The organism is Streptomyces sp. NPDC006879, assembly GCF_042869595.1.
Lineage (GTDB): Bacteria > Actinomycetota > Actinomycetes > Streptomycetales > Streptomycetaceae > Streptomyces.
On record NZ_JBIAGC010000006.1, the window covers coordinates 169,310 to 217,243 of the forward strand.

At 70.0% G+C, this 47,934-nt stretch carries 45 protein-coding genes (1 of these 45 running past the window's edge); 11 read left to right on the forward strand and 34 right to left on the reverse strand.

Going from position 1 to position 47,934, the window contains the following annotated elements:
- On the forward strand, positions 1–851 hold the 3' portion of the coding sequence (locus ACFYMC_RS07495; RefSeq protein WP_388520242.1) for a 3-hydroxybutyryl-CoA dehydrogenase. 25 nt of this gene lie to the left of the window's left edge; 851 of the gene's 876 nt are visible here — the last part of the coding sequence; its start codon lies beyond the left edge, outside the window; it ends in the stop codon at positions 849–851.
- Positions 852–914: 63 nt separating this feature from the next.
- Here the strand turns inward: ACFYMC_RS07495 and ACFYMC_RS07500 are convergent, their stop codons facing one another.
- From ACFYMC_RS07500 to infC, 9 genes are all read right to left on the reverse strand, one after another.
- Positions 915–2,255, reverse strand: a complete 1,341-nt coding sequence (locus ACFYMC_RS07500; RefSeq protein WP_388520379.1) for a transcriptional regulator — start codon at positions 2,253–2,255, stop codon at positions 915–917.
- A 348-nt stretch (positions 2,256–2,603) separates the two neighbouring features.
- Positions 2,604–3,746 carry a PP2C family protein-serine/threonine phosphatase gene (locus ACFYMC_RS07505; protein WP_388520245.1) on the reverse strand — a complete coding sequence of 381 codons (1,143 nt, stop codon included), beginning with the start codon at positions 3,744–3,746 and terminating at the stop codon, positions 2,604–2,606.
- Between the two features lie 182 nt (positions 3,747–3,928).
- Positions 3,929–6,457, reverse strand: coding sequence for a phenylalanine--tRNA ligase subunit beta (gene pheT / locus ACFYMC_RS07510; RefSeq protein WP_388520248.1), 2,529 nt, complete (start codon positions 6,455–6,457; stop codon positions 3,929–3,931).
- Positions 6,457–7,584, reverse strand: coding sequence for a phenylalanine--tRNA ligase subunit alpha (gene pheS, locus ACFYMC_RS07515; protein ID WP_388520251.1), 1,128 nt, complete (start codon positions 7,582–7,584; stop codon positions 6,457–6,459). Before pheS ends, pheT begins: the two co-directional genes overlap by 1 nt.
- 150 nt (positions 7,585–7,734) lie before the next feature.
- Positions 7,735–8,946 (reverse strand): ATP-binding protein, encoded by a 1,212-nt coding sequence (locus ACFYMC_RS07520; RefSeq protein WP_388520254.1) that lies wholly within the window; start codon positions 8,944–8,946, stop codon positions 7,735–7,737.
- A gap of 57 nt (positions 8,947–9,003) precedes the next feature.
- Entirely contained in the window at positions 9,004–9,864 is an 861-nt protein-coding gene (locus ACFYMC_RS07525; protein ID WP_388520256.1) for a TrmH family RNA methyltransferase, read from the reverse strand.
- 135 nt (positions 9,865–9,999) lie between these two features.
- The gene (gene rplT, locus ACFYMC_RS07530) at positions 10,000–10,386 is read right to left on the reverse strand and encodes a 50S ribosomal protein L20 (RefSeq protein ID WP_125652405.1); all 387 of its coding nucleotides are present in this window, start codon (positions 10,384–10,386) and stop codon (positions 10,000–10,002) included.
- A gap of 102 nt (positions 10,387–10,488) precedes the next feature.
- Complete coding sequence (gene rpmI / locus ACFYMC_RS07535; RefSeq protein ID WP_267245769.1) at positions 10,489–10,683, reverse strand: 50S ribosomal protein L35; 195 nt, start codon at positions 10,681–10,683, stop codon at positions 10,489–10,491.
- A gap of 101 nt (positions 10,684–10,784) precedes the next feature.
- A complete protein-coding gene (infC, locus tag ACFYMC_RS07540; RefSeq protein ID WP_388520262.1) occupies positions 10,785–11,471 on the reverse strand; it encodes a translation initiation factor IF-3 in 687 nt (228 codons plus the stop codon).
- A 353-nt stretch (positions 11,472–11,824) separates the two neighbouring features.
- On the opposite strand from infC, the gene ACFYMC_RS07545 reads away from it, so the two are divergent.
- The gene (locus ACFYMC_RS07545) at positions 11,825–12,202 is read left to right on the forward strand and encodes a DUF1844 domain-containing protein (RefSeq protein WP_388520265.1); all 378 of its coding nucleotides are present in this window, start codon (positions 11,825–11,827) and stop codon (positions 12,200–12,202) included.
- Positions 12,203–12,267: 65 nt separating this feature from the next.
- Here ACFYMC_RS07545 and ACFYMC_RS07550 read toward each other — a convergent pair whose 3' ends face one another.
- From ACFYMC_RS07550 to ACFYMC_RS07560, 3 genes are read right to left on the reverse strand one after another with little or no spacing between them, the layout of a single operon-like run.
- Positions 12,268–12,996, reverse strand: a complete 729-nt coding sequence (locus ACFYMC_RS07550; RefSeq protein ID WP_388520268.1) for an SseB family protein — start codon at positions 12,994–12,996, stop codon at positions 12,268–12,270.
- A 2-nt stretch (positions 12,997–12,998) separates the two neighbouring features.
- Entirely contained in the window at positions 12,999–14,246 is a 1,248-nt protein-coding gene (mycP, locus tag ACFYMC_RS07555) for a type VII secretion-associated serine protease mycosin (RefSeq protein ID WP_388520271.1), read from the reverse strand.
- Positions 14,243–15,082, reverse strand: coding sequence for a hypothetical protein (locus ACFYMC_RS07560; RefSeq protein WP_388520274.1), 840 nt, complete (start codon positions 15,080–15,082; stop codon positions 14,243–14,245). Before ACFYMC_RS07560 ends, mycP begins: the two co-directional genes overlap by 4 nt.
- A 293-nt stretch (positions 15,083–15,375) precedes the next feature.
- On the opposite strand from ACFYMC_RS07560, the gene ACFYMC_RS07565 reads away from it, so the two are divergent.
- A complete protein-coding gene (locus tag ACFYMC_RS07565; RefSeq protein ID WP_388520276.1) occupies positions 15,376–16,578 on the forward strand; it encodes an amino acid deaminase/aldolase in 1,203 nt (400 codons plus the stop codon).
- A 115-nt stretch (positions 16,579–16,693) separates the two neighbouring features.
- Here ACFYMC_RS07565 and ACFYMC_RS07570 read toward each other — a convergent pair whose 3' ends face one another.
- Genes ACFYMC_RS07570 through ACFYMC_RS07580 form a run of 3 tightly spaced genes read right to left on the reverse strand, consistent with a single transcriptional unit; the run spans position 16,694 to position 20,268 of the window.
- Positions 16,694–17,479, reverse strand: coding sequence for a 3-oxoacyl-ACP reductase (locus tag ACFYMC_RS07570; RefSeq protein ID WP_388520279.1), 786 nt, complete (start codon positions 17,477–17,479; stop codon positions 16,694–16,696).
- A gap of 6 nt (positions 17,480–17,485) precedes the next feature.
- Positions 17,486–18,856 carry an aldehyde dehydrogenase family protein gene (locus ACFYMC_RS07575; RefSeq protein ID WP_388520283.1) on the reverse strand — a complete coding sequence of 457 codons (1,371 nt, stop codon included), beginning with the start codon at positions 18,854–18,856 and terminating at the stop codon, positions 17,486–17,488.
- A gap of 29 nt (positions 18,857–18,885) precedes the next feature.
- Positions 18,886–20,268 carry a glutamine synthetase family protein gene (locus ACFYMC_RS07580; RefSeq protein ID WP_388520286.1) on the reverse strand — a complete coding sequence of 461 codons (1,383 nt, stop codon included), beginning with the start codon at positions 20,266–20,268 and terminating at the stop codon, positions 18,886–18,888.
- 81 nt (positions 20,269–20,349) lie between these two features.
- Between ACFYMC_RS07580 and ACFYMC_RS07585 the strand changes: the two genes are divergently transcribed.
- The 3 genes from ACFYMC_RS07585 (at position 20,350) to ACFYMC_RS07595 (ending at position 23,499) form a co-directional block, all read left to right on the forward strand.
- The gene (locus ACFYMC_RS07585) at positions 20,350–21,129 is read left to right on the forward strand and encodes a FadR/GntR family transcriptional regulator (RefSeq protein ID WP_388520382.1); all 780 of its coding nucleotides are present in this window, start codon (positions 20,350–20,352) and stop codon (positions 21,127–21,129) included.
- 125 nt (positions 21,130–21,254) lie between these two features.
- On the forward strand, positions 21,255–22,763 hold the full coding sequence (gene eat / locus ACFYMC_RS07590; RefSeq protein WP_388520289.1) for an ethanolamine permease: 1,509 nt from the start codon (positions 21,255–21,257) through the stop codon (positions 22,761–22,763).
- 40 nt (positions 22,764–22,803) lie between these two features.
- A complete protein-coding gene (locus tag ACFYMC_RS07595; RefSeq protein WP_388520292.1) occupies positions 22,804–23,499 on the forward strand; it encodes a gamma-glutamyl-gamma-aminobutyrate hydrolase family protein in 696 nt (231 codons plus the stop codon).
- 61 nt (positions 23,500–23,560) lie between these two features.
- Here ACFYMC_RS07595 and ACFYMC_RS07600 read toward each other — a convergent pair whose 3' ends face one another.
- Positions 23,561–24,547 (reverse strand): LysR family transcriptional regulator, encoded by a 987-nt coding sequence (locus tag ACFYMC_RS07600; RefSeq protein ID WP_388520295.1) that lies wholly within the window; start codon positions 24,545–24,547, stop codon positions 23,561–23,563.
- A gap of 70 nt (positions 24,548–24,617) precedes the next feature.
- Between ACFYMC_RS07600 and ACFYMC_RS07605 the strand changes: the two genes are divergently transcribed.
- A complete protein-coding gene (locus tag ACFYMC_RS07605; RefSeq protein ID WP_388520298.1) occupies positions 24,618–25,751 on the forward strand; it encodes a TDT family transporter in 1,134 nt (377 codons plus the stop codon).
- A 62-nt stretch (positions 25,752–25,813) separates the two neighbouring features.
- Here the strand turns inward: ACFYMC_RS07605 and ACFYMC_RS07610 are convergent, their stop codons facing one another.
- Together ACFYMC_RS07610 and ACFYMC_RS07615 are read right to left on the reverse strand one after the other, a co-directional pair.
- Positions 25,814–26,536, reverse strand: a complete 723-nt coding sequence (locus ACFYMC_RS07610) for a helical backbone metal receptor (RefSeq protein WP_388520301.1) — start codon at positions 26,534–26,536, stop codon at positions 25,814–25,816.
- 22 nt (positions 26,537–26,558) lie between these two features.
- Entirely contained in the window at positions 26,559–27,161 is a 603-nt protein-coding gene (locus ACFYMC_RS07615) for a helix-turn-helix domain-containing protein (RefSeq protein WP_388520304.1), read from the reverse strand.
- A 228-nt stretch (positions 27,162–27,389) separates the two neighbouring features.
- Between ACFYMC_RS07615 and ACFYMC_RS07620 the strand changes: the two genes are divergently transcribed.
- From ACFYMC_RS07620 to ACFYMC_RS07630, 3 genes are read left to right on the forward strand one after another with little or no spacing between them, the layout of a single operon-like run.
- Positions 27,390–28,295, forward strand: a complete 906-nt coding sequence (locus tag ACFYMC_RS07620; RefSeq protein ID WP_388520385.1) for a 5'-3' exonuclease H3TH domain-containing protein — start codon at positions 27,390–27,392, stop codon at positions 28,293–28,295.
- 56 nt (positions 28,296–28,351) lie between these two features.
- Positions 28,352–29,218 carry a siderophore-interacting protein gene (locus ACFYMC_RS07625; protein WP_388520388.1) on the forward strand — a complete coding sequence of 289 codons (867 nt, stop codon included), beginning with the start codon at positions 28,352–28,354 and terminating at the stop codon, positions 29,216–29,218.
- Positions 29,219–29,266: 48 nt separating this feature from the next.
- Positions 29,267–30,214 carry an RluA family pseudouridine synthase gene (locus ACFYMC_RS07630; RefSeq protein ID WP_388520307.1) on the forward strand — a complete coding sequence of 316 codons (948 nt, stop codon included), beginning with the start codon at positions 29,267–29,269 and terminating at the stop codon, positions 30,212–30,214.
- A gap of 113 nt (positions 30,215–30,327) precedes the next feature.
- On the opposite strand, the gene ACFYMC_RS07635 is transcribed toward ACFYMC_RS07630, so the two are convergent.
- From ACFYMC_RS07635 to ACFYMC_RS07690, 12 genes are all read right to left on the reverse strand, one after another.
- Positions 30,328–33,156 (reverse strand): DEAD/DEAH box helicase, encoded by a 2,829-nt coding sequence (locus tag ACFYMC_RS07635; RefSeq protein WP_388520310.1) that lies wholly within the window; start codon positions 33,154–33,156, stop codon positions 30,328–30,330.
- Between the two features lie 87 nt (positions 33,157–33,243).
- Positions 33,244–34,185, reverse strand: a complete 942-nt coding sequence (locus tag ACFYMC_RS07640; RefSeq protein ID WP_388520313.1) for a diacylglycerol kinase — start codon at positions 34,183–34,185, stop codon at positions 33,244–33,246.
- A 75-nt stretch (positions 34,186–34,260) separates the two neighbouring features.
- Positions 34,261–35,208 carry a twin-arginine translocase subunit TatC gene (gene tatC / locus ACFYMC_RS07645; protein WP_388520316.1) on the reverse strand — a complete coding sequence of 316 codons (948 nt, stop codon included), beginning with the start codon at positions 35,206–35,208 and terminating at the stop codon, positions 34,261–34,263.
- Positions 35,209–35,258: 50 nt separating this feature from the next.
- The gene (gene tatA, locus ACFYMC_RS07650) at positions 35,259–35,549 is read right to left on the reverse strand and encodes a Sec-independent protein translocase subunit TatA (RefSeq protein ID WP_388520319.1); all 291 of its coding nucleotides are present in this window, start codon (positions 35,547–35,549) and stop codon (positions 35,259–35,261) included.
- Between the two features lie 218 nt (positions 35,550–35,767).
- Complete coding sequence (locus ACFYMC_RS07655; RefSeq protein WP_388520322.1) at positions 35,768–35,968, reverse strand: hypothetical protein; 201 nt, start codon at positions 35,966–35,968, stop codon at positions 35,768–35,770.
- A gap of 9 nt (positions 35,969–35,977) precedes the next feature.
- Positions 35,978–36,238, reverse strand: a complete 261-nt coding sequence (locus ACFYMC_RS07660; RefSeq protein ID WP_388520325.1) for a hypothetical protein — start codon at positions 36,236–36,238, stop codon at positions 35,978–35,980.
- 63 nt (positions 36,239–36,301) lie between these two features.
- Entirely contained in the window at positions 36,302–37,273 is a 972-nt protein-coding gene (locus ACFYMC_RS07665) for a helix-turn-helix transcriptional regulator (protein WP_388520328.1), read from the reverse strand.
- An 18-nt stretch (positions 37,274–37,291) separates the two neighbouring features.
- A complete protein-coding gene (locus tag ACFYMC_RS07670) occupies positions 37,292–38,248 on the reverse strand; it encodes a helix-turn-helix transcriptional regulator (RefSeq protein ID WP_388520331.1) in 957 nt (318 codons plus the stop codon).
- Between the two features lie 152 nt (positions 38,249–38,400).
- A complete protein-coding gene (locus ACFYMC_RS07675) occupies positions 38,401–38,772 on the reverse strand; it encodes an FKBP-type peptidyl-prolyl cis-trans isomerase (RefSeq protein WP_388520334.1) in 372 nt (123 codons plus the stop codon).
- A gap of 93 nt (positions 38,773–38,865) precedes the next feature.
- Positions 38,866–39,849: an FKBP-type peptidyl-prolyl cis-trans isomerase gene (locus ACFYMC_RS07680; protein WP_388520337.1), complete on the reverse strand. Its 984-nt coding sequence runs from the start codon at positions 39,847–39,849 to the stop codon at positions 38,866–38,868.
- Between the two features lie 143 nt (positions 39,850–39,992).
- Positions 39,993–41,354, reverse strand: coding sequence for a Pup--protein ligase (pafA, locus tag ACFYMC_RS07685; RefSeq protein ID WP_388520340.1), 1,362 nt, complete (start codon positions 41,352–41,354; stop codon positions 39,993–39,995).
- 9 nt (positions 41,355–41,363) lie between these two features.
- Positions 41,364–42,638 (reverse strand): MFS transporter, encoded by a 1,275-nt coding sequence (locus ACFYMC_RS07690; protein ID WP_388520343.1) that lies wholly within the window; start codon positions 42,636–42,638, stop codon positions 41,364–41,366.
- A gap of 152 nt (positions 42,639–42,790) precedes the next feature.
- On the opposite strand from ACFYMC_RS07690, the gene ACFYMC_RS07695 reads away from it, so the two are divergent.
- A complete protein-coding gene (locus ACFYMC_RS07695; protein WP_388520346.1) occupies positions 42,791–43,789 on the forward strand; it encodes a LacI family DNA-binding transcriptional regulator in 999 nt (332 codons plus the stop codon).
- Between the two features lie 94 nt (positions 43,790–43,883).
- Here the strand turns inward: ACFYMC_RS07695 and prcA are convergent, their stop codons facing one another.
- The 4 genes from prcA to dop form a co-directional block, all read right to left on the reverse strand.
- Positions 43,884–44,642 (reverse strand): proteasome subunit alpha, encoded by a 759-nt coding sequence (gene prcA, locus ACFYMC_RS07700; protein ID WP_388520349.1) that lies wholly within the window; start codon positions 44,640–44,642, stop codon positions 43,884–43,886.
- Between the two features lie 48 nt (positions 44,643–44,690).
- Entirely contained in the window at positions 44,691–45,530 is an 840-nt protein-coding gene (gene prcB / locus ACFYMC_RS07705) for a proteasome subunit beta (protein WP_388520352.1), read from the reverse strand.
- Between the two features lie 149 nt (positions 45,531–45,679).
- Positions 45,680–45,892 (reverse strand): ubiquitin-like protein Pup, encoded by a 213-nt coding sequence (locus ACFYMC_RS07710; protein WP_388520355.1) that lies wholly within the window; start codon positions 45,890–45,892, stop codon positions 45,680–45,682.
- A 188-nt stretch (positions 45,893–46,080) separates the two neighbouring features.
- The gene (gene dop / locus ACFYMC_RS07715; RefSeq protein WP_388520358.1) at positions 46,081–47,592 is read right to left on the reverse strand and encodes a depupylase/deamidase Dop; all 1,512 of its coding nucleotides are present in this window, start codon (positions 47,590–47,592) and stop codon (positions 46,081–46,083) included.
- Between the last annotated feature and the right edge of the window lie 342 nt (positions 47,593–47,934).

The following is a 47,934-nucleotide window of genomic DNA, read 5'->3' on the forward strand; positions in this document are numbered from 1 at the left end:
TCACCCGCGTCGGCGTAGTGGGCTGTGGCCAGATGGGCGCGGGCATCGCCGAGGTGTGCGCCCGGAGCGGTCTTGAGGTCAAGGTCGCCGAGACCACCGGCGAGGCCCTGGAGATCGGGCGGACCCGCCTCTACAACTCCCTGACGAAGGCCGCCGAGCGCGGCAAGATCACCGAAGTCGAGCGGGACGAAACACTCGCGCGCCTCAGTTTCACCACCGACCTGGGTGAATTCGCGGACCGTGACCTCGTCATCGAAGCGGTCGTGGAGAACGAGCAGGTCAAGACCGACATCTTCCAGGTCCTCGACCAGGTGGTGACCCGGCCGGACGCCATCTTGGCGTCCAACACCTCCTCGATCCCCTTGGTGAAGCTGGCCGTGGCCACCTCGCGGCCGGACCAGGTCATCGGCATCCACTTCTTCAACCCGGCACCCGTGCAGCGATTGGTCGAGCTCATCCCCGCGCTGACCACCAGCGAGGAGACCATCAAGCGGGCCGACGCGCTGGTGAGCAACGTGCTGGGCAAGCACGCCATCCGGGCGCAGGACCGATCCGGATTCGTGGTCAATGCCCTGCTGATCCCGTACCTGCTCTCCGCCATCCGCATGTTCGAGTCGGGCATCGCCAGCCGTGAGGACATCGACAACGGCATGGAGTTGGGCTGCGCCCACCCGATGGGCCCGCTCAAGCTCGCGGACCTGATTGGTCTGGACACCGTCGCCTCGGTAGCGGACTCGATGTACGCCGAGTTCAAGGAGCCGCTGTACGCCGCTCCGCCGCTCCTGCAGCGGATGGTGGACGCCGGTCGCCTGGGCCGCAAGAGCGGTTCCGGTTTCTACCCGTACGCCTGACCCACCTCGCGGGGTGCGGTCATCGTCCAGCCGGCGGTGACCACACCCCGCGGCTACCCCGGCTCACCACGGCACGCGCAGCACTTCGTCGATCCGGCCGGCGGTCTCTCGCGCCTTTCGGCAACCGGTGTCCAGCAACTGGCCCCGGACTGAACGGAGTCGCTCCTGCAGCCGCCGCGATTCCATTCCTCGGGCACACCCCGCCATCTCCATGGCCGACTCCCCCGCGAGGTCCGCGTCGCCCTGCCGCAGTCGGGTCTCGCACAGCACGGCGAGTCGGTGCACCCTGCCCCGTTCGTGCGCCGGAGCGACGGCAGCGGCCTCTGCGTGCTCCCTCGCGGCGGTCAGGTCACCGAGCTCCAGCAACGCCTCAGCCACCTGGACGTCGACCAGACCCGGCTGGACGTATCCGGTCTCGACCGGCTCTGCCTCGGGGCGGACCCGAGCCGCCGCCGCCTCGGCCCGTCGGATGCACTCCCTGGCCCCGGTGCCGTCCTTCAACCGCGCATAGGCCTTGGCCTGCATCGCGTGGAGGTCGCCGGCCAGGGCGGGGCTGACGGATCGTCCGGCACCGCGCAGTGCGGCCTCAGCGAAGGCCATGGCCTGCCGGCACTCGTCGAGGCAAAGGGCCTGGTTGACAAGCAGCGCGATCACGTAGGCGCCGAGCGCCCGGTCCCCGCTTGCCTTGGCCAGGCGCAGGGCCTGGTGGAAGTAGCGCTGCGCCAAGCCGTGGGCGTCGCTGTCGTACGCGCAGATGCCCGCCACCGCCACCAGGGCTCCGCTCGCTCGGTGCAGTCGACGTCCGAGTCCGTCCGGGTAGTCGCCTCGCAGCAAGGGGGCGGTCTCGACGGCGAGGAACCGGACGATCCGGGGCCTGGTTGCCGGCCCGCCCACCCGGCGGTACATCAGCTCGTAGTGCGAGCGGGCCTCCTTCAGTGTCTCCAAGGTGGCCGGGCTGATCGCCTGCGCTCCGGTTCGGGATACGTCGAGGTCCTCGGGCGGGTTCTCCCACTCCCACACCGGCATCACAGCCGGCGTGCCGGTCAAGGCGGGGGCTCCGGCCAGGTGGGTCCGACCTTGGCCGTCCGAACGCCACAGCGCCGTGGCCCGGTCGAGGAAACCATTCAGCGGGTGCCCGGCGGGATCGGGTGGGCAGCCTGGACGCCCGAACCCGATGTCGTCCAGGGTCAGGACCCTGTGCAACCTGTCGCTGAGCACCTCGCAGATCAGGTTGGGCACCTGTCCCCGAGGCCTTTGACCTCTCAACCAGCGTGCCACCGAGGTGTGTTCATAACGCAAGGCGAGTCCTTGCGCACGTCCCGCCTGGTTGACCCGGACCGCGAGGCCGGCATGCGATATGCCGGCCTCGGCGAGGAGCGCGTCGAGAAGCGTGTTCGGCTGGATGCCACGGGGCTGCGGCTGTGCGCTGTGGGGCTGCATCGGGCCCTCCGTGGGCTCTTCGGTCCCAGGTGTTCAGGTCCAGGTGTTCACGTCTTGGGGCGGCTGGATCTGGCGGGACGCAACGCCCCTCCGGTCGCGCTCCCTTCACACGGGGTGTGAAGGGAGTATGCGCATAAATGCGCCGCGCACGCTGCCGGGGCGGCACACCGACCGGTTGACTGAAGTCTCCTCACGACCCGGACCGTCGGCTCCCCCTCGTCATGGCTCGACGGTCCGCTCCCGCGCCGCCCGTCCTGCTGTCTGCCCGACACTCCATGGCAGGGCGGGCGGTGCAACCCGGTGACGTCGCCGTCAGGCACCGTACGGGGTGACCGCCCGGCGCACGACCTGCCCACCCGACTGCGCGGGCGGCCGAGGGTAGTCGTTGCGCAGCACCAGCAGGGCCACGTCGTCGGTGAGTTCGCCTCCGGTGTGGTGCAGCAGAGCCTCCCGCACCCCCGCCACCAGCACTGCGGGCGAAAGCGCGGTGGCGACGCTCCCGGACCCGCTCAGCACCCCGTGCAGCGGGAAATCGCGGCCGGCTCGGTCACGGGCGTCCTCAGCGCCGTCGGTGTACAAGAACAGCGTCTCGCCCGGTTCCAGTCGAGTGACCACCTGATCGGGAAGTTCCGCGGGCAGTGGGCAGACCCCGAGTGGCGGTAAGGGGTCGAAGGCGCAGGCAGGTTCGACCATGCCCGGTGCCGACGACCGCCCACCTACCGGCTTCCGTCCCGCCCGGTGTCCACTCTGGCTCCCGCGGGCCCGCAGCCGGTAGGGCCAGGGGTGACCGCAGTTGTACATCCGGACCCTCTGGCCCGCGGTCACTTCCAGGAGCAAGACGGTGACGAAGTCCTCCGCCGGGGCGCCGTCCGGCTCCCCCGCCCCGCCGACCGGAGGGTCGGCCACCCTTGCCGCCCGTTCGCGCAGGTTGCGGCCCAGGGCCCGTTCCATCCGGCGGAGTACGCCGCCCAGGTCCGGCTCCTCGTACGCCGCCTCCCGGAAGCTGCCCAGTACCGCGGTGGCCGCGCCGAGGGCGCCCAGTCCGTGCCCCCGGGCGTCACCGATGACGATCCGCACCCCGTACGGGGTGGTCAGGGCCTCGTAGAGGTCGCCGCCGACCGAGGCACCCCGAGTAGCCGAGAGCTGCGCGGCGGCCACGGCGAGTCCGTCGAGCCGGGAGGGCAGGGGCCTCAAGAGGGCGCGCTGAGCTGCTTTGGCGATCTCCCGGGTGTGCTGCAGCTCGCCCAGGAACCAGTGCCGCACGTAGAAGGCGGCGCAGGCCGCGAGCGACAGCGACACCAGGCAGCCGAGGAGCCTCGGGAGCGGGGCGTCCGGCACCACGTCTGGGCTGAGTAGCTCCCAAGTGGCCATGGCCACCGTCCAGACAAGGATGCACACCCAGCGCACACGAGGCACACCCCCGCGCACGGAGCACCACACCTTGTTTCGGATCATGCCGTCGGTCTCCCCGCGCCGTTGTGCTGTGGCCGCCGGTGACACCGACACCCGATTTGGCCGGATCGATTGTGTCGATGGCCCGATAGCGCGCACGAGTGTGACCGTGAGTTCTCACTCGAACGAGTGAGGGGCGCACCCGTTACCCGGGTGCGCCCCTCAGAGACTCGTACGCTTCGGGATCACGCCCCGCGCAGCACCGCCCCGGTCCGCTCGGCGGCCAGCGCCACCGCCGCGTCCCGCGCGGCCGTGGCCTCCTCGACCGTCAGCGTGCGATCCGCGGCCCGGAAGCGCAGCGCATAAGCCAGCGACTTCTTCCCCGCGCCGATCTGCTCACCGGTGAAGACGTCGAACAGCCGCAGGGATTCGAGCAGTTCCCCTGCGCCCTCGCGCAAGACCGCCTCGACCTCAGAGGCCGGGACAGCAGCGTCCACCACGAGCGCCACGTCCTGGGTAGCCACCGGGAAGGCGGAGATCCGAGGTGCCTGCACGGGCTCGCCGCCGGCCGCCTGGAGGCGGTCGAGGTCCAGCTCCATCGCGCAGGTACGAGCGGGCAGGTGCAGCGCCTTCACCACGCGCGGATGCAACTCGCCGGCGTGACCGATGACCTCCTCCACGCCCTCGACGTGGACCACCAGCTCGGCACAGCGACCGGGGTGCCAGGGGCCGTACTGCCCCTGTCGCACGACGAGTTCGGCTCCCGCCTCACGGGCGAGGACACGTGCCGACTCAATGGCGTCCGCCCAGGAGCCAGGGCGTTGCGCACCCCACCATCCGGCCTGCTCTCGGGCGCCGGCCAGGACCACCGCGGCATGCCGCGGCTGCGCGGGCAGCGCGGCGTCCAGTGTGGCGATCTCCTCGGCGGTGGGACGGCGGTCGACCGGCAGGCGGACGGCCGCTCCTGGCTGATCGCCCGCCAGGAAGACGAGACCGGTCTCGAAGAGCGCGAGGTCGTGGCTGCCCCGGCTGTCGTTGCGCCGCAGGGCCTGGAGGAGGTTGGGCAGCAGCGTGGTCCGCAGCGCCGGCTCCTCGTCCGACAGCGGGTTGACCAGCCGGACCACGCGGCGGGCGGCGTCCTGGGCGGGCAGCTGGAGCTGGTCGAAGACCTGCTCGCCGAGGAACGGGTAGCTGAGCGCTTCGACATAGCCCGTCGCGGCCAGTGCCCGCCCGACCCTGCGGTGCAGACGCTGACGCTCCGTCAGGCCGCGGCCGGACGGAGGCTGCGGAAGGGTGGAGGGCAGGTTCGCGTAGCCTTCCAGCCGAATGACTTCTTCCGCCAGGTCATTGGGCTCGCACAGGTCGGGGCGCCACGACGGAACGGTGATGACGAGCTCGTCCTGACCGTAGACGTCGCAGCCCACCTCCTGGAGGCGGCGGACGACCGTCTCACGACCGTAGGCCACCCCCGCGACGCGGTCCGGGTGGTCCGTCCGCATGGCGATGGTCCGCGGGGCCGCCGGAGCGGTCAGCTCGGTCACGCCCGCCTCGGCGGTCCCGCCGGCGAGCAGCACGAGCAGATCGACCGTGCGCTGGGCCGCCGCGGCGGCTGCCTGCGGGTCGACACCACGCTCGAAGCGCTTGGAGGCCTCCGAGGACAGCTTGTGGCGACGGGCGGAGCGGGAGATCGCGATCGGGTCGAAGTGCGCGGCCTCGATCACGACCTCGGTGGTGCCCTGGACCTGTCCGGTCTCCGGGTCCGGGACGGCGTCGGCGATCTCGGTGTTCGCCCCGCCCATGACCCCGGCCAGGCCGATCGGACCGCGGCTGTCGGTGATCACCAGGTCCTCGGCGTCCAGGACTCGCTTGACCCCGTCGAGGGTGGTGAACTTCTCGCCCTGTTCGGCGCGGCGGACACCGATGGGGCCGTCCACACGGGAGCGGTCGTAGGCGTGCAGCGGTTGACCCAGTTCGAGCATCACGTAGTTGGTGATGTCGACGGCCAGCGAGATCGGCCGCATACCGGCCTTCTGTAGCCGGCGCCTGAGCCAGATCGGCGAGTGCGCCTCGGGGTCGAGTCCGGTGACCGTGCGTGCGGTGAAGCGGTCACAGCCGGCCATGTCGGCCACCTGGACGGGGTAGCCGTAGGAGTTGGGCGGAGGTACGTCCAGGAGTGCGGGGTCACGCAGCGGCAGACCATATGCCGTTGCGGTCTCACGCGCGACACCGCGCATGGACAGGCAGTACCCGCGGTCGGGGGTGACTGCGATGTCCAGGACCTCGTCCACCAGCTCCAGGAGCTCGATCGCGTCCGTGCCGACCTCGTACTCCGGCGGCAGCACGATGATGCCGCCGGTTCCGTCATCGCCCATCCCCAGCTCGTCGCCGGAACAGATCATGCCGTGCGAGGTCCTGCCGTAGGTCTTGCGCGAGGCGATCGCGAAGTCCCCGGGCAGCACGGCTCCGGGCAGCACCACGACGACCTTGTCGCCGACGGTGAAGTTCCGGGCACCACAGACGATCTCCTGGGGCTCACCCGTGCCGCCGGCTTGGCCGACGTCGACCGTGCAGAAGCGGATCGGCTTGCGGAAGCCCTCCAACTCCTCGATCGTCAGCACCTGGCCGACGACCAGGGGCCCTTTGAGCCCGGCGCCGAGCTGCTCGACCCGCTCGACCTCAAGGCCGGCGTCAATGAGCTTGGCCTGCACGTCACGACCAGTTTCGCCCGCAGGCAGGTCGACGTACTCCCGCAGCCAAGAAAGCGGGACCCGCATCAGATCTCCATCCCGAACGGCCGGGTGAACCGGACGTCACCCTCGACCATGTCTCGCATGTCTTCCACGTTGTGGCGGAACATCAGCATCCGCTCGATGCCGAACCCGAAGGCGAACCCGCTGTACTTGTCCGGGTCCACACCGCAGGCGATCAGCACCTTGGGGTTGACCATCCCGCAGCCGCCGAGCTCGATCCACCCCTCGCTTGAGCAGGTCCGACAGGCCCGATCCGGGTTCCCGACGGACTCACCGCGGCAGACGTAGCACTGCATGTCCATCTCGGCGGACGGCTCGGTGAACGGGAAGAAGTTCGGCCGCAGCCGAGTGGTCATGTCCGGCCCGAAGAGCGCCTGGACCATGTGGTCGAGGGTGCCCTTCAGGTCCGCCATGGTCAGCCCCTCGTCCACGGCAAGCAGCTCGATCTGGTGGAAGACCGGCGTGTGCGTGGCGTCGAGCTCGTCGGTGCGGTAGACGCGCCCCGGGCACACGACGTAGACCGGTGGCTCACGATCGAGCAGGGAACGCGCCTGCACCGGCGAGGTGTGGGTGCGCAGCACGACACCGGACTCGTCACCCTCGACGCCCTTGGGCCCCTGGACGAAGAAGGTGTCCTGCATCTGGCGGGCCGGATGGTCCGGTGTGAAGTTCAGGGCGTCGAAGTTGAACCACTCGGCCTCGACCTCGGGGCCCTCGGCAACCTCGTAGCCCATCGCCGTGAAGACGTCCGCGATGCGCTCCATCAGCGTGGTCAGCGGGTGTCGGGCGCCCGCCGGGACTCGGTCGTAGGGCAGCGTGACGTCCACCGCCTCCTCGACGAGTACCCGCTCGTCCCGCTCCGCCTCAAGCTCCACGAGGCGGGCCGCGAAGGCCTTGTTCACCGCGCCACGAGCCTGACCGACGCGCTTTCCCGCCTCCGCCTTGGCCTGCGGCGGCAGTGCGCCGATCTCGCGGTTGGCGAGCGCCAAGGGGGCACGGTCGCCCATGTGCGCGGTCTTCGCCTCGCGGAGTGCGTCGAGGTCACCGGCGGTGGCGAAGGCGGCGAGCGCCTCGTCCCGCATGCGCTCGATCTCTTCCGGTTTCAGTGCCTCGACCTCAACAGGGTCGTACGACTTGTTCGGTGCCGACATCTCTTCCCGTACTTCCGATGGGCTGGCTGGAGGTCCCCGCTCGACCCGGACTCGCTCCTCAAGGGGACACAAAGGTGCCAAAGGACGAGTCTAAGGGCCGCGGGGGGTGAAGGAGCCCGTGGGCCACCCGGCGAGACCGCTCGTGCAGCGTTACGAGAGGTAGGCCGGGGCGCCGACAGGCAGGGTAAAGCGGAATTGCGCGCCACCACCGGGGGCTCTGCCCACCGTGATGGTGCCGCCGTGCGCCTCGACGATGCCCTTGACGATGTAGAGGCCGAGGCCGGTGCCACCCCGTTTGCTGCCGCGCCAGAACCGGGTGAAGACCCGCCCCATCGACTCCTCGGGGATACCGGGCCCCTCGTCGGTGACGGTCACGGCTGTCCCCCTCTCCGGTCGCGCGGAATCGGCCCTGACACCGCCCCGGCCCTCGGCCGGGGGGTCCGTCTTGACGGGTGCTTCCGCCACCTCGATGGTGACCGTTCCCGCGCCGTGCCGCACGGCGTTTTCCAGCAGGTTGCCGAGGACCTGGTCGACCTTGTCGGGGTCGGCCCACAGATCGGGAAGGGGGTGCACGATCTTCACCGAGAAGCGCTCCGGCTCCTGGCCGTTCGCGACCATGCCCTGGATGTGCCGCGCGATCGCGGCCGGTACGTCGACGGGCTGGCGACGCAGCTCCAGCCGCCCGGAGTCGATCCTGGAGATGTCCAGCAGTTCAGCGATCAGACGGGTGACCCGATTGGCGTCGGCGTCCACGGTCTCCAGCATCAGACGCTTCTGGTCGTCGGTGAACCTCTCCCACTTCGCCAACAGGGTCGCTGTGAAACCCTTGACCGAGGTCAACGGGGACCGCAGCTCGTGCGCGACGGTGGCGATCAGCTCGGCATGGCTGCGCTCGGTGCGACGGCGGGCCTCGGTGCCCCGCAGGCTGACCACGAGCCGACACAGCGGGCCGCCGGGGCTCTCCCGCACGTACCGGGCCGCGACGAGCACCTCCCGCCCACCGGGGAGCAGCAAGTTCCGTTCGGGCTGTCCCCGCCGGGTGTGCAGTCCGCCGTAGGGATCGGTGACCGACCACCAACGGCGGCCTTCGAGGTCCTCCAGCGGCAGGGCGCGGTCGATGGTGACACCGAGGGCGGCTGCGGGATCGACCGCGGTGATGCGGGCCGCGGCGGCGTTGAAGCACACCACCCGCCCGGCGTGATCGGCGATCACCAGACCATCGGGCAGATCGTCGGGGTCGAGGCCGGCCGACCGCGGGGCGTCACCTCCGGCGCCGTACCGGTCGGACGGAGCCATCGGTGTCTGGACGGCGGGCGGCACGGGCCGGTGCGCCTGCGGCGAGCTGTTCGTCCCGACGGTCATCTCCCCGTAACCCCACATCTCCGAGTAGCGCAGTGGGCCCCCGAGAGCGTCACATTACTAGCTGGGGGTCACAGAGCGGCACCCTCCGACAGCCCGCTGTGCACGCGCGGAAGCGTAGAGGCACACCGCGGCTGCCGTGGCGAGGTTCAGGCTTTCCGCTTTTCCGTGGATGGGAACGCGCACGACGGCATCGGCCAGCGCCCGGGTCTCCTCGGGCAGCCCCCAGGCCTCGTTGCCGAAGATCCACGCCGAGGGCACCTTCATGCTGCCCGCGTCCAGCTCCGCGTCGAGGTCCTCAGTACCCGCTCCGTCCGCGGCGAGGATGCGTACACCGGCGCCCCGCAGCCCTGCCACGGCCTGCGCCACCGGCACGCCCACCGCGACGGGCAGGTGGAACAGCGAGCCCACCGAAGCCCGAACCGACTTGGGGTTGTACAGGTCCACGGAGGCGTCGGTCAGCACGACGGCATCGGCTCCGGCGGCATCGGCGCAGCGCAGCACGGTACCGGCGTTACCGGGGTCGCGGACGTGGGCGAGCACGGCGACCAACCGAGGGCGGCCAGCCAGGATCTGGTCGAACGGCGAGTCGAGGAAGGCACACACGCCGACCAGGCCCTGTGGGGTCACGGTCTGGGAGACCTCGGCCAGGACTTCGTCGGAGGCGAGGTGGACCCGGGCGCCCGTGGTGCGCGCCGCTTGGACGATCTCCGCGTAGCGTTCGGCGGCCTCGACGGTGACGAAGAGTTCGAGCAGCGTGGGGTGACCCTCGGGGCCCCGGTGGTCGACCGCCTCCCGGACGGCCTGCGGGCCCTCGGCGATGAAACGGCGCTCCTTGGTGCGGAAGTTGCGCCGGGCGAGTCGCCTGGCGGCGGCCACCCGCGGGGAGCGCGGGGAGATCAGCTCGGCGGGGCTGGACATGGTGCGGCGGCTCACTTCCGTACGTGCAGGGGGTCGTTCAACGCGCCGGACCCGCAGGCGCGGGGCCTGCGGGTCCGGTCTGGTGCCGTGTGTGCGTCCGGAGACCGGGCGCCCCGGCGGAAGGCGCCGGCCTGATCAGGCGGCGGCCTTCGGGGCGTTCACGTCGGCCGGGAGGGCCTTCTGAGCGACCTCGACGAGGGCGGCGAACGCGTTGGCGTCGTTGACGGCCAGCTCGGCGAGGATCTTGCGGTCCACCTCGATGTTGGCGGCCTTCAGACCCTGGATGAGGCGGTTGTACGTCATGCCGTTCTGGCGGGCAGCGGCGTTGATGCGCTGGATCCACAGCTGACGGAAGTCGCCCTTGCGCTTCTTGCGGTCGTTGTAGTTGTAGACCAGCGAGTGGGTGACCTGCTCCTTGGCCTTGCGGTACAGGCGCGAACGCTGACCGCGGTAGCCGGAGGCCGCCTCGAGGATCGCCCGGCGCTTCTTGTGGGCGTTGACTGCCCGCTTGACGCGTGCCACTTGTTAACTCCTTGTAGCGGGGCCGTGGTTGTCCTCACACGGCCCGAAATCGATTGGGTTCCCGGTCTCGACGTCCCGCTCCCGGTACGGGAGCGGGGCACGTCACTTGCCGAGAAGCTTCTTGATCTTCGCGGCGTCGCCCGGGGCCATCTCGGCGGTGCCGGTCAGGCGGCGGGTCAGCTTGGACGACTTGTGCTCAAGCAGGTGGCGCTTGCCGGCACGCTCGCGGAGCACCTTGCCGGAGCCGGTGATCTTGAAGCGCTTCTTGGCACCGCTGTGCGTCTTGTTCTTCGGCATCGCGCCGTTATCTCCTCGTCAGTGGCGCTCCCACCGGCCCGGTCGGACCGGCTTACGGGAGCGTCAATCGTGTCGTTGACCCGGGGCAGGATGCTCCGGGATCAGGCCTCGGCGTTGCCCTCAGCAGGAACGTCCTCGGCGTGGGCCCCCTCAGCGGGAGCTCCCTCACCGATCTCGTCCGTACCGGTCTGGCCCTGGCGCTCGGCCTTGCGAGCGGCCTGGGCCTCACGGGCTTCGGCCATCGCCTCGGTCTTCTTCTTGTGCGGACCGAGAACCATGATCATGTTTCGGCCGTCCTGCTTCGGGTTCGACTCGACGAAACCGAGGTCCTGGACGTCCTCCGCCAGACGCTGCAGCAGTCGGTAGCCGAGTTCCGGCCGGGACTGCTCGCGACCACGGAACATGATCGTGATCTTGACCTTGTCGCCCTGCTTGAGGAACCGAACGACGTGACCCTTCTTGGTGTCGTAGTCGTGCGGGTCGATCTTCGGCCGGAGCTTCATCTCCTTGATGACCGTGTGCGCCTGGTTCTTGCGCGCCTCACGGGCCTTCATGGCCGACTCGTACTTGAACTTGCCGTAGTCCATGAGCTTGCAGACCGGCGGGCGGGCATTCGCCGCCACCTCGACCAAGTCGAGGTCGTACTCCTGCGCAAGCTCCAGGGCCTTGGCAAGCGGAACAATCCCGACCTGCTCGCCGCTGGGACCGACAAGTCGCACCTCGGGAACGCGAATCCGGTCGTTGATGCGGGGCTCGGCGCTGATGGATCCTCCTCGGTAGCACCACACGACTGCCTGGCAGGCAGCCGCGGACGTCTGTTTTCGTTAGACCAACCGCGCCGGAACGACAAAAACGCCCCGGACGGTACACAGGCGGAAGCTCCAAGAATTACCGGAGCACCGCCGCGTGACCGCGGGGCGCGTATCAGCGGCTTTCCATCGTCCGTACGGAACGATGGATGCCGCGTGACCGGTGACCTGCCGCCCCGGAAGGCGGTCAGGTGGGAGTACGGAGCCTCCACTTGTGGGCCGGACACATGCGCGTCCAGCCGGTCGTCACACAAGGTTAGCAGGGCGGCGGCGCAGGCGCTAACCAGAAGGCGCGTCGTCCGCTTCCCGCCGCCCGGCTTATCGTGTGGGACATGACTGACGCGATGCCCTCCACCGACCCCCAGGCCGGCCCGACCCCCGACTACGACGAGCTCACCCGCGATATCGCGGAGGTCCCGGCAGTCGAGGTGATCACCACGGTGGCGGTGCACCTGCTGAGCGCAGCCGCCGTCAACCTCGGCCTGGACAAACCGGACTCCCAGCACAAGGACCTCGACGAGGCGCGCAAGCTGATCACCGCGCTGGCCGGTCTGGTGACCGCCAGCGCCACCGAGATCAGCTCCTTCCACGCGGCTCCGCTACGAGACGGCCTGAAGTCGCTCCAGCTCGCCTTCCGCGAGGCCTCACTGGTGCCGGACGAGCCCGGCAAGGGCCCCGGTGAGCAGTTCACTGGGCCCGTCTTCGGCTGATCCCACGGCCCGGGCGGGCAACGGTGCCCGCTGATCCCTGCCCCGCCACTCGGTCGGTGCAGGGATCAACGGATGAACAACGGCTCCACGTCCGGCGAGGCCTGCGGTCCGAGCACCGCCAGGTCCAAGCCGTGGACCAACCGGGCGCGCAGCGCCTCATCGGCGGCCAGCTCCTGCGCCACCCGGCGGGCCGTCGCAGCAGCGTCGGCCGCCTCCCCCACGACGATCGCCACCGTCCCGTCCGCCCCACCACGCCCCAGGTAGGCACGGGCCACGCCCGGCTCCGCCGCCACCACCCGGCGAACCGCCTCGACGACCGCCGGATCGGCGAGCGGGTCCGTGCTGGTACGCCCCTCGGCCAGAGCGCGCAGCGCGACCCCGGTCAGCTCGTAGGCGACCGGACCGGCCAGGTCCAGCAGCAGCGTGTCCGCCTTCTCGTGCGCGACCGCTTGAAGCGCTTGGTGAAGCGGGACCGCGACGGGGCGGGCCTGCGGGTCCCAGCGGGCCAGCGACTCGGTCGAGGTGAAGGCGGGCAGCGCCCGCCGGCCACCGGCCTGAAGGGTGGGTACGGCCATGTCGGAGGTCTTCTCCCGGCGCAAGCCGTCGGGGCCCTCCTCGACCTCGCCGAGGACGGCGACGACCGGCACCAGGAGCCTGGAGGCGGCGAGGGCCGCCAGGACCTGCGGTTCGGCTGCCCGGTCCAGTGACCACGCGGCAAGAGCCGCCGTCAGAGCCGGATCGGCGGAGCCGTCGTCATCGGAGAAACCGGGGTCGGGAATGTTCTTCTGCGCCACAGTTACCCGACTCTAGCCGGGGCGGTGGGCGGGTCCGACCAACGGGTCGTGCCCGAGCCCCGCCACAGCAAGGCGGCAACCACCAGGAACAGGCCTCCCGCTCCGGCAGCGAAAGGGGTCAGCTCGGCGAACCCTCCTGATCGCGCACGCGGTTGGTCCGGCCCCGGCCCGAAGTACGTCTTGGCGTAGCGCGCGGCCACCGGAACGGCCGGCTCGGCCCGCAGGCGGTCCGCGGCACGCAGGGCCGCCGCGGCATCGACCAGGCCGTAGCCGCGGGAATCGTCACGGCCGCCGGGAGGCCTGTTGCGGGCCGTGTCCATCAGTAGCTGCTTGATCTGGGCGGGGCTGAGGTCGGGATGGGCGGAGCGGACCAGGGCCACCACCCCGGAGACGAAGGCGGCGGCGGCACTGGTGCCCCAGCCCTTGTAGTACGTGCGGTCCGGGTGCGCGATCAGTACGTCCACGCCGGGCGCGGCCACGGTGGCGTACCAACTGCTCGTGGAGAACGACGCCTTGACGCCCCGCTTGTTGACGGCGGCGGCGGAGATCACTCCCGGGTAGGCCGCGGGGTAGGAGGTGCGGTTGCTGCCCCGACCACCGTTTCCGGCGGAGGCGACCACGACCACGCCCTTGCCGAGGGCGTACTGGATGGCCTCGTCTTCGGAGCGCTCGGCGTGGGCACTGCGGCTGTCGTCACCGAGGGAGAGGTTGATGACGTCCGCGCCGTTGTCGGCTGCCCAGCGGATGCCCTCCGCCAGAGCAGCGCCCCTGGTTTCCCTGGCCTTGCGGCGCAGCTTGTCGCGTTCCTCCAGGATGACCCGAACCGGTAGGACCTTGGCCCGCGGGGCGACGCCAAGGACTCCCTTGGCGCGCCGGGCTCCATGGCCACGACCGGCGATGATGCCCGCCATGGCGGTGCCGTGGACGGCCCAGGCCTTCTGGCCCTCCCGGGCGCCGAAGCCGACCAGGTCACGGCCGGGCAGGACACGACCGGTGAGGTCCGGGTGAGTGCCGTCGACCCCGGTGTCGAGGACCGCGACGGTCACACCGGCGCCCTTGGTGGTGGCCCAGGCCCGGTCGGCGTGCACGAGGTCCAGCGGCCACTGGCGGTCCGGGCGCCCCGCGGCGGCGGCCGGAGTGGTACCGAGGGCTGCGAGGCTCGTGGCGAGCAGCAGCGCCGTGGTCCGCCGTACTGCTCGGGAGCTCAGAGCGCGCCGGGTGGGCGAGGAGGCTGCGAAACGGGGGGTCATCCGGTGGTCTCCGTCTGAGCTGTGACGGTACGGCGCAAGGTGCGCTCCACCCGATCGGCGACGCCCTTGGCCTCGTAGCCCATGCCCGACTGGGAGGCGGGGCTGCTGGCTCCGGGGGTCATGGCGGACGCCGCGGGCCGGGGTTTGGTGACTTCACGGCCGTCGGCGAATCCGGACACGGCGTACACGACCACGGGCGCGTCGGTCAGCACACTGACGGTCCAGCTGGCTGCCTGGGCACGGCCGAAACCTTCCGCCGAAGTACCTTGGGGCCCGTACGGCGAGGGTATGAGGTCCATGCGACCGAGGAGCTTCTCCTTGTGGAAGCGCGAACGCATGGCGACCATTCCGGCGGGGTCCGCCTCGGTGAAGAGCAGGCCGGCGGTGATCAGACTGCTGCGGGTGGCGTCGGTGTAGGTGGCGCGGAGCAGCCGGGCGCAGCCCACGGGTTCGAGGAGGGCGAGCACCGGATCGCCCTGTACGTCCGTGCAGGGGCCGTCCGGGGCGACGGCCACCCGGGTCCAGGTCCGGTCCGCGCCGCCGGGGCCCGCTCCGTCGCCGTTGAGGGTGGGCGGGAAGAGGGCGTCCACGGGGGCACTGTGCCAGTGGGCGGCTGCCCGCGTGTATGCCACGTCCTCGGCCGGCGCTTGTGGATCGCCGGAGAACAGGCCACCGCCCACGGCGACGCCGAGGAGGAGGAGTCCGAGCGCGGCGCTGGCCGCAGCGGCGACTCGCCTCCGGTGGCTTCCGGACCCGGGCAGACGTACCACGTCAGGTGTGGTGGTACCGGGTGATACGTCACCTCCCGCATAGCGCGGGGCCGGGAGCACGGGCACCGGCTGCGCGCTGGCGTCGGAGCTCAGGAGAGGTGCCGGGTCGCTGCAAACGACCGGACCCGACCGAACGGCATCCGCCGTCTGCGGGCCGCTGGGGCCTTGTGGCTCCGCCGTCATCCGCGGTCGCCCCCCTGTCCGGTTCTGCGCGCCTCGCCGAGCCGGGGGCGCGGCCATCTGTTTCCGCGCCACTCTACGTGGCGCCTCCACCCGCCTCGGAATCAGGCGGCCCCTTTCGTGATCCGACCTGAACGTTCCCCTACCCGGCGGTGATCGGGTCTGGCAAGCTGCGGGACATGACGTCCCCCGCCGCCGATCGGGCCCGTTACGACCGGGCCACCGAGCACCTCGACGCCCCGTTCGCCGCCGTGGACCTGGATGCCTTCGACGCGAACGCCGAGGACCTGGTGCGCCGGGCGGCCGGCAAGCCGATCCGGGTGGCCAGCAAGTCGGTTCGGTGCCGTGCTCTGCTGGAGCGGGTCCTGGCCCGGGACGGCTTCGCGGGCGTCATGTCGTACACGCTCGCCGAGTCGCTGTGGCTGGCCCGCTCCGGTTTCGACGACGTTCTGCTGGCCTACCCCTCGGTGGACCGCATCGGCTACGCCGAGTTGGCGGCCGACCCGAAGCTCGCGGCAGCCGTGACCGTCATGGTCGATGACCCCGCCCAGCTCGACTTGATCGATCACGCCCGCGACGGCGGTGGCGAGGAAATCCGCGTCTGCCTCGAACTCGACACCTCCCTGCACCTGCTGGGTGGGAGGGTGCGCATCGGGGCGCGACGCTCTCCCCTGCGGGAGCCCGTCCAACTCGCGGACCTGGCGCGTGCGGTGCTGGCCCGCCCCGGCTTCCGGCTGGTCGGACTGATGGCCTACGAAGGCCATGTGGCCGGGGTCGGGGACGCGTTGGCCGGTCGGCCGCTGCGCTCCCGGGCCATCCGTCTGATGCAGGGCGCGGCCCGCAAGGAGATCGCCGCCCGGCGGGCTGCCGGCGTGGCTGCCGTACGGTCAGTGGTGGGCGACTTGGAGTTCGTCAACGGGGGCGGGACGGGCAGCGTCCAGTACACCGCCGCTGAGGAGGCGGTGACCGAGGTCGCTGCCGGCTCAGGGCTCTACGTACCGCGGCTCTTCGACAACTACTCCTCCTTCCGGGGCCGCCCGGCTGCGCTGTTCGCCCTGCCCGTGGTGCGCCGACCGGGCGTCGCGGTGGTGACCGTGTTGGGCGGGGGCTACCCCGCGTCCGGAGCTCAGGGAGCCGATCGACTCCCGGAGCCGTACCTGCCCCAGGGGCTGCGCTACGACCCACAGGAAGGGGCCGGGGAGGTGCAGACCCCGCTGTTGGGGGCAGCCGCCGATGACCTGCTGATCGGTGACCGCGTCTGGTTCCGGCATGCCAAGGCGGGCGAGCTGTGCGAGCGGTTCGAGTCGCTGCACCTGATCGAGGAGGATGAGGTGGTGGCCGTCGCCCCCACCTACCGGGGCGAGGGCCTCACCTTCCTGTGAGCGACGGCCCGGCGCCCACTTGGATCGGTGGTGCCCGCCCGGTGTCCGGTTCCAACGGGCGGCTCCCGGGGGTCGCCCGGCGACGGCGCGCGGCGACCCCAAGGAGGTCGGCGGGCTAGAGCGGGGTGACGTACGCTCCCGAGATGCCACCGTCCACGAGGAAGTCGGTGGCGTTGATGAACGAGGAGTCGTCGCTGGCGAGGAAGGCCACGGCCGCTGCGATCTCCTCGGCCTCGGCGAACCGCCCGAGGGGGATGTGGACGAGGCGACGCGCCGCCCGCTCGGGGTCCTTGGCGAACAGCTCCTGGAGCAGCGGCGTGTTGACCGGCCCTGGGCACAGGGCGTTGACACGGATGCCCTCGCGGGCGAACTGCACGCCGAGCTCCCGGGACATGGCGAGGACGCCGCCCTTGGACGCGGTGTAGGAGATCTGGGACGTGGCCGCACCCATGATGGCCACGAAGGAGGCGGTGTTGATGATGGAACCGCGCCCCTGGCGCTGCATGTAGGGCAGGGCCGCCTTGCAACACAGGTAGACGGAGGTCAGGTTGACGTCCTGGACGCGCTTCCAGGCGTCCAGGCCGGTGGTGAGGATCGAGTCGTCGTCCGGTGGGGAGATGCCCGCGTTGTTGAAGGCGATGTCGACCGAGCCGTAGGTGTCGTAGGCGGTCTTGAAGAGGGCTTCCACCTCCTCGGGGTCGGTGACGTCGACCTTGACGAAGATGCCGCCGACGGCGTCGGCAGCGGCCTTGCCCGCGCTTTCGTCGATGTCCGCACAGACGACGTGCGCGCCTTCGGAGGCCAGGCGTCGGGCGGTTGCCAGGCCGATGCCGCTGCCGGCGCCGGTGATGACGGCGGTACGGCCGACCAGACGGCGGCAGATGATCTCTTCGGTGGTCATGGGTGTTCAGGCCTCCGTGCTGATGAAGACGTTCTTGGTTTCGGTGAAGGCGGTCAGTGCGTCCGGGCCCAGTTCCCGGCCCAGGCCGGACTGCTTGTAACCGCCGAAGGGGGTCCAGTACCGCACGCTGCTGTGGGAGTTGACAGAGAGGTTGCCTGCGGCCACGGCGCGCGAGACGCGGATGGCGCGGCTGACGTCACGGGTCCAGATCGATCCGGACAGTCCGTACTCGGTGGCGTTGGCCAGGCGTACGGCGTCCTCCTCGTCCTCGAAGGGCAGGACGACGGCGACAGGCCCGAATACCTCCTCGACCGCGATCGGTGCGGCCGGGTCAACCTCGGTGACAACGGTTGGCGGGTACCAGAAGCCGGGCCCTTCGGGCGCTGTACCTCGAATCACCGCAAGGTCATCGGTGACATAGGACCGCACCCGGTCCCGTTGCACAGCCGAGATCAGCGGCCCCATCTGGGTCTTCTCATCCGCGGGATCGCCCACGACCACGGACTTCAGGGCCGGCGCGAGCAGGTCGAGGAACCGGTCGTAGACGGACTGTTGCACCAGGATCCGGGTGCGGGCGCAACAGTCCTGGCCGGCGTTGTCCAGGAAGGACATCGGAGCCGCAGCCGCGGCTGCCTCGACGTCCGCGTCGGCGAAGACCACATTGGGACTCTTACCGCCCAGTTCGAGGGTGACCCGTTTTACCCGCTCGGCACAGCTGGCCATGATCTGCTTGCCCACCCGAGTGGAGCCAGTAAAAACGATCTTGGCTACACCCGGGTGCTCGACCAGCGCGTTGCCGGTCACCGCCCCGGCGCCGGGCAGGACCTGGAAGAGGTGCTCGGGCAGCCCGGCGGCCAAGGCCAGTTCGGCCAGCCTCAAGGCGGTGAGCGGCGTGGTCTCGGCAGGTTTGAGGATGACGGCGTTGCCCGCGGCCAGCGCGGGCGCGACGGCCCAGGCGGCGATCGGCATCGGGAAGTTCCACGGCGCAATGACTCCGACCACGCCGAGGGGTTCGAGCAGGGTCACGTTCAGCCCGCCCGACACCGGGATCTGCTGGCCGGACAGCCGCTCGACTCCGCCAGCCGCGAAATCCAGGAGATCGCGGGCGTTGCCCGCCTCCCAGCGGGCGTTGCCGATGGTGTGGCCGGCCTCGCGCACCTCCAATCGCGCGAGTTCCTCAAGGTGCCCGTCGACGATGACGGCGAAACGTCGCAGCAACCGCGCCCGGTCAGCGGGCGCGGTGGCGGCCCAGCCGCGGGCCGCGGCAGCAGCACGTTCGACGGCCGCGCCGACCTCGGCGGGGGTGGTGGCCGGGACGGTGTCGAGGACTTCGCCGGTGGCCGGATTGAGCACCCGGTGTGCGGTGGGGTGGGGCACGGGTGGTGGTTCGAAGGACAAGGGGTGCCTCACAGGCGTTCGAAGGAGCGGCGTAGTTCCCAGTCGGTCACCGCCGAGTCGTAGGCGTCGAGTTCCACGCGAGCCATGTTGCGGTAGTGCGCGACCACTTCCGGCCCGAAGGCGGCCTTGGCGATGGGGCTGTTCTCCCAGAGCTCCGCGGCCTCGTGCAAGGTGGTGGGGACGTGGGCGTAGTCACCGGCATAGGCGTTGCCGGGGCACGGCTCGGGCAGTTCGAGGCGGTTCTCGATCCCGTACAGGCCTGCGGCCACCAGGCCGGCGACGGCGAGATAGGGGTTGACGTCACCGCCGGGGAGTCGGTTCTCGAAGCGCATGGAGCGCCCGTGACCGACGATCCGCAGCGCGCAGGTGCGGTTGTCCTTGCCCCATGCGACGGCGGTGGGGGCGAAGGAGCCCGGCCGGAAGCGCTTGTAGGAGTTGATGTTCGGCGCGTAGAGCAGGGAGAAGTCGCGCAGCGCGGCGAGTTGCCCGGCAAGGAAGTGCTTCATCACCGGCGACATGTCACCGGTGATGCTGCCATCGCCGGGGCCCGCCGCCGCCATCACATTGCGCCCGTCGGCTTCGGCCAGCGAGAGATGGATGTGACAGGAATTGCCTTCCCGCTCGTTGAACTTGGCCATGAAGGTCAGCGACATGCCTTCTTGAGCCGCGATCTCCTTCGCCCCCGTCTTGTAGACGGAGTGCTGGTCACAGGTCACCAGGGCCTCGTCGTAGCGGAAGGCGATCTCGTGCTGGCCGAGGTTGCACTCCCCCTTGGCCGACTCCACCGTCAGCCCGGCGGCTCCCATCTCGTTACGGATGCGGCGCAGAAGCGGCTCGATCCTGCCGGTGCCGAGCACGGAGTAGTCGATGTTGTACTGGTTGGCCGGCGTCAGGTCACGGTAGCCGGAGCTCCAGGCCTGCTCGTAGGTGTCCTTGAAGACGATGAACTCAAGCTCCGTGCCGACCTGAGCGGTGTAGCCGAGCTCGGCGAGCCGTTCCAGCTGTCGGCGCAGGATCTGCCGGGGTGCGGCCACGACGGGCGTGCCGTCATGCCAGGCGAGGTCGGCCATCACCATGGCGGTTCCCTCGTTCCACGGCACCCTGCGCAGGGTCTCCAGGTCGGGGTGCATGGCGAAGTCGCCGTAGCCGCTCTCCCAGGAGGACATCTCGTAGCCGTCGACGGTGTTCATGTCGGTGTCCACGGCCAAGAGGTAGTTGCAACCCTCGGTGCCGTGGTTCAGTACGTCGTCCAGGAAGAAGCGTGCGGCGAACCGCTTGCCCTGCAGCCGTCCCTGCATGTCGGGAAAGGCCAGGACCACGGTATCGATCTCACCGCTCGCGACCAGGGAGCGCAGCTCCTCGATCCCGAGCGGGGCGGTGCGGTCTGCCACGTGGAATTCCTCCTTCGGTCAGCCGATGAGCCATAAGGTATGGGAGACAACCATTAATTGGGAAGGGGAAACGGCGACGTGATGCACGAAGAGACCACAGACGTAGCCGACGAGGTGACGGACCCGGCCGCCGGAGCCGGCCTCGCCGACCAGCTCACCCCCGTGCTGCGCCCGGTCCGCGCGGGCAACGGCTTCGAGGAAGCGCTGGAGCAGGTCCTGCAAGTGCTCCGACTCGGGTTGGTGGCCGGCGGCGAGCGGCTACCCGCCGAGCGGGAGCTGGCCGAACGCATGGGCATCAGTCGCGTGACGCTGCGCGAGGTACTCAAGGTCCTACAGGAGCAGGGGCTGGTGGAGAGCCGTCGCGGCCGTTACGGCGGAACCTTCGTCCTGCCCCGCCCGAACACTCCCGCCACCGGCGTCGGCCGAGAGCTGCGGCGCCGGGTCGCGGCCGTGGACATCGAGGACGTGCTGCGCTTCCGCGAGGTCCTGGAGACCGGTGCCGCAGGGCTGTGCGCCCAGCACGGGCTGAGCGGGGAGCAGGCCGACCGGTTGCGCGCCGCCCTCGCCGCCACCCACGACGCCCCGCTGGCGGAGTACCGGCGCCTCGACACCCTGCTGCACCTCACCCTCGCCGAGCTGTCCGGGTCCGCGACCCTCATGGCGCAGTACGCGGCGAATCGGGCCGTGGTCAACGAGTTGCTGGACTGCATCCCCCTCCTGGTGCGCAACCTGGAGCACTCCCAGCAGCAGCACACCGCGCTGGTGGAGGCAGTCCTGGAGCAGGACGCGGACGCGGCCCGCGAGGTCATGCGGGAGCACTGCTGCGGCACGGCGGCACTGCTGCGCGGGTTCCTGACCTGAGCCGAGCCTAGGGAGCTGCTTAACAAGACGTAACAACGCAGGCCTTGCGCAACCCCCTCCCCGGCCGCAAAGGTATGCAGCCACACCATTGCGTGCACGCCAGTGCCCCGACGCAGGAGCCGTCCATGGCCGACGACCTCGACGCTCGCACCACCTCCCCCGCCCCGCCTGGACCGGACCTCGGTCCGAGCTCACCCGAAGACGCCTATCTCGAACGCCGAACACTGCGTCGCGGCAGCGCCGGCTGGCTCCTCCTCACCGGACTCGGCGTCGCCTACGTCGTCTCCGGTGACTTCTCCGGCTGGAACATCGGCCTCGCCGAAGGCGGCTTCGGCGGGCTTGCCATCGCCATGCTGCTGATGGGGGCGATGTACGCGGCGCTGGTCTTCTCCCTCGCCGAACTCTCCGCCATCCTGCCCACCGCGGGCGGCGGCTACGGATTCGCCCGCCGCGCCCTCGGCACCTGGGGCGGCTTCCTGACCGGAACGGCGATCCTCATCGAGTACATCCTCGCCCCCGCCGCGATCGTCATCTTCATCGGTGACTACGTGGAGTCCCTTGGGCTGTTCGGACTCACCTCCAGCTGGCCCGTCTACCTGGCCTGCTTCGCCGTCTTCATCGGGATCCACCTCTGGGGCGTGGGCGAGGCCCTGCGCTTCAGCCTCATCGTGACCGCCATCGCCGTAGCGGCGCTCCTGATCTTCGCCTTCGGGGCCCTCACGGAGTTCAGCGCGGACGGGCTCAACGACATCCCGGCAGACCCCGAGGCCCTGGGCTCCAACTCCTGGCTGCCGTTCGGGCTCTTGGGGATCTGGGCCGCCTTCCCCTTCGGCATGTGGTTCTTCCTGGGCGTCGAAGGAGTACCACTGGCCGCCGAAGAAGCGAAGGACCCGGTCCGCTCCATGCCCCGGGCCCTGGCCACCGCCATGGGCATCCTCACCGTCCTCGCGCTGATCACCTTCTTCGCCGCAACAGGGGCGCAGGGCGCCGGCGCCATCAAGGACGCGGGCAATCCGCTGGTGGTGGCCCTGGAAGGGGACGGCGGCCCCACCGCTTTGAGCCGCTTCGTCAACTACGCGGGTCTGGCCGGACTCGTGGCCTCCTTCTTCTCCCTCATCTACGCCGGCTCCCGCCAGCTCTTCGCCCTGTCCCGGGCCGGGTACCTGCCACGGTTCCTGTCCCTGACCAGCAGACGCAAGGCGCCCTATCTGGGCCTGCTGATCCCGGGCGCGATCGGCTTCGGACTGGCAGCCGCCACCGGCGACGGGGCCAGGATGCTGAACATCGCCGTCTTCGGCGCGACGATCTCCTACGCCCTGATGGCCCTCTCGCATATCGTGCTCAGACGGCGCGAGCCGGACCTCGCCCGGCCGTACCGCACCCCCGGGGGCGTCCTCACCTCGTCGACGGCCTTCCTGCTGGCCCTGTCGGCGCTGGTGGCCACCTTCCTGGTGGACAAGGACGCCGCCTTGATCGCCCTGGGCGTGTACGCCGCCGCCCTCGCCTACTTCGCCTTCTACAGCCGTCACCACCTGGTGGCCTCCGCCCCCGAGGAGGAGTTCGCGGCCCTGGCCGCAGCCGAGGCCGAACTCGTCCGCGCACCCGAGGCACCCCAGGAACAAGGGCGCAACTGACCGCCCCGTCCCGGCATCCGCACCCCCAGGAGAACCAACCGTGTCCAAGCCGCTCATCGGCATCAGCACCTATCTCGACACCGCCTCCTGGGGGGTGTGGAACATGCCGGCCGCGCTGTTGCCGGCCGCCTACCTGCGACTGGTGGCGGCGGCCGGCGGCCGGGCCGTACTACTGCCACCGGACGCACCCGAGGAAGCCGCGGCGCTGGTGGCGGTGGTCGACGGCCTGGTCATCGCGGGCGGGGCTGATGTGGATCCGAGCCGGTACGGCGCGCCGCGTGATCCGCGCACCGGCCCGGCCGCCCCCGAGCGGGACGCCTGGGAGGCGGCACTGATCGAGGCGGCACTCGTCGGCGGCACCCCGCTCCTGGGGATCTGCCGGGGCATGCAGATGCTCAACGTCGTACTGGGCGGAGACCTGGTCCAGCACCTGGACGGCCACGTCCAGGGCCCCGGAGTAGTGGGTACCCATCCGGTCAAGCCGGTGCCGGGCACCCGGTACGGGCGGATCGCGCCGGAGTCCGAGGACGTCCCGACCTATCACCACCAGGCGGTCGACCGGCTGGGCCGGGGGCTGCTGGTCTCCGCCCTGGCCGAGGACGGAACCGCGGAGGCCGTGGAACTCCCCGGCGAGCACTTCGTCCTGGGCGTCCAGTGGCATCCGGAGCAGGACGACGACACCCGGGTCATGGCGGCCCTGGTCGCCGCTGCCGCGGCGGGCAAGAAGCGCCCCTGAGTCCGCCGGGCCCGTCAGCTTCGTCGAGTCGCCGGCGCCCCCACCGCCGGCAAGGCCCGCGTCAGGCGTTCGCGGCGGTCAGCGAGAGCAGGTCACGGGCCGGGCCGGTCGGACGCGTGCCCAGGTGCCAGACGGCACGCAGCGAGCGGCCAAGACCGGCATCGGCAACCGGCACGGCGACGAGCCGCCGGGATGCGAGTTCCTCGCCCACGGCGAGTTCGCTGAGCACGCACGGGCCGGCGCCGCTGACGGCAGCCGCCTTCACGGCCGTGGTCGAGGCGAGCTCAAGCAAGGGCGTGGCGAGCCCGCCGTGTGGGGCGAGTGCGGCGTCGAGCACCTGCCGGGTGCCGGAGCCTCGTTCGCGCAGGACGAGGGGCGTGGCGGCGAGCTCCGCGGCGGCCACCGGTTGATGGCGCCGGGCCCAACGGTGCCCCGGGTCCACGAGCACCAGGAGCCGGTCCTGGGCGATCACCACGGAGTCCAGGCCATCGGGGGCCGACACGCCTTCGACGAAACCGAGGTCGGCCTCGTGGGCCAGCAGTCGGGCCGCTACGGACGTCGAATTGCCAGCCGACAGCGACACCGCCGTGCCCGGGCGTTGGGCACGCAGGGCGATCAACCAGCCCGGCATCAGGTACTCGGCGATGGTCATGCTCGCGGCCACCCGCAGGCGTGAGTCCCGGCGGGTGCGCAGGGCTTGGGCGCCCGCGTCGAAAGCCTCCGCGGCCTCCACGACCCGGCTTGCCCAGTCGGTGACCAGGGCCCCCTGTTCGGTGAGGGTGGACCCCCGCGGGCTGCGGTCCACCAGCGCCACCCCCAGGCGGGTTTCCATGGCCCTGATCCGACTGCTGGCGGCGGGCTGGGTGATCCCGAGAGCACGAGCCGCGGCGCCGAGGCTGCCGAGGCGGGCGACGGCCAGGAGCAGTTCCAGGGCGCCGAGGTCGGGCACCCGGTGGGCCAGCGGCAAGGAGGTGCCTTCACCCGTTCCGCCGTGCGCCGGGGCCGTCCCGCCCGTACCTTCACTGCCGCGCCTTGCTCCACTACCCATAACATCACTTTATGACCTGATAGGGGTCGAGTCCCTACCGGGGTCCGCGATACGGACGGAGGCTGTGGTCATGACCACCTTCGCCCCCTCTCGCGTCGCACGGACCGCACCCGCCACCACCCCACGGCTCCCGGCCCTGCGTCATCTCGGCCCCAACTGGTACGCCTCGATCATGGGGACCGCGATGGTGGCCAACGCTGGCGCCACGCTGCCGTACCAGCCGCCGGGGTTGCGGGAGCTGAGCACCACCGTGTGGGCCCTGTCCGCGGTCGCACTCGCCGTCTTGCTGGTGGCCCGTGCCGGGCACTGGCTCCACCACCGGGACCAAGCCCGGGCGCACCTGCTGGATCCGACCGTGGCGCCGTTCTACGGATGCCTGGCGATGGCCCTGCTGGCGGTCGGCGGCGGCGCGCTGCTCGCCGGTAGGGATCTCATCGGCACGACTGCGGCCGTGGCGGTGGACGCTGTCCTGTTCACAGCGGGGACGACGGTGGCGCTGTTCGTGGCCGCGGCAGTGCCCTACCTGATGATCACCCGTCATACGATCCGGATGTCCGCGGCTTCGCCGGTCTGGCTGCTCCCCGTGGTCGCCCCCATGGTCTCGGCGGCCCTCGGGCCCCTGCTGATTCCGCATCTACCCACCGGGCAGGCGCGGCTGGGCATGCTGTTCGCCTGCTATGCGCTGTTCGGCATGAGTGTGCTGGCCACTGCGGTGATGCTACCGATGATCTTCTTCCGGCTACTTTCGGAAGGCCCCTTGCCACCCGTCCTCACCCCCTCGCTGCTACTCGTCCTGGGGCCGTTGGGACAGTCGGTGACCGCTGTGAACGCGCTCGGCGGCCTTGCCGCGGAAGCCGGCCTACCCCAGCCGCACGCCGGGAGTCTGGAGGCCTTCGGCGTGGTCTACGGAGTCCCCGTGCTCGGATTCGCCCTGCTCTGGTTGGCGCTGGCCGGAGCTTTGACCGCCTGCGCCGCGCGGGCCGGCATGGGCTTCGCCATGACCTGGTGGGCCTTCACCTTCCCGGTCGGCACCTGCGTGACCGCCGCAGGTGCGCTGGCCGGGCACACCGGCCTGACCGCCTTCCAGTGGCTGGCCGCCGCACTCTTCCTGGTGCTCACCATGGCCTGGGCGACGGCTGCATGCCACACCTTGGGCGGGCTCCGCAGCGGAGAGCTCCTGGCCGCCCCGCGAAAAGCCGCCTGAAACACCGAACCGCCCGCACCCGAACGGTGCCACAACGCCGGCGCCCCTTGCCGCGGGACCGGTCAGGCTCTCGCCGCACCCGACCGCAGCGTCGCCGCCAATACCTGTGGCGCCGCCACCAGCGAAGGCCCGTACCACGTCAGGTGTCGGCCGCTGACCAGCGCGGCCGGAGTGCCTCCAAAGGCCTCGGGCCCGTCGGTGGCGGTGAACCGGTACGGCTCGTCGGGGAGGACGACGAGATCGCAGGCAGCGGCGCGAAGCTCTTCGAGCGCCACCCGCGGGTAGCGCTCGGGGTGCGCCGCGTAGATGTTCCGCACACCCAGGCGGGCCAGCAGGTCCCCGGCGAAGGTGTCCCGCCCCAGCACCATCCAGGGGCGGCGCCAGATGGGGACGACCGCGGCCAGCTCCGGCCCATCGCTCAGCTGCGACCAGGCGGACCGCGCCACGTCCAGCCAGCCCGGTCGTTGAAGCCCGCACCCTCCCACCAGGACCCGTTCGAGTTCCGAGAGGGCCTGCGTCAGCGTGCGGACCTCGGTGACCTGCACCCTCAACCCGGCCGAGGTCAGGGCCGCCAGGTCGGGGGCACGGTTCTCCTCCTCGTTGGCGATCACCAGATCGGGTGCGAGCTCCAAGATCGCTGCGACGTCGGGGTTCTTGGTGCCTCCGACGCGCCGCACATCCAGGTCGGCCGGGTGGCTGCACCAGTCGGTGGCACCGACGAGAAGCTCAGGAGCGCTCGCCGCGACCGCCTCGGTCAGCGAAGGCACCAAGGAGACCACCCTCATGTCGACCATCCCCGCTGCCGTGTCACCGGCGCTCGTCCGACAGCGCGTCGATGTGGTCCCCGACCGCCACCACCAAGATCCTGGTGGCCTCGGTGGCCGCTCGCCAACGGTGGCGCACGCCCCCGGACAGGAAGAGCGAATCGCCGCGCTCCAGCCGGTACGCGCACCCCTCCGCCTCGACCTGGCAGGCGCCCTCGACGACGTAGAGCAGCTCGTCGTTGCGGTGCCGGTACTCACGACCGGTGTCCTGCTCGCCGGAGAACTCCAGGGCGTGCAGTTGGTGGTGTCCGCGCACCAGAGGTCGGACGCCGGCGGTCGGCTCCAGTCCCGAGGAGTCGCCGGCCCGGACCAGGTCGACGGTACGCGTGGAGTCCGACGCGGCCAACAGCTCGACGGCGGTGGTCTCCAGGGCGTCGGCCACCCGCTCCAGGGACCGTATGCTGGGACGGGCGCGCTCGTTCTCTATCTGGCTGAGGAACGGCACCGACAAGCCACTGCGCGCGGCGACGGCAGCCAGGGTGAACTTCATCGCCCGGCGGCGACGGCGTACGGCCGCCCCCACCCGGAGCGGTTCCCTGGCCTCCTTGTCCTTGTCCTTCTCCCGGGCGTGACCGTCGAGTTCCATGGCCGGGGCTGCCCTCCCCTAGTCCTGTGAGCACCACAGTGTGCCTGAGAGCACCTTACGCAGCTTCCCCCCTCGCTCGCGGAACAGTCGTGCAGGCCGCTCTCGCCCCTTGCCGACGGTCGCGACGAAGAGCACGACCCGTGGGGCGGCCCCCGTGGGCGAGCCCTTCGATCGGAGCGGGCGTTGTCGGCGGGGTACGGCATCATCGGGCCTGTGACCCGACGCCTGATGCTCCTCGACACCGCCTCCCTCTATTTCCGTGCCTACTTCGGGGTCCCCGACTCGGTCCGGGCCCCGGACGGCACTCCGGTCAATGCCGTACGCGGACTCCTCGACTTCATCGGAAGGTTGGTCCAGGACCACCAGCCGGACGACCTCGTGGCCTGCATGGACGCGGACTGGCGTCCACACTGGCGAGTGGAGCTGATCCCCTCGTACAAGGCGCACCGCGTGGCCGTTTCGACCGAGAGCGGTCCGGACGAGGAGGAGACGCCCGACACCCTGGCCCCGCAGGTCCCGATCATCGAGGCGGTACTGGACGCCTTCGGGATCGCGAGGGTCGGCGTCGCCGGCTACGAGGCGGACGACGTGATCGGCACGCTCGCACTCCAGGCGACCGGCCCGGTGGACGTCGTGACCGGCGACCGGGACCTCTACCAGCTCGTGGACGACGCACGCCGGGTGCGCGTGCTGTACCCGATCAAGGGCGTGGGAACGCTCCAGATGACGGACGAGGCCGTGCTGCGTGAGAAGTACGGCGTCGACGGGCCCGGCTACGTGGACCTGGCCCTGTTGCGCGGCGACCCCAGCGACGGGCTGCCCGGAGTACCGGGCATCGGCGAGAAGACCGCCGCCAAGCTCCTGGACGCCTACGGGGACTTGGACGCGATCATGGCGGCCGTGGACGACCCGAGCTCACGACTGACCCCCTCGCAGCGCAAGCGGCTCCAGGAGGCGAGGCCGTACGTGGCGGTGGCTCCGAAGGTGGTGCGGGTGGCCTCGGACGTACCGCTGCCGGCCTTCGACCCCGCGCTGCCCGCGGCCGTGGCCGACCCAGAGGCCCTGGAGGCGATCGCCACCCGATGGGGACTGGCCGGCGCAGTTGGACGGCTGAAGACGACCTTGGGCGTCTAAAGTGTTAGCTTAGGTAAGCCTAAGCCAACATGCTCAGGGGAACAGGGGACATCGCCGTGGCCGGACGACCCGTACGCAAGCAGCCGAGCGTGGGCACCGCTGTGGTGCTGCGCACCGAGCGGCTCACTCCGCACATGGTGCGGGTGGTGCTGGGAGGTGAGTCGCTGGCCGGGTTCGCCGCGGGCGAGTTCACCGACCACTACATCAAGATCCTTTTCCCGGTGGAGGGCGTCGCCTACCCCGAGCCCTTCGACGTGGAACGGATCCGCGCCGAGTTCCCCCGCGCACAGTGGCCTCGCAACCGCGCCTACACCGTGCGCGCCTGGGACCCGGTGCACGTGGAGCTGAGCGTCGACTTCGTCGTCCACGGCGACGAAGGACTGGCAGGCCCCTGGGCGGCGCGCGTCCAGCCCGGTGAGACGGTGCGTTTCCTCGGGCCGGGCGGGGGCTACGCCCCGGATCCGCGCGCCGACTGGCACCTACTGGCCGGCGACGAGAGCGCACTGCCCGCGATCGCCGCCGCTGTGGAGCGACTCCCCGCGGGCTCCGTCGTGCACGCCTTCGTCGAAGTGTCCGGCCCCGAGGACGAGCAGAAGATCGTCACGGCGGACGGCTTCGAAGTCAACTGGCTACACCGTGGCGCCCGCCCGGTCGGTGAGGCCCTCGTCGAGGCCGTCACCGGTCTTGAGTTCCCGGCCGGGCAGCCGCACGTCTTCGTGCACGGTGAGGCGGGCTTCGTCAAGGAGCTGCGCCGCCACCTCCGGATGGAGCGCGGGATCCCGCGGGAGCGGCTGTCGATCTCCGGCTACTGGCGCCTCGGCCACAGCGACGAAGGCTGGCGGGCGATCAAGCGGGAATGGAACACCCAGGTGGAGTCGGAGACGGAGCCCGCCCCGGCACAGCAGGCCCGCGAGGCGGCCTGAGCGACGCCCCGCCATCGTTGACCGGGGCCGCGCCCTAGGCTTGGGGCGATGAGACGCAGATCCACGCCGCCGGCGCCGCTCCCCCAGCGTCATGGCATCGACCCGGTATGGCTGCGGCTGCCCACCGACGGCGCCTGGGAGACGGTGCGGGACTATCTGGTGTACCGCTACCCCTCGGTCGGCACGGCCGGGGTCGACGGGCTCTTCGCCCGGCAGACCGTGTACGGACCGGACGGACCGCTCGACGAAGGGGCGCCCTACCGTCCGGGGGAGTACGTCTGGTTCCAACGGGAGATCGCGGAAGAGCCCGTGGTGCCCTTCCCCTTGCACATCACGCATCGGGACTCGCGTCTGCTGGTCGCCGACAAGCCCCACTTCCTCGCCACCACCCCGCGCGGGAGCCACATCACCCAGACCGCACTGGCGCTCCTGCGTGAGCAGTTGGGACTGCCCGAGCTCAGTCCGGCTCACCGGCTCGACCGGTTGACTGCGGGGCTGGTGCTCTTCACCCTGCGGCGCGAGGACCGCGGCGCCTACCAGGGCCTGTTCGAACGCCGGGCCGTGCACAAGGAGTACGAGGCGGTAGCCGTCCACGACCCCGGCCTGCGACTTCCGGTGACCGTGCGGAGCCGGATCGAGAAGGTCCGCGGCGTGGTAGCTGCTCGGGAGGTACCCGGAGAGCCGAACAGCGAAAGCCGGATCGAAATATTGGAGCACCGGGCGGGACTGGCCCGCTACCGGCTGGTCCCGAGCACCGGGCGCACCCACCAGCTACGGGTGCACATGAACTCCCTCGGCATCCCCATCCTGGGCGACCCGCTCTACCCGACGGTGACCGATCCAGCTCCGGACGACTACCGACGACCGCTCCAACTCCTAGCCCGATCACTTGAGTTCACCGACCCTCTGACCGGCGAAGGGCGACACTTCGTCAGCGGACGAAGCCTTGAGTCCTTCAGTCGCTACGAAAGCTGGGCGCAGGGCACCCAGCCATGAAGACACCCGGTAGAACACCTTCAGGGGCGGGGCGGCGCATGCCCTGAGCAGCACGAGCGGTCCCGGCCCCGAGAAGACGGGTACCGGGACGCGCCAGCGCGCTCCCCAGCCGGTCAGCCGACCGAGCTGTACGCCACCACACCCCTGAGCAGCGCGTCCACCGCCTTGCGGGCGTTGCGGGCCACCGTACTGTTCTCCCGCGGGGCCGCGGCAGCGATCTGACCGAGGACATCAATGACCTGCTTGCACCACCGGACGAAGTCCCCGGCAGGCATCTCGGCCTCCCGCAAGACCTCGTCCAGGGACCTGTCCGAGGCCCACTGATGGGCGGCCCAGGCGAAACCCAGATCGGGCTCGCGCTGACCTACGCCCTCGGCCTGGTTGATCCGGTGTTCCTCCTCCAGCGCGTCGAGCCGGCCCCAGATACGCACCATCTCGGCGAGCGCCACCTTGGCCGCGCCGCCCGGAACCTTGGGCGCCACCGCGTCGTCGGACTGCCTGGCCTCGAAGACCAGCGCCGATACGCAGGCGGCCAGTTCCGCTGGGCTGAGACCTTCCCAGATCCTCGCTCGCAGACACTCGGAGGCCAGCAGGTCCAACTCGCCGTAAAGGCGGGCCAGTCGCTTGCCGTGCTCGGTGACCTCGTCCTCACGCAGGTAGTCGAGCTCGGTGAGGAGGGCGTGGATGCGGTCGAAGGTACGGGCGATGGTGTTCGTCCGACCCTCGATACGGCGCTCCAACTGGCGGGTGTCCCGCTGGAGTCGGTGGTAGCGCTCGGCCCATCGGGCGTGGTCCTCGCGCTCGTCGCAACCGTGGCAGGGATGGGCCCGCAGTGCGGTGCGGAGCCGGGCGATCTCCCGGTCGTCGGCAGCCGCCGCCCGACCGCGCCGGTGACGCTCGGGCGCGATGTGCCCCGCCTTGGTGCGCAGCGCCGAGGCCAGGTCACGACGGGACTGCGGGGAACGCGGGTTGAAGGACTTGGGAATCCGCATCCGCTCCAGCGCCTCGACCGGCACCGGGAAGTCGATCGAGGCGAGCCGCTTGACCTGCCGCTCCGCTGTCAGCACCAGAGGTCGCGGCCCGTCGTGCTGCTCGAAGCCCCGGTGTCCGTTGGTCCGCCCCGCCGGGATCCCCGGGTCCAACACCAGCGCAAGGCCGGCGAACTTCCCGGTGGGGACATGGATGACATCGCCGGGCTTGAGGCGTTCCAAGGAAGCCGCCGCCTGAGCCCTGCGCTGGGCGGCGCCCTGCTTGGCCAGGTCGGTCTCCCGGTCCTTGAGGTCACGGCGCAGCCGGGCGTACTCCTCGAAGTCCCCGAGGTGGCAGGTCATCCCTTCCCGGTAGCCGTCCAGGCCCTCTTCGTTGCGCTGGACCTGTCGGGAGATGCCCACCACGGACCGGTCGGCCTGGAACTGGGCGAAGGAGGTCTCCAGCAGTTCGCGCGAACGGTGCCGGCCGAACTGCTGCACGAGGTTGACGGCCATGTTGTACGAGGGCTTGAAGCTGGAGCGCAGCGGATAGGTCCGGGTGCCCGCCAGACCAGCCAGCGCGCCCGGATCCATGCCGCGCTGCCAGAGCACCACTGCATGGCCCTCGACGTCGATGCCCCGGCGACCGGCACGCCCGGTGAGCTGGGTGTACTCGCCCGGGGTGATGTCCGCGTGCTGTTCGCCGTTCCACTTGACCAGCTTCTCCAACACCACCGAGCGGGCGGGCATGTTGATACCCAGCGCCAGGGTCTCGGTGGCGAACACGGCCTTGACCAGACCGCGGACGAAGAGTTCCTCCACGACCTCCTTGAAGGTGGGCAGCATGCCCGCGTGGTGCGCCGCGATACCGCGCTCCAGGCCCTCCAGCCACTCGTAGTAGCCAAGGACGTGCAGGTCCTCGGTGGGGATGGAGGCGGTGCGCTCCTCGACGATCTCCCGTACCCGGAGCCGGCCGGCCTCGTCGTTGAGACGCAAGCCGGCGTACAGGCACTGCTGGACGGCCGCCTCGCAACCGGCACGGCTGAAGATGAAGGTGATCGCGGGCAGCAGCCCCTCGGAGTCGAGCCGCCCGATCACCTCGGGGCGGCCCGGGGTCCAGATCCGGCTGCGGGAGCGTCGCTCGCGCTCCCGGTCGGCTTCCCGCACCATCTTGCCGCGACGGCGCTCACGCGGGTTGTAGGTGCGACTGTTCTCCATGCGCGCCATGCGCAGCAGGTCCGGGTTGACCTCCCGGCGGGCGGCGCCGCGACCGCCGTGGTCGCTCTCCTCCTCGAAGAGGTCGTACATGCGACGCCCGGCGAGCACGTGCTGCCACAGTGGTACCGGGCGCTCCTCGGAGACGATCACTTCGGTGTCACCGCGGACGGTGTCCAGCCAGTCACCGAACTCCTCCGCGTTGGAAACGGTGGCGGACAACGAGACCAGGGTCACCGACTCCGGCAGATGGATGATCACTTCCTCCCAGACGGCTCCGCGGAACCGGTCGGAGAGGTAGTGCACTTCGTCCATGACCACGTAGCCGAGCCCCCGCAGCGACTGCGAGCCCGCGTAGAGCATGTTGCGGAGCACCTCGGTGGTCATGACCACGATCGGCGCCTCGGAGTTGACACTGTTGTCACCGGTGAGCAAACCGACCTTCTCGGCGCCGTAGCGCTTGACCAGATCGGCGTACTTCTGGTTGGACAGGGCCTTGATGGGCGTGGTGTAGAAGCACTTGCGCGCCTGCCGTAGGGCGAGGTGCACGGCGAACTCACCGACGATGGTCTTGCCCGAGCCGGTGGGCGCGGCCACGAGCACGCCCTTGCCGGCCTCCAGCGCTTGACAGGCCTCGATCTGGAAGGGGTCGAGGTCGAACTCGTACATCTCGCGGAAGGGGGCCAGCGCGGTGGCCTCCTGCGCGGCACGGATGCGGGCAGCGGCGTAACGCTCGGCGGGGGAGAGGTCCTCGGTCATCTTGTTGATGAGCCTACCCGGCGGGTCTGACAGCAGTCGCGATCTTTAATTCTGATCAGAGCCCCGCTGAATGCGGGGGCGGACGCATCAGGGCGCGAGCAGTTGCAGGGCGCCGGACACGCATTCGGTGGTGACCGGCAGCGGTCCGATCCGCTCGCCGTCCGCGTAGGCGGTCAGGCCCTCGGCCGCCAGGCTGACCTTGGCCGCACGGTGGACGCTGACCCGCGGATGCCTGATGTGCGTCCCCCGGTACACCCGGGGGAAGACCCTCAGCAGGGTCCGCCGGGGGACTGCGCCGACCACCGTGATGTCGAAGAGCCCGTCATCGGGCACGGCGTCGGGACAGATCCGCATGCCACCGCCGTAGGAAGACCCGTTGCCGATGGCGATGAGGGTCGCCTCGACCTCCCGAACAGGGCCGTCGTCCAGGCTGATGCGGTACGCCGCAGGTCGGAAGGCCGCGAATTCGGCGAGCATCGCAAGGTCGTAGCTGAAGCTGCCCGAGGGCCACCGCATCCGGTTGCTGCGCTCGTTGACCTTGGAATCGAAACCCGAACACAGCACGCTGCCGTACCAGGGAGCGTGCCGATCCCTCTGATGGGCGGTCCCGGCGGGCGCGCCCGGGACCTGGGGCAGGACCCGGCCGAGGTCGAGGCTTCGGATCCGGGATCCCTTGAGCGCCTCCGCGGCCACCCGGGCGGCCTCGGCGGGGTCTCTGACCGGCAGACCGAAGGCACGAGCGCAGTCGTTGCCGGTACCGACCCCGACGATGCCCAACGGAACCCGCGAACCGGCCACGGCCTGGAGGGCCAGGGAGACCACCCCGTCACCGCCCACCGCGACCACGGCCGCCGTTCCCTCCGTGACCGCGGCCCGCAGTCGTACCAGCGCGTCCGCGGCGTCCGTCCCGACCACGGTGCGCACCCGGAACCCGGACGCCCGCAGCGCCGTCGCAGCCGGTTGGGCGGCCTGTGCGCCCCGGCCGCGACCGGCGGTGGGATTGACGAAGAGGGTGATCTCACTGCTCACCCGCGGACCCTATCCGTTCGAATCTTGCACGGAAAGCAGTTCGAGGCGGCGGAGCAAGCGATGTGGAAGGGAGGGTCAGGTCACGTCGTCGTAGCCGTTGAGCCGGTCCCGGCTGCCGTCGGCCTGTTCCGGCACAGTCGCTGAACTACTGACGGGCTCCACCTCGTCGATCGACTCGGGCGTCAGGTCCACCCGGGAGGCTTCGTCGTCTTCCAGGCCCGCGTCGGGGTCGTTGCGGCGCCGGCGTCGGTCATTGGCCAGGCACACGCCGAGCGCGATGAAGTAGAGGGCGACGATGGGTGCGGCGAGCGCGAGCATCGTGAGCGGGTCACCGGTGGGGGTGGCGAAGGCCGCGAAAATGGTGATCCCCAACACCATGGCCCGCCACCAACTCGCCAGCCGCCGGGCGGAGACGACACCGGTGAAGTTGAGCAGAACCAGCAAGAGGGGGAGCTCGAAGGCGAGGCCGAAGACCACGACCATCCGCGTCACCAGGTCGAGGTAGTCATCGACCGGCAACAGGTTGCGCGCGTGCTCGGGGGTAAAGTCCAAAAGGATCGTGGCGGTCTGCGGAAGGATCTGGTAAGCGAGGACGGCGCCGCCGAGGAAGAGCGGCACGCCGGCGGCCACGAAGCTGAGCGCGTACTTCTTCTCGTGCTGGTGCAGCCCCGGCGCCATGAAGGCCCACAGCTGGTACAGCCACACGGGCGCGGACAGCACGACGCCCGCGGCAAGGGAGACCTTCAGGGCGATCGAGAAGGGCGCGATCAGACCGTTGACGGTCATGTCCGCGCAAGGCCTGCCGTTGCGCTGGCTGACCACTCCGTCGGTGCACCCCACGGAATCCAGCATCGGCTTCAGCATGAAGTCGATCAGGTCCTTGTAGAAGATCGCCGCGACGATCGTGATCACAAGGATGGCCAGAACGGACTTCAGCAGGCGGTTTCGCAACTCACGGAGGTGTTCCGCGAGGGGCATCCGCCCCTCCTCGTCCTTCTCCCGTGTGCGGGCAGACTTGAGCAACCCACGTCCCTTGTCTCGTGCAACTCGATGTAGTCAGCTGGTCGCGCGCGTCAGCTCTGAGCCGTGTGGTTCGGGTCGGAGACCGGCCGAGCGCTGGTCACGTCGCCGGGGGCGGCCTGGATCGTACGTGGGGCGGGCTGCGCTGCGGGCTGCTCGGATGCGGGGGCGTTCGTGCTGGTCGGCGCCGGCTCGTCGTCCTTCTTCATCGCTTTGGCCTCGCTCTTGAGGATGCGGGCCGACTTGCCCAGCGACCGGGCCATCTCGGGAAGTTTCTTGGCGCCGAAGAGCAAGAGGATGACAGCGATGATCAGAACGATCTCAAGAGGCTTCAGATTGCCCATGTGTGGCTTCCTTCTTACCGAGGCTGCGGAGGTGTTCCGGGCGAAACCAGACTTCTTGCCCGGACAGCCGTTCTTAGCAGGGATCGTAACCCGCACGGGTAAACGCGCGGCAATGTGCGCACGACCCCCCGATTGCGACCCACGCCTCGCCTGCAGGCCGTGATCACAGCGTACCGCCCGCACTCGAAGACCCGGCAGGGCGCATCAGGCCGGACATCTCAGCGTCCAAGGGTCTGTCCGTTGCGCACCAGGACATCGGCCGCCCGCTCCAGGTCATCGGCGGCCACAGCGATCCGACTGCTGGTGGCGGACACCTGTCGGCCGAGGCGTCGGACCTCGATCCCGACGCGTACGGCCAGTACGCCGAGGACGGCGACACCGAGGAATCCGAGGGCAACTGCGAGCATCGGCCAGAACATGTGCCGAGCCTAGAGGGTCGTGTGGAGCCGCAGGGTACGCACCCCACCGCCGGTGAGCAGTTCGACGATGCGCTCCCCCGCGGGCTTGCGCACCGACGAGCCGCACTCGGGGCAGGTGAAGGAGTAGAACGTCGTGCGTCTGCTGCCACCGATCGCCAGCCGCAGTGCCGTAGCGCCGAGTTCGAAACGGGCTCGGCAGTCGGGACAAGCGGCCTTGAACAACACCGCGCCGCCCCTCCCGGTGGACAGTCCGGCCGTTCCTCGGGTCATGTGCCCCTCCCCCTCGTCACTCGCCCCGCCGCCGCCCGACGCGCCCGCACCGGGCGGGTGCCCTCAGTTGCCCTCGTCCTCGTACGCCGCCAGCGCCTGCGCTGCCGCCAGCCGCGCACTGTCCGCCAAGGCGGCAGGGGCCACGATCCGCCCGTCCCGCCCCAGCCGCAGCGCCAATCGGCGCAGTGAGGCGGGGTCAGGGGTGCGCAGGGTGATCCGCAGTCCACCATCGGGCAGTTCGCGGGCGCTGTCGTGCGGGTAGTACTCGGCGACCCAACGGCCACCGGGCCCCACCTCGACCACGACTTCCGGGTCCTCGGCCGAGGGTTGGACCAGCGCCGCGGACAGGTCACGCGGCTCGATGGCGGGCGGTTCCGCCTTCTCGTCGAGCAGGTGGATCTCCGCCACCCGGTCGAGCCGGAAGGTCCGCCGCGCCTCGGAGAGGTGGCACCAACCTTCCAGGTAGGTGTGACCAACGGCGAAGAGCCTGATCGGGTCGACCACTCGCTCCGTGAGCTCGTCCCGCGCCGGGGAGTAGTAGCGCAGCCACAGCCTGCGACGCTCCGAGATGGCCCGGTCCACGTCGGCGAAGACGCCGCCCTCGGATTCGAAGGTCACCGACAGCCGGGCGCTCGCCCCGGCGGCTTCCCCCGCGGCGGCCTCCAGCTTCGCAGTGGCCCGCAACAGAGCTTGTCGGTCGCTCTCGCGCAGTCCCGGCAGGGTGGCTACGGCGCGGGCGGCGACCAGCAGCGCGGTGGCCTCGTCGGCGGCCAGCCGCAGTGGCTCGGCGGTGGACTCGCCCGAAGCATCGGGATTGCGCCACCAGATGTGCTCACCGTCGGTGTCGATGTCCAGCAGGTCACCTCCGCGGAAGGAAGTTCCACACATCGGCAGTACGTCGAGGTCCGAGATCAGTTCCTCCACGGTGATCCCGAAGGCTCGGGCGACGTCGTTGACCCGGGCTCCGGGCCGTTCCCGCAGGTACGTCACCAGCGAGAGCATCCGTCGGGTCTGGTCGATGGCGTTCGCAGCCATAAAGGTGTCCTTGCCCCCTCAGCCCTTGGCCACGGCGCGCAGCCGGTCGACCACGTCGGCCCGCAGGTCCGCGGGCTCCAGCACGACCACGTCCGGGCCGAACTCCACCAGCCAGGCGTCCAGTCCGTGCCCGTACGGGATTTCCAGCTCGTCCCAGCCGTCCCCCAGGGAGCGCTCGGACCGGGCCCGGGCCCGCAGCGGGTAGCCGGCTCCGGCCCGCAAGCGGATGCGCGCGGAGCGCGTGGCGCTCTCCCCAGCCCATTCAGCCACGGTCTCTCGGACCGTCACGACGTCGGGCACCGCGGCGGTGTACCTGCCGGCGCGGGAGCGCACCTTGCCGGAGATCCGGGAGAGTCGGAAGACCCGCTCGGCATCGCGTTCCCGGTCCCAGCCCGCCAGGTACCACTGGCCACGCCAGCACTCCAGGGCCCAGGGCTCCACCTGCCGGCTCTCCGGACGCACCGCGTTGGACTTGCGGTAGTCGAAGGTGACCGGCCGACGGTCACGGCAGGCGAGCATCAGCGGCTCGAAGGCAGCCTCGTGGACGGGGATCCTCGGTTCGATGACGCTGTGACGGGCCCCGTAGGGGTCCTCCGTCTCCGGCATGCCGGCGGCACGCAGTTTCTGGAGCGCCCCGCTGGCCGCTCCCGCGAGGCGAGCCTGCTGCCAGACTTTGGCCGCCAGCCCCAGCGCCGCGGCCTCCTCGGCGTCGAGGGCGACCGGGGGCAGGGTGTTGCTGTCCCGGCGCGCCAGGTAGCCGTACTCGCCGTCGACGGACTCCACGGTCTCGATGATCAGACCGAGTTCCCGTAGGTCGTCCTTGTCGCGCTCGAACATGCGGTTGAAGGCGTCCTCGGCCGCGGCTTCCATGTACGCCTCGATGGAGCCCCGCAGCTCACGCTTGCTGAGCGGGCGGCGAGTGCCCAGCAGGCACAGCGCCAGGTTCATCAGCCGCTCGGCCTTGGCAATCGCCATCGATGCCCTACCTCACCCTTCACCCTGCGTGCTCCGCGAGTTGTGCGCTGACCGTTGAAGGTACCGCTCAGGCGCGCCGGGGCAAAAGCGAGAGGCCCTTGCCGTATGGCAAGGGCCCCGCTTTGATCACGAATTTCCGGATCGGATCGCGATCAGACGCCCATCAGGTCACAGACGAAGATCAGCGTCTCGCCCGGGGCGATGGCGCTGCCCGCACCACGGTCACCGTAAGCGAGGTGCGCGGGGATCGTCAGCTTGCGACGGCCACCGACCTTCATGCCCTGGACGCCCTGGTCCCAGCCGGCGATGACCTGGCCGACACCGAGCTGGAACTGCAGCGGGGCGCCACGGTTCCAGGAGGCGTCGAACTCCTCGCCGGTGGAGAAGGCCACGCCCACGTAGTGGACGGAGACCCGGGCCCCGGCCTTGGCCTCAGCGCCGTCGCCCTCCCAGATGTCCTCGACGACCAGCTCGCTGGGCGCCGGGCCCTCAGGGAAGTCGATCTCGGGCTTCTCGATGCTCACGCACATACTCCTTGTTTCCTGCGCACGCGTATTCCGCATACGACTCTGCTCGCCGCATGTGGATTCCGGACGGCGAGCAGCCTGGGACCAGTCTTACAGAATCGCCAGGATGTCGAGCGAGAAGACCAGGGTGGAGTTGGCGGGAATCTCTCCCGACTCCTTGTCCCCGTATCCGAGCTCCGGCGGAACCACCAGCATGACGCGGCTACCGGCCTTCTTCCCCGCGAGGCCCTGCTGCCAACCCTTGACCAGCTGTTGCAGCGGGAACTCGGCGAGCTCAGCGCGCTTGTAGGAGGAGTCGAACTCCTTGCCGTTGGTCCACAGCACGCCCTTGTACTGGAGCAGCAGCGTGTCCTCCAGCTTCACCTCGGGGCCGTCGCCCTCAAGGATGTAGGAGGAGACGAGCTTCTTGGGCGCCGGCTTGCCCTTGGGGACGTCGATGGTCGGGGCCGCCCCGTCCTTGTTCGCGCCGACCTTCGGCAGGGAGATGTCGTCCTGGGCGATCTCCTTGCCCTGAGCGGAGCTCTTGGCGTTGAAACTACCCACGACGTCCACCACGAAGACGAGGGTGTCGGTGCCCTTGATGCCGCCCTGCGGGTTGCCCTGGGTTCCGTAGCCGAGCTCCGGCGGGATGGCCAGCTGGACCCGGTCACCGGCCTTCCTGCCGACCAGTGCCTTGTCCCAGCCGGGGATCAGTTGTCCAGCGCCGATCGGGTAGACCACGGACTTCTTGCGATCGTAGGAGTTGTCGAAGACCTTGGCCGTGTCCCAGATCTGGCCGAGGTAGTGGAACTGGAGCTTGTCGCCCTTGGCGACGGTGGCGCCGCTGCCCGCGACCAGCACCTTGACCGCGAGGTCCTTGGACGGGGCACCCGGCCCCTTGGCGATGGTCGGCTTCTCGCCGAACCCCTTGCCGGCGGTGACCTCCGGCAGCGGACCGTTGACGATCTTGGTGCTGGGGCCATCGCTGGGCTTGGCCTTGTCTGCCTTATCGGCGTTGTCGGCCTTGTCGTCACCACAGCCCGCCAGGGTGAGCAGGCCTGCCGGGACGGCGAGGAGGAGGGAGCGACGGCGCACGGAATGCCTCGTATCTCATCGGGGTCTTGTCGGGGATCTTGCGTAAAGGCGTGCGCGCCACTCTACCGACGCCAGCGGGGCGCCGTACCCGTAAGTACGGCGCCCCGCTGGGCCATCACCACTGGTCATACCAGTGCCGCTGGTCACATTCCGGCGATCAGCTTCTCCACTCGGTCGTCCACCGACCGGAACGGGTCCTTGCACAGCACCGTGCGCTGGGCCTGGTCGTTCAGCTTCAGGTGCACCCAATCGACGGTGAAGTCCCGCCGCTGCTCCTGGGCGCGGCGGATGAAGTCACCGCGCAGGCGTGCCCGGGTGGTCTGAGGCGGCACCGACTTGCCCTCGAAGATCTTCATGTCGTTGCAGATCCGAGCCGCCTGCCCCTTGCGTTCCAGCAGGTAGTACAGGCCTCGACGGCGATGGATGTCGTGATAGGCGAGGTCTATCTGGGCGACCCGCGGATGCGACATGGTCATGTTGTGCTTGGCCCGGTAGCGCTCGATGAGCTGGTACTTCATGACCCAGTCGATCTCGGTGGCGATGACGTCGAGGTCCTCCGCCTCCACCGCGTCCAGGGTGCGGCCCCACAGCTCCAGCACCTGCTCGACCGTGCCGGTGCGGATGCCGCGCCGCTCCACGAAGTCCACGGCCTTCTCGTAGTACTCACGCTGGATCTCCAGCGCCGAGGCCTCTCGGCCACTGGCCAGACGCACCTTCCGCTGGCCGGTGATGTCGTGGCTGACCTCGCGGATCGCCCGAATCGGGTTCTCCAGCGTCAGGTCCCGCATCACGGTGCCCGCCTCGATCATGCGCAGGACGAGGTCGGTCGCGCCGACCTTGAGCAGCATGGTCGTCTCGGACATGTTGGAGTCACCGACGATCACGTGCAGACGGCGGTAGCGCTCCGCGTCCGCGTGCGGTTCGTCGCGGGTGTTGATGATCGGGCGCGACCGGGTGGTGGCCGAGCTGACACCCTCCCAGATGTGTTCGGCACGCTGACTCACGCAGTAGACCGCGCCGCGCGGAGTCTGGAGCACCTTGCCGGCCCCGCAGATCAACTGGCGGGTGACCAGGAAGGGAATGAGGATGTCCGCGAGCCGGGAGAATTCTCCGTGGCGGGCGACGAGATAGTTCTCGTGGCAACCGTAGGAGTTTCCCGCCGAGTCGGTGTTGTTCTTGAAGAGGTAGACGTCGCCCGCGATTCCCTCCTCGTGCAGGCGGCGTTCGGCGTCGACCAGCAGGCCTTCGAGAATGCGCTCGCCGGCCTTGTCGTGAGTGACGAGCTCGGTCACGTTGTCGCATTCGGGTGTTGCATATTCCGGATGCGAACCCACGTCGAGATACAGGCGGGCGCCGTTCCGCAGGAAGACATTGCTACTGCGGCCCCATGACACGACACGGCGGAAGAGGTAGCGCGCCACTTCGTCAGGTGACAGTCGGCGCTGTCCCCTGAACGTGCACGTGACGCCGTACTCGTTCTCCAGCCCGAAAATGCGGCGGTCCATGACTGAACATTACGCCTTCTGCTCTGCTCTGAAACCGGGTTCGGCGTCGCCGTTTCGATCATTTTCTGATGACCCCGCAGATCCGGCCGTCTGCACCCTGCCGGGGACACGTACCGCGAGCACCCGCTGAGTGGCCGTCAGGACGGCCAGCGCGGCGACCCCGCCCACGGTGGCCACGCCGAAGCCGGCCCTGGTGCCGCCCAGTTCCACGGCGGGCCCCGCGACGGCGGTTCCGATGGCCGCGCCCACCCCGAAGAACGTCACCAGCCAGGAGAACGCCTCCGTCACGGTCCCGCGCGGCGCGTGCCGGTCCACGACGATGAACGCGCAGGCGATCGCCGGAGCCAGGAAGACTCCTGCCAGGGCGGCCAAGGCGGTCATCGCCACCGGTGCGGGGGTGAGCAGCAGCGGGAGGTAGCACAGGGCCAGCAGCGCCACCAGGGCCCGCAGCCGCCGTTCCGGCGCGCTGGCCCACGGGCGGGCGCCATAGGCCACCCCGCCCAACAGCGCCCCCAGCCCCAGCGCGGCCATCAGCCAGCCGTACACCGCCTGGCTGCCGTGGCCGTCGGCGTAGGCGACCCCGGCCACCGTGATAGAACCGAGCGCCGAGCCCACGAAGAAGAACGAGGCCAGCAGCGCGAGCAGGCCGGGTGACCGCAGGGCGCCCAGCCAGTGGGCCTCCCGCGGAGCGGAGCGCCAGGTGCGCGAGGGCTCGCAGAGCACCACCCAGAGGGCGCCAAGCACCCCGAGGGCGTTGATGACCAGCAGGGCGGCGGCCGGGGACCAGATCGACACCAGCAGGGTCACCAACAGCGGCCCGACGGTGTACATGACCTCCTGTGCGACGGCATCGAGGGCGTAGGCGGAGTGCACCTGGTCCTCACGGCCGCCGAGCACGCTCGGCCACAGGGCGCGCAGGCCACCTTCCAGTGGGGGTGTGAACAGGCCCGCGAGCAGCACCGCGGCGTAGGCACTCGCCCCGCCCGAGGTGCCGACCAGGGCCAGCCAGGTCATGCCCAGGGCGGAGACCACTGCGGCGGGGAACTGGACCCGCGGTTGCCCGAACAGGTCGACGGCGCGCCCGAGCAACGGCTGGCCGACGGCGGTGGCGAGCCCGTAGGCGGCGGCCAGCGCCCCGGCGAGGCTGTAGCTGCCCCCTTCGGCGCGGACGAACAGCACGATGGCTATGTGCGCGGTGGCGTTGGGTAGTCGCCCCACCAGCGTTCCGGTCAACAGCCGCGCCGCGTGGCGCGTTCTGAGGAGTTGTGCGTACCCCGCGGACATGGCTGCCCCTCTCTGCCCGGTCCGCTCTCGCCGCCACCGAGGTTTTACGTATAACTTGCGGGTCCATACGTACCATGACCCCACCCGCCGGGTCCAGCCACCCGACGGAAGGCCAAGAAGAGCCAGGAACAGGACGACCGGAAAAGGCAGGAATGACGAGACCGACCAGCCGAGACGTTGCCCAGGCAGCCGGAGTGTCCCAGGCGACCGTCTCCCTGGTGCTCGCGGACAAGTGGCGCGGGCGGGTGTCCGAGCGCACCGCTGAGTCCGTTCGCAGGAGCGCGCGCGAGCTCGGCTACCGACCGAACCTGGCAGCTCGCAACCTGCGCCTGGGCAGCACCCGAACAGCCCTCCTCGTCGTCCCCGCACTCACCAACGAGTTCTTCGCGCGGGTCTACACCGGCGCAGCCAAAGTCGCCGCCGAGCACGGGTTCGGAGTCGTGCTCTACCCCTCCCCCGACGGCACCGGTCCGGCCCGTGACCCCTTCGCGTCCGCCCGCGCCGCCCTGGACGGAGTGATCGCCTCCTCGATGGCCGCCGGCGCCCTGGAGGCGATCCGCGGCGAGGACCTCCCGCTGGTCATGCTGGACAGCGACCCGGCCACCGTGGGCCCGGCCCACGTCAACCTGGACATGGCCGACGGCATGCGGCAGGTGGCCCATCACCTGTTGGCGTTGGGCCACCGGCGCTTCCTCCACCTGGCTTCAGCCGTGGACAGCTGGACCTTCGAGGTCCGGGCTCGGACCCTGGAGCAGGTCCTCGGCCAGGTGGAGGGCGCCACCTTGACCACCGTTGCCGAACAGTTGAGCGTGGAGGCCGGACGGGTGGCCGCCGAGACAGCGCTGGCGGGACTGCACCCCCGACCCACCGCCGTGATCTGTGATGACGACATCTTGGCGGCCGGTGCCTGCAAAGCCGCCCGGCGCCTGGGGCTGCGCCTGCCCCAGGACGTGTCCGTCACCGGCTTCGACGACCTGACGCTGGCCACCGCGGTCGAACCGGAGCTGACCACCGTCCAGCTGCCCGCCGAGCAGGTCGGCGAACACGGCATGAAGGCCCTGTTGGCCCTGCTCGAAGGTCGCCCCTGGAACGCCGGCAACCTGCCCGTGCAGCTCGCGGTGCGGGGCTCCACCGGACCCGCCACGCCCTGAAGCGCCATCCCGCGATGGACGAGGGGGTAACGCCGGCACCACGCAGGCCCCGATCCGGGGACCGGGGCCTGCGTGGTGTACCTGCGGCGAGGAACTACTCGGCGGCGTCCTCGTCCTCGTCGGTGGCCGCCGAAGTGGGCGTCGCGGCCGGGTCCTGGGCCTCCAACAGCCGGGAGAGCTGCCTGCCGACGATCCGCTTGAACTTGCGCTGCTGAGACCTCGTGCGGTCCAGCACGGCCACCTCCAGGCGGTCGGCTGGAATCTCCCGCTGCGTGCCGTTGGTGTCCCGGGAGAGCGCCTGAACGGCGAGCTTGAGCGCCTCCGCCAGAGTCATGCCGTCCCGGTGCCGCTGGTCCAGGTAGTTGCTGATCTGCTCGGCGTTGCCGCCGACCGCGACCGAGCCGTGCTCGTCCACGATCGAACCGTCGTGCGGCAGGCGGTAGATCTGGTCCGTGGAAGGCGTCTCGCCCACCTCAGCCACCACCAACTCCACCTCGTACGGCTTCTCGCCGACGCTGGAGAAGATGGTGCCGAGGGTCTGGGCGTACACGTTCGCCAGCCCACGGGCCGTCACATCATCGCGGTCATAGGTGAATCCACGGAGGTCGGCGTAGCGGACGCCGCCGATCCGGAGGTTCTCGTACTCGTTGTACTTGCCGGCGGCGGCGAAGCCGATCCGGTCGTAGATCTCGCTGAACTTGTGCAGCGCGCGGGACGGGTTCTCACCGACGAACACAATGCCGTCGGCGTACTGCAGCACAACCAGGCTGCGACCGCGGGCGATGCCCTTGCGGGCGTACTCCGCCCGGTCGGCCATGGCCTGCTGGGGTGAGACATAGAACGGCGTCGACACCGGCTATCCGTCCCTTTCTTCTCAGTGGCGAGTGCGATTCCGGAAGACTCAGAGCAGCGCTGCGCGCGGCCCGTCGGGCTGCTCCAGGCGCCGCTCGGTGATGGAGCGGGCCAGCTCCGAGGACTCCGCCTCGGACAGCCTCCGGAAACCCTCGTCGGTGATGACGGTGACGATCGGGAAGATGCGACGGGCGAGGTCCGGCCCACCGGTGGCCGAGTCGTCGTCCGCGGCGTCGTACAGCGCTTGCACGACCAGCGTGGTGGCCTGCTGCTCCGTCAGGTCCTCGCGGTAGAGCTTCTTCATGGATCCGCGCGCGAAGATGGAACCGGAGCCGGTGGCCGCGAAGCCGTGCTCCTCAGACCGGCCGCCCGTCACGTCGTAGCTGAAGATCCGGCCCTTCTCCCGGCCCTCGTCCCAGCCGGCGAAGAGCGGAACCACGGCCAAGCCCTGCATGGCCATGCCCAGGTTGCTGCGGATCATGGTGGAGAGTCGATTCGCCTTGCCCTCCAGCGAGAGGGTGGCGCCCTCCACCTTCTCGAAGTGCTCAAGCTCCAACTGGAAGAGCTTCACCATCTCGACGGCCAGACCCGCCGTACCGGCGATGCCCACCGCGGAGTACTCATCGGCCGGGAAGACCTTCTCGATGTCCCGCTGGGCGATCATGTTGCCCATCGTGGCCCGCCGGTCGCCGGCGAGGACGACGCCACCGGGGAAGGTGGCCGCGACGATCGTCGTCCCGTGCGGCGCCTCGACGACTCCCTCGGGCAGCTTGCGGTTGCCCGGCAGGAGCTGGGGCGAGTGGTCACCGAGGAAGTCCATGAAGGAGGAGGATCCAGGCGTCAGGAAGGCAGCCGGCAGACGCCCGGTGCTACGAGGATTGGCTTCCACGCGATTCCTTCCGGATAGGCGGCGGCCCCACACCTGGTGCCGGGCCAATCGATCATTTCGAACTGTGCACGGACCCTACCCGGCTCCGTGTGAGTCATCCGCCGCGGTGCTCGCCACTTCAGCACGGGCGCCGCGGCGGACAACGAAGCTTACTGTCCGCCCTTTTGGACGAAGGAGCGCACGAAGTCCTCGGCGTTCTCCTCAAGCACGTCATCGATCTCGTCCAGAACCGAGTCCACGTCGTCCGAGAGCTTCTCCTGCCGCTCCTTGAGGTCGGACTGTGCCTCCGCAGTCTGCTCCTCGACCTCCTCGGTCGAGTGAGTGGCCTTCTGCTGTCCGCCGCCGGTGTCCTTGGTCGCCATGTCTACCTCACCCCGCTCGGTTCGCACGCTCGTAGAGAGACTCCGAGAACGGAATCTCAAGATCAGACCCTAGTCCGACCCTACAAGGAGGGCCGGACATTCGGCCCTCCTCTTTCAGGATTCCCGTCCCGGAGGCCTTTCAGCCGCGATCGCGGTGATCACCATGCCCGTGACCGGGACCGGGCGGTTCAGCCGCCCGAGAGCACCCGGACCAGATCCTCCGCTGTACGGCAGCGGTCCAGTAGTTCCTTGACGTGGTTGCGCGTACCCCGCAGGGGCTCCAGCGTGGGCACGCGCTGGAGGGAGTCCCGCCCCGGCAGATCGAAGATCACCGAGTCCCAGGAGGCCGCGGCGACGTCGTCGGCGTACTGTTCCAGACAACGCCCACGGAAGTAGGCCCGGGTGTCCTCAGGTGGCTTGGAGCGAGCCCGCTCCACATCGGTCTCCTCCAGTAGCCGCTTCATCTTCCCCCGGGCCACCAGCCGGTTGTACAGGCCCTTGTCGGGCCGCACATCGCTGTACTGGAGGTCCACCAGGTGGAGCCGGGCGGCGTCCCACTCCAGGCGGTCCCGGCGGCGGTAGCCCTCCAGGATCTCCCGCTTAGCGACCCAGTCCAGTTCCCCCGACAGGCTCATGGGATCGCTCTCCAGGCGCCCGAGGACGTCTTCCCACCTGGTCAGGACGTCCTTGGTCTGTTCGTCCGCATCGGCGCCGAAGCGCTCCTCCACGTACTTTCGGGCCAGCTCGAAGTACTCCATCTGCAACTGGACCGCGGTCAGCGAGCGACCGCTACGCAGTGTGATCAGCTGGCCGAGCTCGGGATCGTGTGAGACCTGGTGAAGGGTGCGCACCGGCTGGTCCACCGCGAGGTCCACGTTGATGAAGTTGTCCTCGATCATCGACAGGACCAGCGAGGTGGTGCCCAGCTTCAGGTAGGTGGAGATCTCCGAGAGGTTCGCGTCACCGATGATGACGTGCAGGCGCCGGTACTTCTCCGCGTCGGAGTGCGGCTCGTCGCGGGTGTTGATGATCGGCCGCTTCAAGGTGGTCTCCAGCCCCACCTCGACCTCGAAGTAGTCGGCCCGCTGGCTGATCTGGAACCCGTGTTCACGGCCGTCCTGACCGACGCCCACGCGCCCGGCGCCGGTGACGACCTGCCGGGAGACGAAGAAGGGCGTCAGATGCCGCACGATGTCCGAGAACGGGGTCTCCCGCTTCATCAGGTAGTTCTCGTGCGTGCCGTAAGAGGCGCCCTTGTTGTCGGTGTTGTTCTTGTAGAGGTGGATGGGCTGGGCCCCCGGAAGCTGAGCGGCCCGCTCGGCGGCCTCGGCCATGATGCGCTCACCCGCCTTGTCCCACAGGACGGCGTCGCGCGGATTGGTGACCTCGGGAGAGCTGTACTCGGGATGCGCGTGGTCCACGTACAACCGAGCACCATTGGTGAGGATGACATTGGCCAGACCGATGTCCTCGTCGGTGAGCTGGCTGGAGTCAGCCACCTCGCGGGCGAGGTCGAAGCCGCGGGCGTCCCGCAGCGGGTTCTCCTCCTCGAAGTCCCAGCGGGCGCGTCGCGCCCGGTGCATCGCCGCCGCGTAGGCGTTGACGATCTGGGACGAGGTGAGCATGGCATTGGCGTTCGGGTGGCCGGGGACGGAGATCCCGTACTCCGTCTCGATCCCCATTACTCGCCGTACGGTCATGCGGCCCTCCTTGCCCGGCGGCGCCCCCCGGTGGGAGCGGCGCTCAAGTACCGCTGGTGTTCCGGTGCGTGTGCGGTGCCCGTCCCCGCACTGCGCGTCCCGGCGGTACCGAAGAGCCTAGAGCGGCTCCGCGCTGGTGGGGAGATCATTTCAGTCATTGCCGTGGCTCAGGCCGACCCCTGAAATGCAGTCGGGGGGGGGGGGGGGGGGGGGGGGGGGGCGGGGGCGCCCCCCCCCCCCCCCCCCCCACCACCGGCTTCGGGCGGTTCAGAGGGCTTCTGTTCGGACCCGCAGGGCGCGCGCGAGGTCGTCGAGTTGGTCGGCGAGGTGACGGCGCAGGGC

Coding starts and splice junctions, on each gene's coding strand:
- ACFYMC_RS07570 (WP_388520279.1), bottom strand. CDS start 17,479: ATGACCACCGAAGAGATCATCTGCCGCCGTCTGGTCGGCCGTACCGCC.
- eat (WP_388520289.1), top strand. CDS start 21,255: ATGGCCGACGACCTCGACGCTCGCACCACCTCCCCCGCCCCGCCTGGA.
- ACFYMC_RS07605 (WP_388520298.1), top strand. CDS start 24,618: ATGACCACCTTCGCCCCCTCTCGCGTCGCACGGACCGCACCCGCCACC.
- ACFYMC_RS07505 (WP_388520245.1), bottom strand. CDS start 3,746: ATGATCCGAAACAAGGTGTGGTGCTCCGTGCGCGGGGGTGTGCCTCGT.
- ACFYMC_RS07695 (WP_388520346.1), top strand. CDS start 42,791: ATGACGAGACCGACCAGCCGAGACGTTGCCCAGGCAGCCGGAGTGTCC.
- mycP (WP_388520271.1), bottom strand. CDS start 14,246: ATGACCCCCCGTTTCGCAGCCTCCTCGCCCACCCGGCGCGCTCTGAGC.
- ACFYMC_RS07600 (WP_388520295.1), bottom strand. CDS start 24,547: ATGGGTAGTGGAGCAAGGCGCGGCAGTGAAGGTACGGGCGGGACGGCC.
- pheS (WP_388520251.1), bottom strand. CDS start 7,584: ATGTCGGCACCGAACAAGTCGTACGACCCTGTTGAGGTCGAGGCACTG.
- ACFYMC_RS07630 (WP_388520307.1), top strand. CDS start 29,267: ATGAGACGCAGATCCACGCCGCCGGCGCCGCTCCCCCAGCGTCATGGC.
- ACFYMC_RS07655 (WP_388520322.1), bottom strand. CDS start 35,968: ATGTTCTGGCCGATGCTCGCAGTTGCCCTCGGATTCCTCGGTGTCGCC.
- dop (WP_388520358.1), bottom strand. CDS start 47,592: ATGACCGTACGGCGAGTAATGGGGATCGAGACGGAGTACGGGATCTCC.
- ACFYMC_RS07660 (WP_388520325.1), bottom strand. CDS start 36,238: ATGACCCGAGGAACGGCCGGACTGTCCACCGGGAGGGGCGGCGCGGTG.
- ACFYMC_RS07610 (WP_388520301.1), bottom strand. CDS start 26,536: ATGAGGGTGGTCTCCTTGGTGCCTTCGCTGACCGAGGCGGTCGCGGCG.
- tatA (WP_388520319.1), bottom strand. CDS start 35,549: ATGGGCAATCTGAAGCCTCTTGAGATCGTTCTGATCATCGCTGTCATC.
- ACFYMC_RS07520 (WP_388520254.1), bottom strand. CDS start 8,946: ATGACCGTCGGGACGAACAGCTCGCCGCAGGCGCACCGGCCCGTGCCG.
- pafA (WP_388520340.1), bottom strand. CDS start 41,354: ATGGACCGCCGCATTTTCGGGCTGGAGAACGAGTACGGCGTCACGTGC.
- ACFYMC_RS07665 (WP_388520328.1), bottom strand. CDS start 37,273: ATGGCTGCGAACGCCATCGACCAGACCCGACGGATGCTCTCGCTGGTG.
- ACFYMC_RS07670 (WP_388520331.1), bottom strand. CDS start 38,248: ATGGCGATTGCCAAGGCCGAGCGGCTGATGAACCTGGCGCTGTGCCTG.
- ACFYMC_RS07635 (WP_388520310.1), bottom strand. CDS start 33,156: ATGACCGAGGACCTCTCCCCCGCCGAGCGTTACGCCGCTGCCCGCATC.
- ACFYMC_RS07620 (WP_388520385.1), top strand. CDS start 27,390: ATGCTCCTCGACACCGCCTCCCTCTATTTCCGTGCCTACTTCGGGGTC.
- ACFYMC_RS07585 (WP_388520382.1), top strand. CDS start 20,350: ATGCACGAAGAGACCACAGACGTAGCCGACGAGGTGACGGACCCGGCC.
- ACFYMC_RS07545 (WP_388520265.1), top strand. CDS start 11,825: ATGACTGACGCGATGCCCTCCACCGACCCCCAGGCCGGCCCGACCCCC.
- ACFYMC_RS07690 (WP_388520343.1), bottom strand. CDS start 42,638: ATGTCCGCGGGGTACGCACAACTCCTCAGAACGCGCCACGCGGCGCGG.
- ACFYMC_RS07565 (WP_388520276.1), top strand. CDS start 15,376: ATGACGTCCCCCGCCGCCGATCGGGCCCGTTACGACCGGGCCACCGAG.
- ACFYMC_RS07710 (WP_388520355.1), bottom strand. CDS start 45,892: ATGGCGACCAAGGACACCGGCGGCGGACAGCAGAAGGCCACTCACTCG.
- pheT (WP_388520248.1), bottom strand. CDS start 6,457: ATGCGGGTCCCGCTTTCTTGGCTGCGGGAGTACGTCGACCTGCCTGCG.
- rpmI (WP_267245769.1), bottom strand. CDS start 10,683: ATGCCGAAGAACAAGACGCACAGCGGTGCCAAGAAGCGCTTCAAGATC.
- ACFYMC_RS07525 (WP_388520256.1), bottom strand. CDS start 9,864: ATGTCCAGCCCCGCCGAGCTGATCTCCCCGCGCTCCCCGCGGGTGGCC.
- ACFYMC_RS07615 (WP_388520304.1), bottom strand. CDS start 27,161: ATGGAACTCGACGGTCACGCCCGGGAGAAGGACAAGGACAAGGAGGCC.